The following is a 56,569-nucleotide window of genomic DNA, read 5'->3' on the forward strand; positions in this document are numbered from 1 at the left end:
CGTTCCCGCTGGATGCGCCGGCAGCAGGTTGGCGTAGTCCACCGGCGCATCCAGCGGGAACGGCTTGTACTCGTAGATGTCGAAGCCCAGTTCGCGCAGGTTGCGGCGCTTGTACTTGTAGGACAGTGCATACACCACCGGGTTGTCGGTGGCGGCCAGGCTGTTGGTGGCCACCACCACGCGCGGTGGCGGGGTGCGCTTGCGCAGGTCGCGGAAGATCTCCTGCGCGGGGTCCGACAGCACCAGGTACGGCGTCTGCAGGATGATCTCCTGGCGTGCGTCGGCGATCAGCCGGTCGAGCTTGGGCGCGGTGGAGATGGCCTTGGGGCCGTGTTCGCGGCGGTGCTTCTGCGGCAGGTCGGCGACGTAGTCCACATGCTTCACCGGCAACGCCGGCAGCACGAAGGCGTTCTCCACGAAGGCCGGATCGGACGCCTCCTCGCTGACCCGCTGCACCCGCTCCGGGCGCAGGAACTGCGCCGGCGGCATCGCCGGCACGCCCTGGCGCAGCAGCAGCTTGCCGACGTCGTTGAGCCGCGCCACCGGCACGCTGCGCCGGGCCGCCCAGTAGGCGTCGAAGTTGGCGGCCATCGACCGCGCCACCGGGCCGGCGACCAGCACGTCGCGGTCGCGGAAGTTGTACTCGGCGTCCCAGTCGAAATAGTCGTCCTGGTAGTTGCGCCCGCCGACCACGCCGATCGCATCGTCGATCACCAGCAGCTTGTTGTGCATGCGCTGGTTGAAGCGGCGGAAGCAACACAGCACGCTGGCGGCGTAGTGGAAGTAGTTGGGCTTGGCCAGGCCGAAGGTGGGGTTGTAGATGCGCAGCGAGAAGTTCTCGTGCGCGCCGGCCAGCGCGCCGAGGATCTGCAGGTCGGAGATCGCCGAGAGCTGGTCGATCAGCACGCGCACCTGCACGCCGCGCCGCGCCGCGGCCAGCAGTTCGTCCATCACCAGCCGCGCGCTGTCGTCCTTGTCGAAGATGTAGGTCTGCAGGTCGATGCTGCGGCTGGCGCTGCGGATCAGGTTGACCCGCGCCACCAGCGCTTCTTCGCCGTGGTCGAGGATGGTGGCGTAGTGCCGCGGCGCGCCGGCGCCGGACTGGGCGAAGGCCTTGCCGGCCAGCCCGCGCAGCGGCGAGGCCAGCGCGCAGTGGTCCCCGCGCGTGCAGTCGACCTGGCGGTCGCGCGCGGCCTCGGCGATCGCCACGGCGCGGCCGTGCTGCGCCTGCGACAGGCTCGCGCAGCCGCTGCCGAGCAGCAGCGCCACCACCACCAGCACCCGCATCAATTTTGATATCACCGAGTCGCCGCCTCGGTCAGGCGTGCGCGCAGCACGAAGGTGACCCGGTCGCTCAAGGCCAGATCCCACTTGTCCATTCCGTAACGTCCACGCAATACCGTACCGCGGCTGATGACGTCGCAATCATAGCCTGCGCGGGTGCATGCGGCCGGCATGACGGTCAGCGTCTCGGCGTGGCTGACCCCGCGGATGCTCAGGATGCCGGGGATCGGCCCGCCCTTGCCCAGCACCTGCGGCGAGAACGGCTGCGAGTCGAAGGACACGGTGGGGTAGCGCGGCGCGTCGAAGAAATCCTCGCCGCGCATCCAGCCGGTGTAGCGCGGCTTGCCGGGGATTTCCACGTAGGCGGTGAACAGGCGCAGGTGCACCTGATGGCGGCCGTCGGGCAGCACGTGCACGGTGCCCTCGTAGCGCGGGAAGAAGCCTTCGATGCGCTGGCCGAAGCGGGTGCGGATCTCGAACCCGAAGCGCGACTGCGCCGGGTCCAGGGCGTATTCGCCGGGCGCCAGCAAGGCCGGCGTCACCTGCGCGTGGCCGACGGCGCACCACAGACACAACGGCAGCAGCGCGGCGCAGAGCGCCGGCCGCAGGAACCTGCGCAGCGGGCTCAGGGCCACCAGAACGCGGTCAAGCGCGCCACGCCCGGTTCGATCGCCGCGTCGTGCGGGACCCCGAGTACGGCGACGCTGGCGGTGGGCATGCCGCGGTAGTCGCCGGACTGGCCGCTGTGCATCAGCGCCGCCAGCCGCTCCAGGCCCGGGTTGTGGCCGACCAGCAACAGCCGCTCGACGTCGCGGTGGCCGTCCAGCAGATCGGCCAGGGTGCCCGAGGTCGCCTCGTAGATGCGCGGCTCCAGGCGCTGCTCGACGTAGCCGGTCAGCTCCAGCACCGCCTCCAGGGTCTCGCGCGCGCGCCGCGCCGGCGAACACAGCACCCGGTCCGGCACCAGCCGCTGCTCCAGCAGCCAGCGCCCGGCGGCTTCGGCCTCGGCCAGGCCGTGCGGCGACAGCGGCCGGTCGAAATCGGCCTGGCCGGTGTCGGCCGGTTCGGCGTGGGCATGGCGCAGCAGGATCACTTCTCGCAAAACGATGGTCATCGGTCAGGCCTTCTTGAGCCACTTGAGCAACGGTTCCCAGTCCTGCTGGTGGTCGCGGACCTGGACGGAGTGGTAATCGAACAGGCTGCGGCCCAGCCCCACCAGCACCACGTAGGCCTGGCTGTCGCGCAGTTGCGCCACCACCGGGTAGGGCCATTCGGCGAGCATCTGCAGCGCCTGCTGGGTGGCGTTGGTCCAGGGCTTGCTGCGGTTGAGCACCAGTCCGACCGGCAGCTTGCGCTGGTGCACCCGCGGCACCTTGGCCAGGGTGTTGAGGAAGCCGACGGTGGCCTCGATGTCCAGCGCCGAGGGCATCACCGGCACCACCACCGCGTCGGCCTCGTCGAGGAAATGGGTCAGGTCCTCGGCCATGGCGCCGGCGGCGGCGTCGACGATCACCCGCTGCGCGTCGTCGGGCAGCGCCGCGCGCCAGCTGCGCTTGCGGCTGGCGTCGATCGGCAGCACCGCGCTGTCCAGGCCGGCACGGCGTTCGGCCCAGCGGGTCGAGGAGCCCTGCGGATCGGCATCGGCCAGCACCGTGCGCTTGCCTGCCAGCGCGTAGGACGCCGCCAGGTGCGTGGCGACCGTGGTCTTGCCCACGCCGCCCTTGGAGCCGGCCACCAGGATCGTCTTCATGCACGCCTCGCTTCCGGGGGAAGAAGCCGGAGCGTACACCGGCCCTACGTCAGCCGGTAGTCAACGCGCAGCACGCCGCCAGCCGCCGGGCTTGCTATCGTGGCGGCCCCCTTCGCCTTCCGATGCCATGAGCGAGCTGCAGGACCTGGTCGCGCTGATCCGCGCCAACACGCCCCTGATCGTGATCGAGACGCAGGAGGAGGCGCGCATCGTCGACCTGTTCCGGCAGGCCTTGATGCAGGTCTGGCGCGCCCTGCACCGCTGGTCGATCACCGAGGGCCTGCGCCGCATCGACCTGGACCGCGAGGACCCGCCGAGCGGGCCGCCGGACGCCAGCGCGGTGCTGCAGGCGATCAAGCAGGCCGATCAGCGCGGCATCTACCTGCTGCTCGACGTCACCCCGTACCTTGGCTACGCCAGCCACCAGCGGCTGCTGCGCGACATCGTCGAACGCCGCCACTGCCAGCCGCACGTGCTGGTGCTGATCGGCACGCGGATCGAGCTGCCGGCCGAGCTGGAAGCGCTGGCGACCCGCTTCAATCCGCGCCTGCCCGACGCCAACGCGCTGCTGAAGATGGTGCAGGAGGAGGCGCTGGGCTATGCGCGCGAGTTCGGCGGACGCCGGGTCGAGGTCGACGGCGAGGCGGTCAAGCAGATCCTGCGCAATCTGCGCGGGCTCAGCCTGATCGACGCGCGGCGCATCGCCCGGCAACTGATCTACGCCGACGGCGCGCTCACCGCATCCGATCTGCCGCAACTGGCCAAGCTCAAGTTCGAACTGCTCAACCGCAGCGGCCACCTGCAGTACGACAACGATGCCACGCGCTTCGAGGACGTGGCCGGTGCGCGCCGGCTCAAGCAGTGGATCGCACAGCGCCGCGCGGTGTTCGCCGGCACCGCGCCGCCGGGGCTGGACCCGCCCAAGGGCGTGCTGCTGCTCGGCGTGCAGGGTTGCGGCAAGTCGATGCTGGCCAAGGCCACCGCGGCGGGGTTCGGCGTGCCGCTGCTGCGCCTGGACATGGGCGCGCTGTACGCCAAGTACCACGGCGAGACCGAGAAGAATCTGCGCGACGCGCTGGCCGCGGTCGAGCAACTGGCGCCGTGCGTGCTGTGGATGGACGAGATCGAGAAGGGCCTGGCCAGCGGCGGCGAGGACGGCGGCGTATCGCGGCGCGTGCTCGGCACGCTGCTGACCTGGATGGCCGAACGCGGCAGCGCCGACGGCAGCGCCGCGGTGTTCATCGTCGCCACCGCCAACCAGGTGCACGAGCTGCCGGCGGAACTGCTGCGCAAGGGCCGCTTCGACGAGATCTTCTTCGTCGACCTGCCCGACCCGCAGACGCGCGTGGAGCTGTTGCGCCTGCACCTGACGCGGCGGCAGCTGCATGCGGACGCGTTCGCGCTGCCGGCCTTGGCTGCCGTCGCCGACGGCTTCTCCGGTGCCGAGATCGAGCAGGCGATCGTCTCCGGGCTGTATGCCGCGCACGCCGAACAGCGGCCGCTGGATACCGAGCTGCTGATGCAGGAGATCCGCACTACCCGACCGCTGTCGGTGCTGATGGCCGAACAGGTGCAGGCGCTGCGCAGCTGGGCCAGCGGACGGACGGTGCCGGCGGATTAGCGGCGGGCGGTTGCTGAGATCAGGGGATGCCGCTGTGCGAGGCTGCGCCCCGACCCTCACCCCACCCCCTCTCCCGGGGGGAGAGGGGCTTCTAAATTCCTTCTCCCTCCGGGACCATGGCCCCCTTTTGGGGGGAAGGTGCCCCGCAGGGGCGGATGAGGGTACGACGCGCGCACCATCCCACATCCGCCAATCCAGGCACCGCCCACGGCGCAGGCTCAACGCAACGCCCCCAACAACCACGCCCACGCCGGCAACGTGACCAGCGACAGCAGAATCCCGTAGCCGACCAGGGCCGCGGCCAGGCGCGGGGCCAGGCGATGCGAGATCGCCAGCAGCGCGGCGGTGATCATGGTCGGCATCGCCGATTCCAGTACGTTGGCCTGCAGCGCCTGCCCGCGCAGGCCCAGCGCCCACGACAGCGGCCAGGCCAGGGCCGGCAGCACCAGCAGCTTCAGCACCAGGCCGGCGGCCAACGGCGCCAATTCTTCGCGCGGCAAGCGCAACTGGATCGAGAATCCCACCGCCAGCATCACCAGCGGCAGCATCGCATCGGCCAGGTGCTGCAGGCCGGAGGCGATCCACGCCGGCGGCTGCGCCGGCATCAGGGTCAGTGCGAACAGCAGCGCCCACAGCGGCGGGAACCGCGCCATGCGCAACAGCGTCTGCCGCGGCGACGGCGGCGCCTCGCCGCTGTAGCGCGCCAGCACGTACAGGCCGAAGCTGGACAGCAGCACAAAGGTGCCGAACTGGTCGTAGACCACCGCATACGGCAAGGCCGCCTCGCCGAGCAGCGCGCGCACCATCGGATAGCCGATGAAGCTGGAATTGCCCAGCGCCACGCACAGCAGCAGCACCGCCTGCTGATCCCGGCGCAGCCGCAACGGCCGGCGCAAGCCCAGCATCGCCAGCGCGCTCACGCCGGTCAGCAGCCACGGCGTCAGCATCAATCCGAGCAGTTCCAGATTGAACTGCAGGCGCGGCACGTAGATCAGCACCGAGACCGGCAGGCACAGGTACAGCACCACCCCGTTGAGCACCTCGGTGGTGTTGGCCGGCAGGACGCGCTGACGCGCGAACAGCTTGCCGAGCGCCAGCATGACCAACATCAGGGCGAACGCATCGAAAGCCATCGGCACAGCACGAAATCAGCGGGTACGCGGCATCATCGCATGGCATGCGTACGCAGGCCGTCGAGCCTTCGCGCGACCGAAGCCGCACCTGGCCTGCGCCCAGCACGAGCCGGCGCTTCGCGCAGGCGCGGCGACACAGTGCGCTGTGCGACCGACCACACCCGGACCCTAGATTGCGCCGGCCACCCACGCAGGCCGCGTCGTGTTTCCTGGACCCGCGTGCATCAGGGCCAGGCCGGCGGCGCGGCCTTCCAGGCGGCCTGCACTTCGGCCAGGGTCGCGCGCTCGTCGTCGCGCCAGGCCGGCAGCAACGCCGCGAAATCGGCGGTGGCGCCCCACTTGTCCGGCCAGGTGCGTGCCGCCGCGGCGTACCACTTCACGGCCTCGTCCTTGCGCTGCAGGCGCCACAACGCCAGCGCCAGGGTCGGCGGCAGCCAGTCCGGCGCCACCGGGCGGCCGTTGACCAGTGCGCTCCACTGCGCCAGCGCGCGCGCCGGATCACCCGCGCGCAGCAGATCCCAGCCATAGTTCCACTGCACCTGGCGCCGCTGCACGCCGGCAGGCAGCGCATGCAACGCGGCCTGATACAGCTGTTCGCCCAGTTCCTGGCGGCCGCCGGCCATGGCGATGCCGGCCAGCTGCGCGCGCGCCTCGTTGGCGTTGGGATCGCGCTGCACGGTACTGGCCAGACGATCCACCAGGGCCTCGCCGCTGCCGGCGATGGCGGTGACCGGACGGGTGGTGCCGCGGTCTTCGTCGAAGTAGAACTCTTTCGGTGCCGGCAATGCCTGCGCCCGCACGCTGGCCGCGGTGGCCAGGCCGATGCAGGCCAGCATCGCGGCCACTGCGTATGTGTATGCCTTCACTGCTGCAATCCCCTGGAGTGATCCCCTCACCCGGGTCCCATCCTACCCCGCCACGGCCGGCGTGGACGAGAACGGGCGCAAAAATCGCCGCTGATACAATCGGGGCGATCGCGCGCGGCAGGCGCTGCGCGCCCGCCAGCCTTCCATTTCCGGGCAAGCCATGAACCGCATCGTCGATCCGCGTCCGTCGTCCTCCCTCGCCGCAGCGGCCGCCGACGGCGTGGACACCCGCTATACGCTGGAAGACAAGTACACCCGCACCGATGGCCGCATCTATCTGTCCGGGGTGCAGGCGCTGGTGCGGCTGCCGCTGATGCAGCAACTGCGCGACCGCGCCGCCGGGCTGAACACCGGTGGCTTCGTCAGCGGCTACCGCGGCAGCCCGCTGGGCGGTTTCGACCTGGAACTGTGGCGCGCGCGCAAGCATCTGGACGCGGCCAACGTGGTGTTCAAGCCCGGACTCAACGAGGACCTGGGTGCGACCATGGTCTGGGGCACGCAGCAGACCAACCTGTTCCCCGGCGCGCGCGTGGATGGCGTGTACGCCATGTGGTACGGCAAGGGCCCGGGCGTGGACCGCTGCGGCGACGTGTTCAAGCACGGCAACGCCGCCGGCACCTCGCGCCATGGCGGCGTGCTGGCGCTGGCCGCCGACGACCACGCGTGCCGCAGCTCGACCCTGCCGCACGGCTCGGAGGACGAGTTCGTCAGCGCGATGATGCCGGTGCTCAACCCGGCCGGGGTGCAGGACATCCTCGACATGGGCCTGCTCGGCTGGGCGATGAGCCGCTACACCGGGCGCTGGATCGGCTTCAAGACCATCGCCGAGACGGTGGAGTCCTCGGCCTCGGTGCAGGTGGATCCGTTCGCGCGGCAGATCGTGCTGCCGGAGGATTTCGAGCTGCCGCCGGGCGGGCTCAACATCCGCTGGCCGGATCCGCCGCTGGACCAGGAAATGCGCCTGCATCGTTATGCGGTGCGCGCGGCGCAGGCCTTCGCCCGCGCCAACGGCATCGACCGCACGGTGATGGATGCGCCGCAGGCGCGGCTGGGCATCGTCACCACCGGCAAGAGCTACCTGGACGTGCTGCAGGCGCTGGAATACCTGGGCCTGGACGCGGACGCCTGCGCACGCATCGGCATCCGCGTGTACAAGGTCGGCATGACCTGGCCGCTGGAGCCGCTGGGCATCACCGCGTTCGCGCGCGGGCTGCAGGACATCGTCGTGGTGGAGGAGAAGAAGGCCTTCATCGAGCGGCAGATGAAGGAGCAGTTCTACAACTGGCCGGCCAGCGCCGGCCCGCGCCCGAGCATCGTCGGCAAGTACGACGAGGCCGGCGAATGGATCCTGCCGTCCACCGGCGAACTGACCCCGGCCACCATCGCCGGGGTGATCGGCCGGCGCATCCTGCGCCTGCCGCAGTCGGCTGCGGTGAACACCGACTCGATCGAACAGCGGCTGCGCTGGATGGAAGCCAAGGAAGCCGAGATGGCGCTGCCCCGCGCCAATTTCCCGCGCGTGCCGCACTACTGCTCCGGCTGCCCGCACAACACCTCCACGGTGGTGCCGGAAGGCTCGCGCGCGCTCGGCGGCATCGGCTGCCACTACATGGTGACGTGGATGGACCGCGCCACCGACACCTTCACCCACATGGGCGGCGAAGGCGTCACCTGGGCCGGGCAGGCGCCGTTCACCGACACCCCGCACGTGTTCCAGAACCTGGGCGACGGCACCTATTTCCACAGCGGCTCGCTGGCGATCCGCCAGTCGATCGCCGCCGGCGTCAACATCACCTACAAGATCCTCTACAACGACGCAGTGGCGATGACCGGTGGACAGCCGGTGGACGGCACCCTCAGCGTGCCCGACATCGCCCGGCAGATGCGTGCCGAAGGCGTGCACACCATCGCCCTGGTCAGCGACGACATCGGTAAGTGGACGCGGCGCCGCGAGCTGTTCCCCAGCGACGTGGAGTTCCACGACCGCAGCGAGCTGGACGCGGTGCAGCGGCGGCTGCGCGAGGTCAAGGGCACCAGCGTGCTGATCTACGACCAGACGTGCGCCACCGAGAAGCGGCGCCGGCGCAAGCGCGGCAAGCTGCCCGATCCGCCCAAGCGCGTGCTGGTCAACTCGCTGGTCTGCGAAGGCTGCGGCGACTGCGGCGAGAAGAGCTTCTGCGTGTCGGTGCTGCCGAAGGAGACCGAATACGGGCGCAAGCGCCAGATCGATCAGTCCAGCTGCAACAAGGACTACTCCTGCGTGTCCGGGTTCTGCCCCAGCTTCGTCACCGTGCACGGTGGGCAGCCGCGCAAGGGCCGCAAGGCCGACGCTGCGGCGCTGCTGGAGCAATTGCCGACACCAAGCTTCCGCAGCGACCTGCGCCAGCCCTGGAACATCCTCATCACCGGCGTCGGCGGCACCGGCGTGGTCACCATCGGCGCGCTGCTGGGCATGGCCGGGCACCTGGAGGGCAAGGGCGCCAGCGTGCTCGACCAGACCGGCCTGGCGCAGAAGGGCGGCGCGGTCACCACGCATATCCGCATTGCGCGGCAACCGGAAGACCTGCACGCGGTGCGCATCGCCGCCGGCGAGGCCGACCTGGTGCTGGGGTGCGACATGGTGGTGGTCAACGATTACTGGGCGCTGTCCAAGGTGCGCGGCGATCGCTCGCAGGTGGTGCTGAACAGCTACGAAGCGATGCCGGGCACCTTCACCACGCACCCGGACATGCAGTTCCCGGCCGCCGAGATCATTGCCGGCGTGCGCCTGGCGCTGGGCGGACGCGATCCGCTGTTGCTCGACGCCACCCAGCTGGCCACCGCCCTGCTCGGCGACGCCATCGCCAGCAACCTGTTCATGCTCGGCTACGCCTGGCAGCAGGGCCTTGTGCCCTTGTCGCACGCGGCGCTGATGCGCGCGATCGAACTCAACGGCGCAGCGGTGGCGATGAACCAGCAGGCCTTCGCCTGGGGCCGCCTGGCGGCGCTGGACCTGCCGGCGGTGCGACGCGCGGCGGGTCTCGCCGATCCGGCCGCGGACGAACGCGAACGCCAGGCGCCGGGGCTGCAGCAGCTGCCGCCGGGCGAGTGGGAAGGCCACGAGGCCGGCGCCAGCGCCGCGCCGCGCAATCCCGCCAATCCGCGTCCGGCGCGCGAGCTGCCGGCCGCCGCCGAGAGCGGCGAGGCCGGCCATGCGCCGCTGGACGACAGCCGCCTGTCGCGCTCGCTGCACGAGCTGGTCGCGCGCCGCCACGCCTTCCTGGTCGATTACCAGGACGCCGCCTACGCCGCACGCTACACCGCGCTGGTGGAGCGCGTGCGCGCTGCCGAGCAGCGCGTGGCGCCGGCCTCGACCGCGCTGACCGAAGCGGTGGCGCGCTACGCGTTCAAGCTGATGGCCTACAAGGACGAGTACGAGGTGGCGCGGCTGTACACCAGCGGCGCATTCGCGCAGCAGTTGCAGGCGCAGTTCGAGGGCGACTACCGCGTGCGCTTCCACCTGGCGCCGCCGCTGCTGGCGAAGAAGGACGCGCAAGGCCGGCTGCGCAAGCGCGAATACGGCCCGTGGATGTTCACCGCGTTCAAGTGGCTGGCCAAGCTGCGCCGGTTGCGCGGTGGCACCTTCGACGTGTTCGGCTACAGCGCCGAGCGGCGCGGCGAACGGCAACTGATCGCCGACTACCTCGCCACCGTGGACGAACTGCTGCAGCGGCTGCAGGCGGACAACCTGGCGCTGGCGGTGCAGATCGCCAGCATCCCGGAACACATCCGCGGCTACGGCCACGTCAAGGAAGCGCACCTGCACGAGGCCAAGCAACAGGAAGCGCGGCTGCTGGCGACCTGGCGCAACCCGAAGGCGCTGCATATCGTGCAGGCGGCCTGAGCGGGAGACGAACGCCCGCCGCCGTGCAGCGGCGGCGCAATGGCAGCATCGAGGGCGTCTGACCGAACGCGGCGCGGCTGGCGCTGCGCCTGCTGCTCTGCCGCGTTCCATGGCATCCGTGTATCTGCCGCAGAAGCGGCTGCAGCCGCGACCCGACTCCAGCAGCACGCAGGACGGCAGCATCGCCCAGGGCGGCCGGCCTTGGGCATCATCCGCACGTTGCGTGGATCGCCAGCGATCCACGGCCGCATCACCCTCGAAGGAACATCGCGTGAAGCGTTTGCTCAAACTCGCATGCGTGGCGCTGGCGGGCGCCATCCTGCTGTTCTACCTGCTGGCGGAGCACGCCGGCCCCTGGATCATGCCGCGGTTCATCACGATCCGTGTCGTGGCGGGACCCGATCGGCCACTCTCGGGCGCGAGGATCCGCGTCCAGCAGGACGTGTGGTCGATTCCGTGTCTGAGCTACATGGGGATCTCCGGCGCGAGTTGCGCGTCGGGCAAATGGACGGTCTTCCATGGCCGCCTGGATCGCAACGGCGAAGCGCGGGTGTTGGTCTTTCAGGCAGCCGGGTTGCGAGCGGACTCGTATATCGCCTGCATCCATGGGAACCAGTACGAGGGGTACATCGCCTATACCGAGTGGCCAGAGCAGCAGGATGTGCAGCGTCTCACCCTGGACTACAAGCGCCTGGAGCAGCAACGAACAGGTTGCATGAACGGCTATGGAGAAGATCGGCTGGCGGCGCCGGCCTGGTGGGATGCCGCCTCGAAGGAAGATGCGGAGGCGGAGGCCGACGCAGAGGCGCGGGCAGAGGAACAGGCGCAGGCGGACGATTCGTTGCAACCGACGGTTCAACAATCTCCAGCCAGTTCGCCGTCGTCGGACGGGCCGTAGGGGCCAAGCTGCGGGCGCGGCTTCAGCCGCGACCTGCCATGTCACCCGGTGGCGGTGCAGCCTATTCCCATCGGCTTCCCGCGCGCCACCGCCATGCAGTTGGATCCGGGTCGATCGCGTTGATGTCGATACGGAAGGGTCTGCGCGTCGGAACTGAAGTCCCTCCCACATGGTTGCTTCCGTAGACTCCGCATACGACACAGCGGCCCTATGCAGCGGCCGCTGTGTCGTATCAGGAAGCGATTCGGTCGAGTGCCCGGTGGCAACTCGACCGACTGCCATTCAACGCAACGAACGTCGAATCAGACCCGCGGATCAGGCGGGTTGCCGCGGCCCGGGCGATCGTAGCGATCGGAATCGAAGGCCTCGCGCACCGCCGCCTTGGCCTGTGCCCAGCTCAGCCGCGAGCGGTCCTTGGCGCGCTCCCATCCGCTTTCCAGGTCGGTGTCCAGGCGATCGTCCCAGATCCGGTCACGGTAGCGGCTGCGCGCCTGCACGCCGTAGCGGTATGCAGGGCGGTAGTCGTCGTAGCTGCTGTCGGTCTCGCGGTAGTCCACGGTGTCGAAGCGATCGGCGTAGTAGCGGTCGCTGTCCTCGTAGGTGCGATAGGTGGCGTCGGCACGCTCCCAGGAATCGCGCGCGGCCAGCCGCGCCTCGTCCCACTCCAGGCGCGAGTCGCCACGGCGCGTGCCCCAGTCGTGCGACAGCTCGCGCTCGTGTTCGTCCCAGGTGCGCGAGGGATACTGCTCGCGCGCCTGCAGGCCCAGGCCATAGGCCGCGGCGTAGTCGCGGTCGTAGTCGTAATCGGCCTTGGCGTAGTCGCGGTTGCGATACTCCTCGCGCCAGTACGCATCCTCGCCGGTGGGGTCGATGCGCTCGGCCACGCCCTTGCCTGCCGCCGCACCGGCCACCACCCCGACCGCCGCGCCGATCAAGGTGCCGAGCGGCCCGAACACGGTGCCGGCCAGCGCGCCCGCGGCCACGCCGCCGGCGGTACCGCCAATGCCGACCCCGACCGGATGCGAACCCGGGGTGCCGGAAATCGGATCGCGATTGAGATCGCGGGCTTTGTCGTTGTTGTCCATGGGAACGCTCCGTGGCGAAGGTAGGAAGCACCGGCCGCAGGCACATGGGCGGCGGCGGGTGTCGGCGCACAGTCGCAAGCGCGCGGTGAATCCGCCGTGGCACGGCAGTGAACCCGTGATGAGGGAGAGAGTGCGGCTTCGTCACCTGGACGCAACGCCTACTGCGTCGCCCACCATGCAGCGCATGGCATGGAACTGGCCAAGACAGTGCTGCATCAAGCACGTCGGCGTATTCGGTACGACCGCGCACTGCGCGTCGCTGACGCATGCACCGTCACGACATGGCTGACGCAGTCAGATTGCGCGCCCACGACGCATCCGCCTGCGTGATCGCGCACCCGCACGACGCCAAGGCGTCGCCGGGTGGCACTCCTGCCTCAGCCGCGGCGCCAGACCAGGCAGCGGTTGTTGGCCGGCATCGCCACGTCTTCCTGCAACGTCAGGCCCTGCGCCTGCGCCAGCGCGTCCACCGCCTCGGCATCGCGGATGCCGCTGGCCGGGTCGCGCGCCTTCAGCCACGCATCGAAGTCGCGATTGCTGTCGCTGGTGAAGGCGCCGCCGTAGTTGAAGGGGCCGTAGACCACCAGCATGCCGTCGGTGCTGTTTGCCAGCAGTTGGCCGACTCCGGCGAAGAACGCCTGCACCGCGTCCCAGCCCATGATGTGCAAGGTATTGGAGGTGAACACCGCATCGTAGCCAGTGCGCGGCCACGGCCCCTCGCGCACGTCCAGCGCCAGCGCCGGCGGCGTGTTCGGCAGCGCCGCCGCCTCCAGCCACTGCGCGATGCCGGGCAGGTGCTCGGCGCGCTCGCTGCATTGCCAGGTCAGCTGCGGCAGCGCCGCGGCGAAATGCACCGCGTGCTGCCCAGTGCCGCTACCGATCTCCAGCACCTGGCGACGATCGGCGAACTGCCGCTGCAGCACCTGCAGGATCGGATCGCGGTTGCGGTCGCAGGACGGGGCGTAGGGTCGATCGCTCATCGTGGCGTGCACCTGTGTGTGCCATTGCGCGCCACGACGGCACGCACCAGTGCGAATGGCAGCAGCTGACGGCTCATCCGCGCGAGCGCACGAAGATGCGCTTGCCGCCGCCCTCGTTGCCGCGCTCTTCCAGTTCGAAATGCGTCGACAGCCGGCGCAGCAGGTCGCTGAGCTTCTTGTGGCCGTACAGGCGCGGATCGAAATCCGGCCGCACCTTGTTCAGATAGCTGCCGACGCTGCCGAGCCCGGCCCAGCCCTGGTCGTCGGAGGCTTCCTCGATGGCCTGGCGCAGCAGGGTCAGCGGCGCCTGCTTGGTCTCGGTGGCGGCGGGCACGGGCTCGGGCTTGGCCGGCGTCGCGGCCGGCTTCTTGCGGCCCTTGGCCGCCGGCTTGGCGGCCGCAGCGGCGGGCTTGGCCGGCTCCGCCGAGCTGGCCTCGCTGCGCAGCACTTCGGTGTAGATGAACTTGTCGCAGGCCTGCACGAACGCATCCGGGGTCTTGCGCTCGCCGAAGCCGTACACGGTCGGTCCTTCCTCGCGCAGGCGCTGTGCCAGGCGGGTGAAGTCGCTGTCGCTGGAGACCAGGCAGAAGCCGTCGAAGCGGCCGGTGTAGAGCAGGTCCATCGCATCGATGATCAGCGAGCTGTCGGTGGCGTTCTTGCCGCTGGTGTAGGCGAACTGCTGCACCGGGCTGATCGAGTGCTTCAGCAGCGCCTGCTTCCACTGGGTCATGCGCGTGCTGGTGAAATCGCCATAGATGCGCTTGACGCTGGCCAGGCCGTACTTGGCGACCTCGGCGAGCAGGCCTTCGATCACCGAGGGCTGCGCGTTGTCGGCATCGATCAGCACCGCCAGCCGTGGCTGGTCGTCGTCGCTGTCGGAACGGTGGCGGGTTTTCATGGCGTGCACCTGCGGCAAGGAAAGATCGGGAGAAGCGTGGCGGCGGCCACCACTGTGCCAGCGCGCGCTGCCCACAGCCAGCGCAACGCGGCGACTGCCATGGCTCATCGCCCGGCCGGCAACGCCTCGTAGGCCTGGCGTACCGCCGCCTCGCCGTAGCGGCGCTCCAGCCGGCGCACGATGAAGTGGCCGCGCGCCATCGCCTGGAAGTGCGAGATGAACACCGTGTTGAGCAGCGCGCCGCTGGCTGCGCCGACCAGCGGCACCGCCTGCGCCGCCAGCTTCTCGCTGACCGTGACCGAGAACTTGGCGGCGATGCGCGACAGCAGCGACACCAGCACCGGCGCACCCTTGCTGCCCAGGCCGTGCGCGGCGATGTACTGCGCCGCGGCGCTGAGCTGCTGCGCCATCGCCGCACGCACCGCGAAGTAGCCCGATTCGCTGCCGTCGTCGCGGTGGCTGCGGCCGCCGTGCGCCAGCACCTCCAGACACGCGAGGGCGGTCGCCGGGTCGTCCAGGCGCTCGCCCTCGGCGCGGGCGATGTCGGCGATCGAACGCAGCATCAAGGTCGTGGTCAGCGGCAGTTCCACCACCAGCCCGGGCAGGCCGAAGAAGCCGCCGGCCGCACCGGTCGCCGCCACCGCGGCGCCATGCAGGCGCGGCCGCGCGCGTTCCGGCGCCTGCGCCCGCAGGGTCAGCAGCGCCGAGCGCAACGCCACCCGCAGCGCACGCTGACTGACCGCATCGATGCGCGAGGACAGCAGTTTCGGCAGGCGCTTGTTGATCAGCGCCTCGATCGGCGCGCCCACCGCATTGGCGATCTTCGCCGCCAGGCCCGGGTGTTCCAGCAGGGCGCGCGCCTGGGCCAGGTCGCGGTGATCGGCGGCATCCATCACGGGGACGGGCAATAGCGAGGTCATGGCTGAAGCTCGTGGCGAGGGAGGCGACAGCATGCACCGGGCCGCCCCGGCATGGTGTCGAGGGACGATGACCGGTGCGGGACGTTAAGGAATCGCGCGGCCGGAACGCGTGATCGGGATTGAGGCAGGCCCCTGCCGCACACCGCGCCTGCGTCTGGCCCACGCGGCGCCGGGCGCGGTCCAGACAGGACGGCCGGTCCACCGCCAGGCCAAGCGTGGCGCCCTGGCCCCGGCGACATCGCGCCGGTCCACCGAACTGGCCATGGCCCAAGGTGGCAGGATCGGCGCTGCAGAGGCAGCCGTCATCGCGGCGGTTGCATGCCCCGCGACGCACGCTGTAAACCCGCTTCTCGTATCGCGGGCAACGACTGGCCGGCCAGACCAGCTACCCCTGCACGCACTGAGCCAGGTAGTCGCGCAGGCGCTCCTGCAGATGGGGCACGGCCTGGGGATGGGCGAGAAATTCGGCCACGGGCATCAGCAGCCACCCCCGGCCTTCATCGCCGAAGCGGATGCTGGCGATCTCGGCACAACTCAGGCGGCCAACGAACAACCAGCTCGGCAGGCACCCGGGCTGAAGGGACGGATAGCAGCGGCCCCAGGTCAGCCTGTCTTCCTCCAGCGCTAGGCCGAACTCCTCCTGCAGTTCGCGCAGAGCGCAGCGCTCGGGGCTCTCGTCGTCCTCGCGGCCGCCGCCAGGCAGGTCCCAGAGTCCCGGCCAGGGAATCTCCGGCTTCACATCGCGCTGGTACACCAGCAGCGCGTCGTCGCACAGCAGCGCCAGCTTGGCGCCGTTGAACGGTTGCATGGCGTCCTCCGCGGTAGGTAAAGGTCCAGTCTGGACGCGATGCACGCCTCGATGTGCGCCAGGCCACTTCGCGCGCGTCTCAACATATCCCACACGCCTAGATCCGCTCCAGCGCGCGCTGGTGGGTACGCGGCCCGAACCGGCCCACCACCGCGGCGGCCATCAGCAGGCTGGCGGCGACGCAGGCAAGCACGCCGCGGTGGCCGGTACGCTCCAGCAGCATGCCGATCAGCAGGCTGCTGGCGGCGGTGGACAGGCGGCTGAAGGAATAGCAGAAGCCGACCGCGCGGGCGCGCAGCGCGGTGGGAAACAGTTCGGCCTGGTAGCCGTGGTAGGCGAAGCTCATCCAGGCATTGCAGAAGGTGACCGCCGCGCCGCAGGCGATCAGCAGCAGCGGCTGGCTCTGCCAGGCGAACAGCAGGCCGAACAGCATCGCGCCCAGCGCCGACACCACCACCTGCCACTTGTTCTCCCAGCGCTGCGCCACGCCGATCAGCAGCAGCGGCGCCAGTGGATACGCCAACGAGATGGCGAAGGCGTAGCCCAGGCCGTGCACGCTGTCGGCGCCCTGGCGCGCCAGCAGCGCCGGCAACCAGTTGCCGAAACCGAAGAAGCCGATCGCCTGGAAGATGTGGAAGCTCACCAGCATCGCCATGCGGCGCCGGTACGGGGGCTGCCACAGCGCGGACAGCTGCGGTATCGGCGCGGCCGGCGCCGAGGCCGGCTCGGGCGCGGGCAAGGGCCGCCCCAGGTCGGCGGTACAGCGCGCTTCCAGCCGCTGCAGCACCGCGTCGGCCTCGGCGTGGCGGCCCTGCGTGGCCAGCCAGCGTGGCGACTCCGGCAAACGGCTGCGCAGCCACCACACCGCCAGCGCGAAGCCACCGCTGAGCAGCGCCACCCAGCGCCAGCCGCTCAGGCCCAGCGGCGCGTGCGGCACCAGCGCCCAGGCGCTCAACGCCACCGCCGGCACCGCCAGGAACTGCAGGCAGAACGCCAGCGCGAACGCCGCGCCGCGCATCTGCCGCGGCACCATTTCCGACAGATAGGTATCGATGGTGACCAGTTCCACGCCCAGGCCGACGCCGACCACGCCGCGCCACAGGATCACCCCCAGCGCGCTGTGCTGCAGGCCCATCGCCACCGTGGCCACGCAGTACCAGAGCAGCGCGAAGGAGAACACCGCGCGACGCCCGACACGATCGACCAGCGGGCTGAGCAGGCTCGCGCCGAGGAACAGGCCCAGGAACGTCGCCGAGGCGAACGCGGCCTGGTCGGCGATGCCGAACACGCCGGCCGCGCCCTCGGCGAAGATGCCGTCGCGCAACAGGCCGGGGCTGAGGTAGGCGGTCTGGAACAGGTCGTACAGTTCGAAGAAGCCGCCCAGCGCCAGCAGCGCGACCAGGCGCCACAGGCTGCGGGTCGGCGGCAGGCGTTCCAGGCGCGCCGCGACCAGGGCGACGGGATCGGAAGCGGCAACGGCGGCATCGCGCATGCGGGCAGGTCCTGGGGGAGGGATCGCGCCGCCGCATGCTGCCCGATCCGCCGCCGCGCGCGCCACCGCGTCGGGTCGAAACTGCCGACCGCGCCGGATCGGCGTTCAGCCGGATGTCGGCTTCGGTGCGGCCGGCCGCTGCGGGCGCCGGCGGCGCGTCAGCGCAGGAACAGGATGTCCAGGTCGCGCTCGGGCACGAAGTCGCGCTGGTGGAACTCGAAGGTCAGCGCATCGAGGCGCTGCAGCTCGCCGTCGAAGCACAGGCTGAGCAGGTCGCCGGGCGCGCGCTTCTTCAGGGTCAGGTGGAAGTCCTGGATCGGGCCCTTCCAGTTGGCGCCGGTGCGCAGCACGTAGCGCAGGTTGCTCCACTGCAGGCCGTTGGCGCCGGCGCGGCGACGCAGGCGCTGCTGGGTGGCGGCGTCCAGGCAGGTGGACTTAGCGTACTCGCCGATCAGGTCGCTGGCCGGCATCGGCACGCCGGTGGCGACGCTGGGCACGTAGCTGTGGCGGATCGCCACCGTGCCGCCGGCGGGAAAGCGCTGCTGCCAGACGAAGTACTCGCTGAGGGTGAAGCGCGGCTGCCCGTCGGCGTCGAACCAGCGCGCTGGCAGCGGCTTGCGCCCGGCCGGGACGGTGCCGCCCTCGACATACTCGGCCAGGTCGTCCGGCGTCCAGCCGCTGGCCGCCCACGCGCGCGAGATGTCGCTGCCGTCCAGCTTCGCCACCAGCCGGCGCTCGGTGCGCACCGGCTTGCCGTCCACCCACAGCCTGAAGTCGGTGAGCGCGCTGTGGTCGGCCATGCCGAAGTACATCGGCGGCATCGGGAAGGCGATCGGCACCAGCAGCTCGCGCGTGCTGGTGTTGGTGAACACGTAGTCCACCTGCACCCGCTCCTCGCTGATGAACAGGTCTTCCTTGCTCATGCGGATGTCCGGCTGGCGGATCAGTTCGATGGAGCCATTGGCGTCGCCGATGCTGCTGTCGTTGGCGAAGGCGGCAGCGGCCGCGAACAGCAAGGACGACAACAACACGGGCGGCAGGCGGCGCTGCGAAACGTTGGCGGTCATGGAGTCGGAGGTCGGCGAGGGAAGGCGCCGCGGCCGCAGCACGGCAGCGGCGAACGGGCGCGCGCCATGGTAACCGCGGCGGCATGGCCTGCCGCATCGCGCCCTGCCGCTGCGTTTGCTACGGTAGCCGGCGCCGCCACGGGGGGAAGGCCATCGCCATGTTCAGAGCATTCGCAACGCTGGCGCTGCTGGCGTCCGCCGGGCTGGCCGCGGCGCAGGCGTCAGGCCAGCGCAGCTACGCCAATCCGATCGACCTGGATTACCGCTACAACTTCGAGCAACTCAACGAAGGCATTTCCTACCGCACCGGCGCCGACCCGGTGTTCGTGCGCTTCGGCGACGCCTACTATCTGTTCCAGACGCTGGCCGACGGCTACTGGCGCTCCCCCAACCTGCTCGACTGGCAGTTCGTCACGCCCAGCCGCTGGCCGTTCGAGAGCATCGTCGCGCCGGCGGTGGTGGCCGACGGCGACCGCCTGGTGATCATGCAGTCGGCCTTCGAACCGCGCCCGCTGCTGCAGACCCGCGACCCGGCCAGCGGCAAGCTCGACTTCCTGACCCGGCTGCTGCCCAAGCTGCCGCGCGCCCAGCCGATCGGCACCGAGATGAAGGGCCGCCCGCTCAGCGACGTGCCGCCCGGCCCCTGGGACCCGGACCTGTTCATCGACGACGACGGCCAGTGGTACCTGTACTGGGGCTCGTCGGACCGCTATCCGCTGTATGGCATCGCCATGGATCGCAACGCGCAGGGGTTCGCCTTCCGCGGCGTGCCGACGCCCTTGCTCGCGCTGGACCCGGCGCAGCACGGCTGGGAACGCTTCGGCCCCGACCACCGCGGTGCCCGCTTCCCCGACGGCAGCCCGATCGGCAGCTACCTGGAAGGCGCATGGATGACCAAGACCGGTGGCCGCTACTACCTGCAGTACGGCGCGCCCGGCAGCGAGTACAACGCCTACGCCAACGGCGTGTACGTCGGCGAGCACCCGCTCGGCCCGTTCGTCTACGCACCCTACAACCCGGTGGCCTACAAGCCCGGCGGCTTCATGCAGGGCGCCGGCCACGGCTCCACCTTCCAGGACGCGCACGGCAACTGGTGGAACAGCGGCACCGCCTGGATCGGTGCCAACTGGACCTTCGAACGGCGCATCGTGCTGTTCCCCGCCGCCTTCGCCGCCGACGGGCAGATGCGCGTGTCCACCCGCTTCGGCGATTTCCCGCACTGGATGCCGGACGGCCCGGTGGCCGACCCGGAGGCGCTGTTCACCGGCTGGATGCTGCTGTCCTACCGCAAGCCGGCCACCGCCTCGTCCACCCTGGACGGCTTCGCCGCCGACCGCGCCACCGACGAAGATCCGCGCAGCTACTGGGTCGCCGCACGCAACGCGCCTGGCGAGACCCTCACCGTGGACCTGGGCGGGGAACGCAGCGTGCGCGCGGTGCAGGTCAACTTCGCCGACTACCGTGCCGGCCGCTACGGCGATGCGCCGGACATCTACACCGCGTTCCGGCTGCAGCACTCGCGCGACGGCCGCCACTGGCTGCCGCTGGCCGAGGTCGGCGACGGCGCCGACCGCCGCGACCGGCCCAACGCCTACCTGCAATTACCCGCGCCGGTGCGCACCCGCTACATCCGCTACGTGCACGGCCACGTCGGCGCCGCCCACCTGGCGATCAGCGACCTGCGCGTGTTCGGCAACGCCGACGGCGCCCCGCCGCCGGCGCCGACCGGTGTTGTCGCGCAGCGCGAGGCCGACCGCCGCAATGCCCGCGTGCACTGGCAGGCGGTGCCCGGCGCCGTCGGCTACAACGTGCGCTGGGGCCTGCGTGCCGACCGCCTCAACCTCACCTACCAGGTGTTCGCCGATCGCGGCACCGACCTGGAGATCCGGGCGCTGAACCGCGACCAGGACTACGTGTTCGCCGTCGAAGCCTTCGACGAGCGCGGTGTCTCCCCGCTGAGCGCCCGCATCGCCGTGCCATGAAGCCATCACCGCCTTCCCGTATGCTTGGCCCCACCTCGACCGCGCGCCGGCGATGCGGCGCGCGGCAGGATCGGTTGCCGATCGAAGGAGAAGGACGATGCACCAGCACCAGGGAACCCAGCACCAGCGCCGGCTGCGCGCCTGGCTGATCGCCGCGATGGTCGCCGGCGTGTGCGGCAATGCCGCCGCGCAGCAGACCGACCCGCGCGATGCGCAACTGCAGCAACAGCAGCGCCTGCTGCAGCAGCAGGCCCAACAGATCCAGCAGATGCAGCAGCAACTGCAGCAGATGCCGCCGGCCGGCGCCGAAGCCGCTGCACCGCGCGATGGCCTGTCCGCCACCTACCACGACTGCCGCAAGCAGGCCCAGGGCCTGGACGAGAGCCGCCGCTGCATCCAGCGCGAACAGCGCGTGCAGCAGGAGCGCCTGGACCGCGCCTACGACAAGCTGCGCTACCGCATCAGCGGTACCGACCGGTCCCGCCTGATGGACGCGCAGTACACATGGCAGCAGTCCAACGACCAGGCCGCACAGCTCGACCGTGCGTTCGGCGCACGCGGCCAGGAGGCGGGCCTGCAAAGCGCCGAAGCCACCCTGCGCCGGATCAGCTCCCGCGCCGACGAACTGGAAGGCTATACGCGCGGCGGGCGTTGAGAGTAGGGGCAGCGGCTATCCATAAGGCGGGACATGCGCGGCATGGAGCACACCACATGGAAGGGGCGTAGGAAGTCCTCGGCCCTGCTCTCACCTTTGGCTGCGTCTCGATGGCCAGACTCCTGCCGCCTAAAAGCGCTGCGCCTCCTCTACTACAGCATCAAAGATTAACTCTACGCATTTATTGCTTGCGCAGCAGTCAGATAAGAAACTCCTCGGTCATTCTCTATTATTTTAACCGCAGCCGTTTGTGCAAAAGTCAAAATCAACGAATGATGCAAAGTTAAAACCAAATCCTGCAGCTTTTGATCATCCTCAAGTTTTACGACCTTCAAACCCAATTCAGCAGCCTTTACTGGATTGATATGCCGATTATGGCTTTTGGAAGTACTTTGCTTGCCAAGCAAGTTTGCAATGGCATCTAACTTTGGATCAAGAACTGCTTGAGCTTCGCCCTGAAACATACAATTCTTCAAATAATCACGCAATAGGGAGTCTGACCAATCTACGGCATGCTCACATGATGTAATAAGTGTAGGCCAGTACTTTTGAATTATTGGCTGCCAAATGGGAATAGCAGCATTATTTTGTTGGACCTCGTCTACAGCGCGCTTAAATTCCTCAAGGATGCCTTGCGCAGGCATGCCTGCGATTTGAGGATCTACAGGACCAATGCTAGATTGGCGCCCCATTAAAATCTCTCTGCAAGCAACAGCCATAAGAGTTCCTCCAGACATAGATATCTGAGGAACTACTGCTCGAATATTTCCGCTATACAAGGAATGAAGATAGTCAATGATCGATTCTGTTGCCGCGACATCCCCGCCCGGAGTATGAAGGAATAAATCAAGGCCTTTTGAGCGATCAAGATCTTTTGAACACGTCATGAAGCCTATTTTATCGGCATCTGTGATGTGAAAATCCACCCCTTGCATCGCACTTTTTTGTAACCAGCCAGAATAGTAGACCAGCACATTCCGCCCGGTATGCCGAGCCAATCTTTTTAAATATTTGTGCCTGAGCCTATCATGTGGCCCTTGGGAGTTTGCCTGAAGCTCAGCTAATGTTTCGTTCCAATTCGGCATAATCAGCTTCCTTGCTATCTGTCCTAATACGTCCCGTACCATTTGTTAAAACAGTACGGTAGAAAATATTGTCACTTGGCCTAGAAGTGCCCATAATCTCACGCAGCTCTCGCAAATCCCTTTCGACCGGATCAATCCCGAAAGTTGCAAAGACCGTTGCTAGATCGCCGAGACTATTTTGGTTATTCATGAGATGCTTCCATAGGCAACTGGGGAGTACACTGGTACCCTAGTAAACGTTGCTTGTCTGACAACGTGAATCTGAACAGAGTTCCTGTGGCCTAAGAGTAAGCATTGGCCCAGAGCAATGGCAAAAATTTTCATTGAGGCAGAGGCCTCATTCAGCACCATCTCACGGGACTTGAGAATTGCTCGATAAAACCACTACATGTTGGGGCCTTTGCTGGCCTCGACCACTATTTCTTGGTTTCAGTATCTGAATGAAAGCAATTGGCCAGTTCAGTTTTGCTCGCTAGGAAGGGCCTAACCGCTGCTTTTGCGCATAGAACCCTATGAACTAGTGGGACTCGTCGTCTAGCATCGCATCAACCAATGCATGCCTCGCGCAGAGGTGTATGGAATTCTCACCTGCCCACCGCGCAGCCCCCACCCTGTTCCGCGCACACCTTCATGGCGCGTTGCAGTTCGGCCTCGCTCAGCTGTGGAGGTGGCCGCGCGACGGCAGCCTGGACCTGGTCGGGGCCGCCGGTCAGCGCGTGCAGGCCCTTGGCCGCCTTGCCGGCCAGGTAGTAGACACCGAGCGCGATGTAGCCGCCGCTCTGGCTGACCTGCTCCACCGAGGGCGGCGGACGCCAGTCCTTGTCGAAGCGGTTGGGTGGCGGCGACACCGGATTCTTGAAGCGGTACAGGTCCAGCGGCTCGCCCTCGTCCGGCGGCAGCGCGCGCACTTCGCCCAGGGTCTGGATGTCGGGCTGCGCGGCGGCATCGGATGTGGACGGCGGTGCGACCGAGGGCGGCGGCGGCGCAGCGGCCGGTGCGGCGGGCGCGGCCTGTTGTGCCTGCACATTCGCGCACGTCGCCAGCAAGGCGATTGCCAGCATCGTGCGCAGGCGCCGGCCGTTCGGATCCGCTGTGTGCATGCTGTCCATGACGCCCGAGCTTACGGACGCGGCACGGCCATCTCTAGCGCATCGGCGCCACCGTTCACGTCGCCGACAGCGGGCGCAGGCACAGCCAGATCGCGCACCAGTGCGCCAGTGCGCCGCCCAGCACGTGCGCATGCCAGATCGCGCGGTTGTAGAGCATCGACTTGCGCACGTAGAACGCCACGCCCACCGTGTAGATCGCCCCGCCGGCAGCGATCAGCCACAGCACCGGCGTGTCCAGCCCGGCCACGATCGGCTTGACCGCCGCCATGCCCGCCCAGCCCAGCAGCAGGTAGATCGCCACCCAGAAGCCCTTGGCGATGCCGGGCAGGAACAGCTTGGCGAACACCCCGAACAGCGCCACGCCCCACACCGCCAGGGTCATCGACCAGACCCAGGCGCCGGACAGCGCCAGCACGAAGAACGGCGTGTAGGAGCCGGCGATCATCACGAAGATGCCGGCGTGGTCGAGCTTGCGCAGCACCGGCTGGCGCTGCGGCGGGGCGAAGTTGTACGCCGCCGAGCAGGCGAACATGGTCAGCAGCCCCAGCGCGTAGATGCTGGTGGCCACGATCAGCGCGTCGTTGGCATGGGCGCGCCAGACCAGCAGCGCGCCGCCGACCACGGCCAGCAGCAGGCCGGCGGCATGCACGAGCAGATCGGCGCGGCGCGCGGCGGCGGTGCGGTAGTGCGGGGCTGGCGAGGAAGTCGATGCGGACAAGGCGATCTTCGGCACTCCGGGAAGCGGTGCCTTGGTGCTGGGGGACGCACAGGATACGCGCGTAGCGGCTGATCCCTGCATCGCCACGCGCAGCATCCTGCCAAGACCGCGCTGGCGATTACCTGCCGAGCGGATAGCGCGTGTCCAGATCGTCGAGTGCGCGCTTGTTTCCTGCCGGCGAAGGATGGCTATCGGCACCTTCGCGCTCCAGTGCCTGCTCCCATTGCCGCACTTGTTCCTTCAGCTTACGCGCATAGGTCTTGAGCTGGGACGGGGTGACGCCGCCCTGCTCCTGCCAAAAGGCGGCTTCGACCGACGTGCGGAACGTGCCATCCGCGTACACCCACAGAGCGCGACCGATGCTGCTGTCGTCGCCACTACGTTTGCCCAGCGCCTGCGCGTCTGCGTCGACGCGGATAGTGCCGTGGATTTCGAACGCCAGCCGATGCGCATCGGCGAATGTCACCTTCAGATGCGCATGCAGGTTGCCGGAAGACGGCAGCGCCTTGGTGACATCCTTGATGTAGATGTTGGCGTCGACCGACGCCTTGTTGCTGAAGCCGTTATCCTGCAGAAATTCGGCGGTGACCATGGCATTCGCTCCTGAGTGTGTGAACGGGGTCCGTCATGCACGACGGGTAGCGAAAGCCTCGCGCCACGCGCGGAACACGGCCATCGGCACAAGCCTGATCTGCGTAGTACGCGCTGCCGAGGGCGTGTCATCGGCGCAGACGGCCGCTGTGTCGGTACAGACGCGCAGGGCCGGTACGCATCGCCAATAGGCTGCCGCATGCAGTGCGAACAGCGATGCGTTCCGCATGCAATCGCCCAGCCTGAATCCGCTCAGCCTGCCCGTCTCGCCTCGACGGCGCCCGTCTCATACCCTGAGACGCGATTTCGCTTCCCTGTTCCGCTTTGAGAGCCGTGCCGATGCCCGCCCACGCCCTAGCCCCGCGCACCGAGGACGCCGAGCGCGCCCTGTCCACCACCGACGGGATGCCCTCGCGCGATGGCGCGCTGCTCAGCGCGCGGCTGGAGCGCCGCTACCACGACCGCATCACCGGCAGCTTCACCATCCCCGGCCAGGCCGGCCGCTACGCGCCGATCCCGGACGACGTGCCGCCGGCGCTGGCCGCCGCATTGCGCGAACGCGGCATCGCGCAGCTGTACAGCCACCAGGCCGAGGCCTGGGACGCGGCGCAGCGCGGCGAGCACGTGGCCATCGTTACCCCCACCGCCTCGGGCAAGTCGCTGTGCTACACGCTGCCGGTGGTGGCCGCGGCGATGACCGCGCAGGCCAAGGCGCTGTACCTGTTCCCGACCAAGGCGCTGGCGCAGGACCAGGTGGCCGAGCTGCTGGACCTCAACCGTGCCGGCGACCTGGGGGTGAAGGCCTTCACCTTCGACGGCGACACCCCCGGCGATGCGCGCCAGGCGATCCGCCTGCACGGCGACATCGTGGTCAGCAACCCGGACATGCTGCACCAGGCGATCCTGCCGCATCACACCAAGTGGGCGCAGTTCTTCGAGAACCTGCGCTACGTGGTGATCGACGAGATCCACACCTACCGCGGCGTGTTCGGCAGCCACGTCGCCAACGTGCTGCGCCGGCTCAAGCGCATCTGCGCGTTCTACGGCGTCACGCCGCAGTTCATCCTGTGCTCGGCCACCATCGGCAACCCGCGCGCGCATGCCGAGGCGCTGATCGAGCAGCGCGTGCACGCCATCACCGACTCCGGCGCGCCCAGCGGCGACAAGCACGTGCTGCTGTGGAACCCGCCGGTGGTCAACGCCGACCTGGGCCTGCGCGCCTCGGCGCGCTCGCAGAGCAACCGCATCGCGCGCATCGCGATCAAGTCCGGGCTCAAGACCCTGGTGTTCGCGCAAACCCGGCTGATGGTGGAGGTGCTGACCAAGTACCTGAAGGACATCTTCGACCACGACCCGCGCAAGCCGCCGCGCATCCGCGCCTACCGCGGCGGCTACCTGCCCAGCGAGCGTCGCGAGGCCGAGCGGGCGATGCGCGCCGGCAGCATCGACGGCATCGTCTCCACCTCGGCGCTGGAACTGGGCGTGGACATCGGCGCGCTGGACGTGGTGGTGCTCAACGGCTACCCCGGCAGCGTCGCCGCCACCTGGCAGCGCTTCGGCCGCGCCGGGCGCCGCCAGCAGCCGGCGCTGGGCGTGCTGGTGGCCAGTTCGCAGCCGCTGGACCAGTACGTGGTGCGGCACCCGGACTTCTTCGCCGATGCCTCGCCGGAACACGCCCGCATCGCCCCGGACCAGCCGCTGATCCTGTTCGACCACATCCGCTGCGCCGCGTTCGAGCTGACCTTCGTCGCCGGCGAGGCGTTCGGCCCGGTGGACCCCGCGGTGTTCCTGGAAGCGCTGGCCGAGAGCGAGGTGGTGCACCAGGAAGGCGACCGCTGGGAGTGGATCGCCGACAGCTACCCGGCCAATGCGGTGAGCCTGCGCTCGGTGGCCGACGGCAACTTCGTGGTGGTGGACAAGACCGACGGCAAGCAGCAGATCATCGCCGAGGTGGACTATTCGGCCGCCGCGCTGACCCTGTACGAAGGCGCCATCCACATGGTGCAGAGCACGCCCTACCAGGTGGAAAAGCTCGACTGGGAAGGCCGCAAGGCCTACGTCACCCGCACCCACGTGGACTACTACACCGACAGCATCGACTTCACCAAGCTCAAGGTGCTGGACCGCTTCGACGGCGGCGCGGCCGGGCGCGGCGACGCGCACCACGGCGAGGTGCACGTGGTGCGGCGCGTGGCCGGCTACAAGAAGATCCGCTACTACACCCACGAGAACATCGGCTACGGCCCGGTCAACCTGCCCGACCAGGAACTGCACACCACCGCGGTGTGGTGGCAGTTGCCGCAGGCGACCCTGCTCAAGGCGTTCGGCAGCAAGCAGGACGCGCTGGATGGTTTCCTGGGCGCGGCCTACGCGCTGCACGTGGTGGCCACGGTGGCGGTGATGGCCGACGCACGCGATCTGCAGCAGGCGGTGGGCGACGGCGACGGCGCCTGGTTCGCGGTGGCCGACGCCAAGGGCCGCGGCCAGTTGCGCGGTGGCGACAGCGGCGAGCCGGCCAGCGTCGAACTGCAGCAGTTCGTGCCCACCGTGTACCTGTACGACAACTTCCCCGGCGGCGTCGGCCTCAGCGAGCCGTTGTGGCGGCGCCAGGCCGAACTGGTGCAGCGCGCGCGCGAACTGGTGCAGGGCTGCGACTGCGTGGCCGGCTGCCCGGCCTGCGTCGGCCCGGTGCTGGCCGCGCAGGAGGAAAGCGCGACCACGCCGCGGGCGCTGGCGTTGCGCGTGCTGCGCTTGTTGCTCGACGGCGAGGACGACACGGCGCTGGACGCGCACGGCGCAACCACGATCGCCATCAATGCCGATGCCGATGCGCTGCCGGAGTGGAGCGCATGAGCATCAGCCTCGAACGCCTGCGCGCGCTGCGCCGGCAGGCCGGCGACGCCAGCGCCGAGCGCGCGCCGGCGTCCTCCGGCAGCCGCACCACGGCCGACGCGGCTCCCGCGTCACGTGCAGGCACTGCAGCAGCAGCGACCCCGCACGCGCCACGACAGGCGCCGGCAGCGATGCGCGGCGACGACGCATCGCGCGCAACGGCAACGGCGGCCGCACGCACGCCCCCTGCTCCCGCACGCGGTGGCGGCACCGACACCGCCGTGGCGCCACCCATCGCCATCGCCCCGTTCGACCGCGGCGGCACCGATGTGTCCGCGCTGCGGCGCCTGCTCGGCCTGCGCGAGCGTGCGGTCGCGCCCACCGCGGCTGCATCCGCACGCAAACCGGCCGCGGCGCCGGACCGGCACCTGCCCGGGGTGGAGATCGCACCCGGGCTGCACCTGATCGAGGCGTTCCTGCCGCAGCCGATCCCCGCCGGCGCGCTGTCGCTGGCCTTCGCCCGCCGCGAGGATGCGGTGGAACCGACCGACCTGCTGTTCTTCGACACCGAAACCACCGGCCTGGCCGGCGGCACCGGCACCCGCGCCTTCATGATCGGCGCGGCCGACTGGAGCGTGCATCCGGCCGACGGCCCGGGCCTGCGCATCCGCCAGTTGCTGATGGCAACGATGGGCGCGGAGAAAGCGATGCTGGAAGCGTTCCGCGCCTGGCTGCGGCCGGGCACCGTGCTGTCCAGCTACAACGGCCGCTGCTACGACGCGCCGTTGTTGAAGACCCGCTACCGGCTGGCGCGCTGCGCCGATCCGCTGTCGGCGCTGGACCACGTGGATCTGCTGCATCCCACCCGCCGCCGCTACCGCGGCACCTGGGAGAACTGCAAGCTCGCCACCATCGAGCGGCAATTGCTGCGCGTGGTGCGCGAGGACGACCTGCCGGGCTCGGAAGCGCCAGCGGCGTGGCTGAGCTACCTGCGCGGCGGCAACGCGCGCAACCTGCGCCGCGTCGCCGCACACAACCACCAGGACGTGGTCACGCTGGCGCTGCTGCTGCAGCGCCTGGTCGCCGCCGAGGCCGAAGAACGCGCGCTGGCGGCGGCCGCGTCGGCGTAGGCGCTGCGCACGCCGCCGGCGACATCACTCCAGCCGCTGCGCATTGCCCGCGGCGATGGCGGCATCGAACAGGCGGTCGACCTCGCGATCGATCTGCGCGCTCAATTCGCCCTGACGCGCACCCAGTTCGCCCTGCTGACGGCCCAGCGCGGCCTGCTGTTCGCCGAGCGCGCGCATCTTCGCCGACAGCGCGTCCTGGCGCTGCGCCAGTTCGGTCTGGGCACGTGCTTGCGCCTTGGCGGCAATGCCGTTGGAGTCCATGCGGTCCGCCGCCAGCGCGATGCTCTCCCGGACCAGCTTGCCCTGTTCACGACCCAGCTCGCCCTGCTCTCGGCCCAGTGCTCCCTGGCGCTTGCCGAGCTCGCCCTGCTGCGCGCCCAGCTTGCCGATCGGCTCGAACAGGGCATCGAAGCGGGCCAGCAGCGCAGGATCGTGCACCACATAGCGCTTGCCGCCGCGGCGGAACCACAGGCCATCGCCCTGGGTCTCGCGCTTCATGCTGGCGAGTTCGTCGCTGCTGCCACTCATCGTCGAATGGTTGCCCTTGACCCGGACATACGACTGTTCGATTTGACCGTTGCGGGTTTTCTGCATCGACCGCGTGCTGATCCGCGAGCCGATGGCCGGCGGCGGCGCCGGGACCGCCGGGACCGCCGGGACCACCATTGCAGGCCGCGCAGGCGGCGCGGGCGGCGGCGGCGGTACTGCGGGCACGTTGGCGGCGCGGGCGGCGGCACCGGCGTCCCCCATGTCGACCGCATCGGCCGCCTCCGCGGCCGCCGCGTTCGCGGCTTCCCTCTCAGGCTCCTGCGCCGCTGCGCTCGCGTCGGCTGCCTGCTCCGCTGCATCTGCAGCCGCCATGGCAGCCTGCGCCTCCGCCGCCGCAAGCGCCGCTTCGCGGGCCGCGTCATCGGCAGTGTATTCGCTCGCTGGCGCCGCGGCCTGCGCCGGGAGGGCGGGAGCCGGCTTGCCGGCGGCCGGCGCATGGCCGGGCTGCGCCACCAGCCGCAGCGGCATCACGCCGAACACGGTCACTGCGCCGAGGATCAGGGCCGCGCCCAGGCGCGGAAAGGCGGACGTGGTCTGCAGCATCAGCAATCTCCGTTTCAGGCTCAGGAAGGTCGGCGAAGCGCTGGCCAGGCCGGCGCTGGGCCGCGGTGCCACACCCAGCTGCACCAGCAGCCGCGCGTAGTCGTGACGGCAATGGCGGTGGCCGGCGACCACGGCCGCATCGCAGGCCGCCTCGCGGGCCAGGGCGTACTCGCGGTTGGCCAGGTGCACCAGCGGATGGAAGAAGAACAGGTGCTGCGCCACCGCCGGCAGCAGCCCCCACCACAGGTCGCGGCGCTGCAGGTGCACCAGTTCGTGGGTCAGCGCCATGTCCAGATCGTCGGCGCGCAGGCTGTCCATGCGCCGCGCCGGCAACAGCAGCACCGGCTGCCACGGCCCGATCAGTTGCGGCGAATCGGTGCGCGCACACAGCCGCAGCTGCGGCGGCTGGCGCAGGCCGTGGGCCTCGGCCGCCAGGCGCAGCGCACCGAGCAGGGCGGTGTCGGTGCACGGCGCCGCCTCGCGTGCACGCTGGCGGCTGCGACGGTAGGCCAGCACGCTGTGCGCGGCGCAGACCAGCACGCCGGCCAGCCACAGCGCCACCAGCGCCTGCGCCCACGGCCAGGCCGCCAGGGATGTCGTGGCCGGGGGTGCGGCGATCGCCGCGGTGGCAGCGGTGGCGTTGACGTTGATCTGCGCGGGCACCGCAGCGGACACGTGCGGCGCCGCAGCGCCTGCCGGCGTCGCCGGCACAGTGGCGACGGCCGCCGGTACCGCCGCCATCTGCGTCGGCGCGGCCGGCAGTACCGGCAACTGCACCGCGCCAGCCCACAGCAGGCCGAGCACGCTCTGCGCGGCGACCAGCCACCACAACCGGCAACGCGTCGCCGCCGGCAGGGTCGGCAGCCAGCGGCACAGCGCCCAGATCAGCGCGACCAGCACCAGCGTCTGCAGACTGGTCGCCAGCAGGCGCGACAGCAGGCTCTCGAACACCTCCGTCCCCACCAGGCTGTGCATGGCTCAGTCCTCTCGCCGTTGCGATTGCAGTTTGGCCACCAGTGCCTCCAGTTCGGCCAGTTCCGTGTCGCTGACCTCGGCGCGCTGCGACATCCACGCCACGAACGGCGAGACCGAGCCCTGCAGGGTCTTCTCGACGAAGCTGCCGACCGCGCTGCGCACCACGTCGTCCTGGCCGCTGGTGGCGGCATAGCGGTACACGCCCTGCACCTGGCGGCGACGCAGATAGGCCTTGGCGCGCAGGCGCTCCATCATGGTCAGCACGGTCGAGCGCGCCAGCCCGCGCGCCTCGCCGAACCCGGCGGCGACCTCGCCGACAGTGGCATCGCCGTGTTCGGCGATGTACTGCAGCAGGGCCAGTTCCTGGTCCCCGATCGATTTGCGGCGCATCCGCCCACCCCGATGACTACACGTGTCGGCAAAGCTACCCGTGACGACAACTGTCGTCAATAGGTCGCAGGTCATGGGCGGCAGGCGTCTGCAAGCCTGGCGATGGCGCCGCTCCGCGAGGCCAGTCGCACCCGGCGCCTGCCGGTGGAATCGCATCGGTCCTGAGCATTCGGCCCCATGTCTCGCGCACGCGTACAGCAGCATGAGGTCGCCCCCCGGCCACCGTGCATGCATTCGCCGTAGACGTCGGCGCTGATCCATCCTCGTTCGCGCAGCGGCACCAGCGCCCTATACCCAGGTATCGCATCGCATACGCGCAGCAGGCAGCGCTGTACCAACGCGCAATGGTGCAAGCGCACATGCGATGCAAGAATTTCCTGCATCGCTTCACGCCGCTGTATTCACCGCGGGAAGCGCGCTGCCGCAGCTGCGCCGTTCGCCTCCATCGATCCGGAGCGGGCCGCCGCACCTGCCGCGCGCCACCTCCCCGGGTCCGCGCCGCACCGTCGGCGCACTGTCATCGCAAACGCACAGCCAGCCGGACGCCGCCGCGAACAGGCGGTCCTGCGCTGGGTGCGCGCGGGCGCCACCGCTTCCCACTCCACGCCGGATCCGACCATGCATGCGACCTCCTCCCGTCTCCGCGCCGCCGCCCTGCCGATCTCTGCACCGCATCGCCTCAGGTACGCGGGCGCACCGTCGTTGTTGTCTACGGCGCTGGTCGCCTGCCTCGCCGCCTCCACGGCGCAGGCCGCGGAGGCGGCTGCCAGCAGCAACGCCGACACCACGCCGACCACGCTGTCCGCGCTGGACGTGGTGGCCTCGCCGCACGCGGCGGCGGTGGCGCCCACCCAGGTGGTGGGCCCGAACCGCTATGTCATCAATGCCGGCGACATGGACGCCGACGTCGCCGGCAGCAACGGCTTGGCGCGGCTGAAGACCGTGCCCGGCGCCAGCTACACCGCCACCGACGGGCTGGGCCTGGACGTCTCCGCCACCAGCCTGTTCGTGCGCGGGTTCCGCATGAACGAAATGGGCATCACCTTCGAAGGCGTGCCGTTGAACGACAGCGGCTTCCTGTCGTTGACCGGAACCAGCGTGGTCAACGTCGGCGTGCCGGACGCCATCGGCACCATCACCGTCAGCCCCGGCGCGGCACCGGTGAGCGTGTTCTCCAGCAGCGCCAACGGCGGCGCGCTGGAGTACCGCCTGGGCGAACCGAAGGACACGCCCGGCCTGCGCCTCAAGCAGGGCGTGGGTAGCGACGCGACCCAGGTCACCACGGTCTCCGCGCAGAGTGGGCAGCTCGGCGACAACGGCCCGAAGCTGCAGGTCGACCTGCAACGGCTGGGCGCGGACAAATACCAGGGCGGCGGCACCCAGCGCTTCCTGCGCGGCGACCTGAAGGCGACCCAGGACGTGGCCTGGGGCACGTTCACCGTGTTCCTGTCGGCCAGCCACGCGGCGATGTGGGGCTACAACAACCTGTCCTTCGACATGCTCGGCAAGCTCGGCTGGCGCGCCGACAGTCTCTATCCCGACTACGCCAGGGCCTACGCCATCGCCCTGCCGCAGAACGCCGGCGCATCCTGCGGCGTCTACCACTGCGGCACGCTGGCCGGGCTGTTGCCGTACGACACCGGCCAGGTCACCGACGACCGCATCGCCTCGCTCGCGCACGACTTCCGCATCTCCGACGCGCTCAGCGGGCGCGTGCAGCTCTACAGCGCGCGCAGCCGCACCCACGCCACGCTGAGCGATCCGACCACGCCCTCGCCCGACGCTGCGCCGTTCTCCGAGCAGGTGCAGGCGCCGCACCTGCGGCGCACCGGCGGCCTGCTCAGCCTGACCTATGTGCATGGCCGGCACACGCTCAGCGCCGGCCTCTGGCAGGAGCACGGCAGCGCCGACGCGGCGACGTCCTGGTACACCGAACCGCTGCTGGGGCAGGGCCGGCCGCTGCGCACCACCGGGCCGTGGGATGTGTACGGCCCGGCGTTCAAGACCGACAACGTCTCGCAGTGGACCACCCGCGCGCGCCAGGTGTACCTGCACGACGACATCGCGCTGAGCGACACGCTGGTGCTGGGCCTTGGCGCCAAGGCGGTGGATTTCCGCACCAGCGGCGGCGGTGTCGGCGATGGGCCGGACCGGCCGGCGGCCGGCACGCTGCGCGCGAAGAGCGCGTTCCTGCCGCACCTGTCGCTGTTCTGGAGCCCGACCGCGCAGACCGACGGCTTCATCGACCTGGGCAGCGCGATGAACGGCTTCCGCGTCGCCCAGCGCGGCAACATCGGCTATACCGCCTCGGCCTGGACCGTGCCCGACCAGGCCAGCTTCGACCGCCTCGCCCGCCACCTGCAGCCGGAACAGGACTGGAACCTCACCCTCGGCGGCACCCATCGCTTCGACCGCGCCACCGTCACCGCGGACGTGTTCTACGGCGACATCCGCCATCGCCTGCTGTCGGCCGCGGTCGGCACCCAGTTCGCGCAGGTCAACACCGTGCAGGTGATGCCGAAGATGCACACCTTCGGCGCCGACCTGGGCGTGACCGTCGACCTCACCCCGCACCTGCAGTTCTACCAAGGCGTGGCGCTGGCGCGTTCGGTCTACGACCGCGACGTGGTCGTCGACGGCAACGTCTATCCGATCCAGGGCAAGGCGCAGCCGGGCTATCCGCAACTGTCGCTGGTCAGCGACCTGTCGGCGCATGTGCGCCACTGGCGCTTCGGCGCCACCAGCACCGAGTACCTGCATCAGCCCTTCACCTACGAGAACGACCTGCGCGTACCGGCGTTCTGGCAGGTCAACACGTACGCGGCGTACACGCTGGGGTCCGACAGCCCGCTGCCCGGCCTGGAACTGCGCCTGGACGTGAGCAACCTGCTCGATCGCCACAACATCGGTACCGCCAACATCGCCGGCTCGGCGTTCGCCGGCGACTACCAGACGCTGCAGCGCAGCGCGCCGCGGCAGGTGTTGTTCAGTACCTCGCTGGCGTTCTGAGGCAGCGGCACGCGCGCCCCACGCCAGCGACGCGCATGCATCGGACTGACACGGCGTTCACGGCGGTGCCACGGCGGCGCGACTAGAAGTTTCCGCACCGGTCCGCCGACGCATGCCGCGTCCGTCGGACCTCGCCGCCGCGCTCTGCGGTGTGCGCCCCACGACCGCAGCGGCTTCTGCACAGCAGGACATCGGCATGAGCGACTACACCCGCAACACCGGTTCGCCCGATCGCGACCGCATCAACCTCCACGAAGACGGCGAAGTGCGCGACTGGACGCAGGCACTGCACGTCTCCGCCGACGAGTTGCGCGCCGCGGTGCAGGCCGTGGGCAGCAGCGCCGCGGCGGTCCGCGCGCACCTGCGCACGTGACGCGGGCCGGGCCCGCGCCATGAGCCTCGCCGACTACCGCCGCAAGCGCCGCTTCGACAAGACCCGCGAACCGGAGCCGGGCAAGCCGGTGCCGGCGGGGCAGCGGCCGATCTTCGTCGTGCAGCTGCACCACGCCAGCCGCCGCCATTACGATTTCCGCCTGCAGGTCGGCGATGCGCTGAAGAGCTGGGCGGTGCCGAAAGGGCCGAGCTACGACCCCAAGGTCAAGCGCATGGCGGTGGAAGTGGAAGACCATCCACTGGACTACGCCACGTTCGAGGGCGAGATCCCGCAGGGCGAATACGGCGGCGGCCACGTCGCCCAGTTCGATCACGGCGTGTGGAGCAGCGCGGACGATCCGGAGGCGCAACTGGCCAAGGGTCATCTGCGCTTCGAACTGTTCGGCGACAAGCTCAAGGGCGGCTGGCACCTGGTGCGCTCGGGCAAGCCGGCGCGGCAGCCGCAGTGGCTGCTGTTCAAGGAGGACGACGCCTTCGCCGGCGACCTGGAGGCGGACGACCTGCTGGCCGATGTCACCGCGGCGCCGGCGCAGGACGTCAAGCGCGCCGGCGCCGGCAAACCGGACAAGCGCAAGGTCACGGTGGTGGCGCCAGTGCGCAAGGGCCGCCGGACGAACTGGGCCAAGTTGGCCGAGGCGCTGCCCGGCGCGGTGCCGGCGGCGGCGCCGGACGGACCGTTCGCGCCGCAGCTGGCCCGGCTGGGCGACGCGCCGCCACAGGGCGCGCAGTGGATCCACGAGATCAAGTGGGACGGCTACCGGATCCTGGCCACTGTCGCCGACGGCGTGGTGCGGCTGTGGTCGCGCAACGCGATCCAGTGGACCGACAGGATTCCCGAGATCCGCGATGCCATCGCCGCGCTGGGCCTGCGCTCGGCGGCGCTGGATGGCGAACTGATCGCCGGCAAGGGGACCAAGGAGGACTTCAACCTGCTGCAGGCGGTGCTGTCCGGCGAGCGCCAGGGCAAGCTCGCGCTGGCCCTGTTCGACCTGTTGCACCTGGACGGCATCGACATCGCCGCCGCACCGCTGTCCGAACGCAAGGCGCTGCTGCAGCGGCTGCTGCAGAACGCCGATGCGCACCTGGCCTTCAGCTCGCACATCGACGGCGACGGCGACGCGGCGTTCCAGCTCGCCGGCGCGCAGCACTTCGAGGGCATCGTCTCCAAGCGCGCCGACCGCGGCTACCACGGCGGCCGCAGCGACGACTGGCGCAAGACCAAGCAATTGCGCTCGGACGAATTCGCGGTGGTCGGCTACACCGCACCCAAGGGCAGCCGCAGCGGCTTCGGCTCGCTGCTGCTGGCGCGGCCGGATCCCGAGCATGGCTGGCTGTATGTCGGGCGGGTCGGCTCCGGCTTCTCCGATGCCTTGCTGCGCGAGCTGACCGCACTGATCGGCAAGGCCGGCAGCGCCACGCCCAGCGTGCACGTGCCGACCACCGAGACCGACCTGCGCAGCGCGCGCTGGTTCGCGCCGCGCTTCGTGGTGGAGGTGTTCTACCGCGGCATCGGCGGACAGCAGTTGCTGCGCCAGGCCTCGCTGAAGGCGGTGCGTCCGGACAAGGACATCACCGACTTGGGCGATGCCGACGCACCGGCACCGCGCGCGGCGGCGGCGCGGGTGACGCCGGCGGCCAGGAAAGCCAGGGCAGACGCAACGGTCAAAACAACGAAGGCAACCAAGGCGGCGAAGGCGGCGAAGTCGAGCGAAACCAAGACCAGCGGTCCCCGGCGCAGCAAGCGCGACGTCGCGGCCACGGGCACCGCGCGCACGCCGCCGACCCTGTCCAGCCCGGGCCGCGTGGTCTTCCCCGACATCGGCGCGACCAAGCGCGAGGTCTGGGACTACTACAGTGCGGTGATGGATCACCTGCTGCCGGAGATCGCCGGTCGCCCGCTGTCGATCATCCGCTGCCCCGCCGGTGCCGAACGCGCGTGCTTCTTCCAGAAGCACCACACCGCCGGGCTGGAACTGGTGTCGTCGGTGCGGTTGAAGGAAGAAAGCGGCACCCAGGCCGAGTACCTGGTGGTCGAGGATGCGGCCGGGCTGCTCGAACTGGTGCAGTTCAATGCATTGGAGTTCCACCCGTGGGGCGCGCATGCCGCGTCCCCGGAGCGTGCCGACCGCGTGGTGTTCGACCTGGACCCGGGCCCGGACGTGCCCTTCGCCGAGGTCAAGCGCGCGGCCACCGACATCCGCAAGTTGCTCGCGCAACTGGAACTGGAGTCGTTCCTGCGCGTGTCCGGCGGCAAGGGCCTGCACGTGGTGGTGCCGCTGGCTCCGGGTTGCGACTGGGACCTGACCAAGCACTTCGCCCACGGCTTCGCCGACGCGCTGGCGCAGTCGCAACCGAACCGCTTCCTCGCCACCGCCAGCAAGCGCCTGCGCAACCAGCGCATCTTCATCGACTACCTGCGCAACGGTCGCGGCGCCACCGCCGTGGCCTCTTACTCGCTGCGCGCCCGCGCCGGCGCGCCGGTGGCGATGCCGCTGGCCTGGAGCGACTTGTCCAGGCTGCACCGCGCCGACGCCTTCAAGCTGCGCGACGTCCCCGCCAAGCTGAAACGACGCCGCAAGGATCCGTGGGCCGGCATCGACGCGCTGAAGCAAAACCTGGCGCGCTGGGCCGAAACGGAGTGAGCAAAGCCCCTCTCCCGTCGGGAGAGGGGTTGGCGTGAGGGTCCGACACGAAGCGACTCGCTGAGATCGAACACGAGCGACCGTACCCTCATCCGCCCCTTCGGGGCACCTTCTCCCGAGGGGAGAAGGGAAAAGCCGAGCCCCTCTCCCCCGGGAGAGGGTTGGGGTGAGGGTAAGGCGAGTAGCGACTCGCTGAGATTGAACACAAGCGACCCGTACCCTCATCCGCCCCTGCGGGGCACCTTCCCCCAAAAAGGGGGCATGGTCCCGATGGGAGAAGGGAATCAAAGCCCCTCTCCCGCCGGGAGAGGGGTTGGGGTGAGGGTCCGACCGCCAGCCAACTCACCCGCAAACCCACCCACTAGCCCGTCGGCCCACCCATCACCGGCAGGATCGCGCCATTGATGTAGCTGGCGGTGATCGGCGAGGCCAGGAACACGTACGCCGGCGACAGCTCCTCCGGCTGCGCCGGGCGTCCCATCGGGTTCTGCTTGCCGAATTCGGCCACGTCCTCCGCAGGCTTGTCGGCGGGATTGAGCGGCGTCCACACCGGCCCCGGCGCGACCGCGTTGACGCGGATGCCGCGCGGCTGCAACTGGCTGGCCAGGGCCATGGTGAAGGCATGGATCGCGCCCTTGGTCGCCGAATAGTCCAGCAGCGACTTGCTGCCGAACAGCCCGGTCTCCGAACCGCTGTTGACGATCGCCGAGCCGCGCTTGAGATGCGGCAGCGCCGCGCGCGCCATGTGGAAATAGCCGGCGATGTTGGTCTGCAAGGTCTCCTGCAGATGTTCCTCGCTCAGGTCCTCCAGCGCATCGCAATGCAACTGGAACGCGGCGTTGTTGACCAGCACATCGAGCCCACCGAAGGCTTTGACGGTCTGCGCCACCGCGTCCTCGCAGAACGCCGGATCCTTCACGTCGCCGGCGATGGTGATGCAGCGGCGGCCTTCGTTCTCGACGTGCTGGCGGGTGACCTGCGCATCCTCGTGTTCGTCCAGGTACAGCACCGCCACATCCGCGCCCTCGCGCGCGAACAGCACCGCCACCGCGCGGCCGATGCCCGAGTCGGCACCGGTCACGATCGCGCTCATGCCGCGCAGCTTGCCGCTGCCCACGTATTCCGGCGCCTCGAAGCGCGGCTGCAGCGCCAGCTCGTGCTCGTTGCCCGGCTTGGCCAGGTGCTGCCTGGGCATGCGCTGCGGCTGCTTGCGCGGCCCGGCCTGGCCGGCGTCGCCCGGCTTGGCGCGCTTGGGCTTGGGCTTGGCGTCGCCGGCATCGACCGCGCGCTGCAGTGCGCGTTGCTGCTGCACGGTCTTGGCGCTGGACGACGCCACGGCGCCACCGCGCTTGGACGGGGCGGACTTGGTGGCGGCAGGACGCTTGCGGGAGGCCATCGGCAATACTCCGGATGCGGGAGGAGGACGCAATCGCGCAGTCCCCCTCGAAGGGAAGGAACGGGCGTCGCTCAGGCGCGGTCGGCGAGACCGCTGACGCCGGCGTGCTGGGCGCAGTGCGCGCAGCAGAACATGCGCTCGCCCGCCTGCACGCCGTGGCCGACGATGCGGCACTCGCAGTGGCTGCAGCGCGGGGCGAAGGCGTGGATGGCGCACTCGAACGAATCGAAGGTACCGCTGCGCGCGCCCTGGGTCAGGGTGAAGGCCTGGTCGTCGTCGTTTCCGCAGACATCGCAGGTGGCCATGATCGGCTCCGGTTGCTGGGGGAATCCCGAGTCTGTCCCCGCCGGCGGCCACGACCGGTGAAACCGCCGGCGCGATCTCTTCATGCGGCGCAAACATGCGCCGCGACAGGCTCGCGCCATCGATCGAAGGAGACGCCCCATGATCCGCCACCCGCTCGCCCGCCTCGCCCCGTTCGCCGCCGTGCTGTTGCTCGGCGCCTGCAGCACCACCCAGGTGGCGCAGGTGCAGCCGATCGACGGGGTCATCTCCGGCCAATGCCATATCGACAAGGTGCGCGGCGCCGTCGGCCTGGCCGCCTCGCGCATGACCGTCGAACGCGCCCGCGTCGACAGCGACAGTCTCAAGGTGCAGGTGGTGAGGAGCAGTGTCAGCGACAACGGCGCCACCGCCAGCGGCGTGGACAGCGCCAACCGCGGCGCGCGCGAGACCGGCGGCGACCGCCTGACCGTCGAGATCGGCCCGACCAACAACATCACTACCGTGTATTGCGGCTGATCCGCGTCGCCGGGCCCGCCCGCCGCGCCCGCGGCGGCGCGGTGCTCAGGCGCGCTTGCGTGCGGGAGTTGCGGTCTTGCGCTTGGCGCGGGTACCGCTGCCCTGCGCGCCCGCCGCAGCGCCCTTGCGCGCAGCACGTGCGCCCTTGCGCAGCGGCGGCGCCTTGGCCGAGCTGCGATCGGCGGCCTTGGCCGCCTTGCGTGCCGCGGTGCGTGCCCGCCCCAGGTACTTCAGCGTGATCAGATCCCACTGCCGTTCGCCGCGCACGCCCTCGCACAGGCCGTGCAGGCGCCCGCAGCGCCAGCCGTCGAATACGCACGGGTCGATATAGGCCTTGCGGCACACCGCCGGGGTGTTGCCGAGCGCCTCGGCCACCTCACGGATCACCGCGTTCTGCGCCTGCGCCAGCGCGCGCTCGCCGCCGGTGTCGGGCAGCGGCAGCGCGGCCAGCCGTTGCAGCGCGGCGCGGGTGCCGCCCCAGGTGCGGAAGTCCTTGGCGGTGAAGCTCTCGCCCATCGCCTCGCGCAGGTAGTCGTTGACCTCGCCGGAGTCCACCGGCTGCAGCTGGCCGTCGTCGTCGCGGTACTGGAACAGCGCCTGCCCCGGCAATTGCTGGCAGCCACGGATCAGCTTGACCAGGTGCACGTCGTCGACCTCGATGTCGTGCTCCTGGCCGCCCTTGCCGCGGAACTGCAGCCGCGCACGGCCGCCCTTCACGAACGCCAGGTGGCGATTGCGCAGCGTGGTCAGGCCGTAGGAGCGGTTGCTGCGCGCGTATTCGGCGTTGCCCACGCGCACCAGGGTCTCGGCCATCAGCGCCACCACCATCGCCAGCACCTTGTCGCGCGGGTAGCCGGGCAGGGCCATGTCGCGGCGCAGGCGCCGGCGCAGCCGCGGCAGGGCCTGGCCGAAGGCGACGATGCGCTCGAACTTGCCGTCGCCGCGCACCTGCGCCCAGTCGGCGTGGTAGCGGTACTGCTTGCGCCGGCGCGCGTCGCGGCCGGTGGCCTGCAGGTGGCCGTTGTCGCGCGTGCAGATCCACACTTCGGTGTAGGCCGGCGGGATCGCCAGTTGGCGGATGCGCTGCAGGGTGGCCGCATCGCGCACCGCGCTGCCGTCCGGCAGACGGTAGCCGAAGCCCTTGCCGGCGCGGCGGCGGACGATGCCCGGCTCCTGATCGCTGACATAGACCAGGCCCGCGCTGCTGGCGGCCTGGCGGGACTGGCGGGCACGCGCCGCCTCGGCCGCGGCGGTGGAACGGGACGCGTTGGACATCGGACCTCCGGAAGCCGGAACCGCGGCCCGCGCCGCCGGTTCCACGAGCATCGATTGTCGGCAGTGCCGCGGCTAGGCCGCGTGAGCGATTGCCGCCTGCGGCATATCGGTCCACCGCTGCGGAAGTACTGCGGTCCTTGTGGGAGGGACTTCAGTCCCGACGCCCGACGCGGTCGGCGCGCCTTGGACATCACGCGTCGCAGCTCAAGTCATTCCCGCAAGGCGTGTCAACGTGCCGGTTAACGCCTGGCGAACGCGCGGTGTCCGATCCTGTCGCCACCGGAACCTGCGCTGCGCCGGCGCCTGCCGTCGCCCGGCGAGACGACGGCAACGCAAAGCGCATCACACGCTCTATGCTTCACCCCTCTTCCCTCCAGCCATAGGAGCCCCGATGAGCAACCTCCTTTCCTCCCGTGCGTCCACGCGTGCCGGCCTGCTCGGCACGGCCTGCCTGGCGCTGGCCCTGGCCGCCTGCGGCGCGCCGCCGCCGGACGAGCAGGAACAGGTGAGCGCCAAGGCCCAGGCCGCCGCGCAGCAGGCCGCCGCGCCGGACCCGGCCAACGCACCGGACGCCCCGCCGGTGGGCACCTGCGATGCCTCGCAGGCGCAGGGCCTGGTCGGCCAGACCTTCGCGCCGGCGCTGCTGGACCAGGCGCGCAGCGACACCGGCGCCAAGACCGCGCGCGTGCTCAAGCCGAACCAGGCAGTGACCATGGAGTTCAACGGCGAACGGCTCAACATCGAGGTCGACGAGAAGAACCAGATCACCGGCGTGCGCTGCGGCTAGGGCCTGTCCTCATTCCCGGGCAGGTCGCGCCACCCTTGCGCGCGCCCGGGGCAAGGAAGTGCGAGGGAGTGGACGTCTGTCCATGACGGGCAATGACACAGTCCCGGGCACGCACAAGGACAGGCCCGGGGGCGCCGCCAGGACGCCCGGCGCGGCGGCGGCGACAGCGCCGCCGCCAGCGCTGAAGTTGCAGGTGTAACGGTGTATTGCGGCACCGCACCAACTATGTTTTAGTCGGGATTCCGGTGACCTCAAGAAGCGCTCCAGGACAGAGCGGGGGCGAGTGTCGCCGCGTTCCTTCGGATCGCTTTCAGAGGCAGACATGGCCCCCCGCAACCGCCACGGGCTCTACGACCCCCAAGACGAGCGCGATGCCTGTGGTTTCGGCATGGTCGCGCAACTCGACGACCAACCTTCGCGGGCACTGGTGGATACCGCCATCGCCGCCCTGTCGCGCATGACCCATCGCGGCGGCGTCGCCGCCGACGGCCTCACCGGCGACGGCTGCGGCCTGCTGATCCGCAAACCCGAGCCGTTCCTGCGCGCGCTGGCGCGCGAGGCCGGCATCGCGGTCGGCGCGCGCTTCGCTGCCGGCAACGTGTTCCTGCCGCGCGACGATGCCGATGCCGCCGCGCGCTGCCGCCAGGTGCTGGAAGAAGAACTGCGCCGCGTCGACGTGCAGCCATGCGGCTGGCGCCTCACCCCCACCGACGATGCGGTGTGCGGGCAACTGGCCAAGGACACCCTGCCGCGCATCGAGCAGGTGTTCGTCGACGCCGGCGCCGAGCAGAGTGAAGACGCGTTCGCCCTGGCCCTGTTCCTGGCCCGCCGCCGCGCCGAGCAGCGCCTGCGCGAGGTCGCCGATTTCTACGTCACCACGCTCTCGCCCAACGGCATCAGCTACAAGGGCATGGTGCTGCCGGACAAGCTCAGCACCTTCTACCCGGACCTGCAGCGCAACGACCTGGCCTCCAGCGCCATCGTGTTCCACCAGCGCTTCTCCACCAACACGCTGCCGCGCTGGCCGCTGGCGCACCCGTTCCGCCTGCTCGCGCACAACGGCGAGATCAACACCATCGAGGGCAACCGGCACTGGGCGCAGGCGCGCAGCAAGGTTTGGAAGACCCCGCGTTTCGACATCGCCGAGCTGGACCCGGTGATCTCGATGCATGGCTCCGATTCGCAGAGCCTGGACAACATGCTCGAGCTGCTGGTCGCCGGCGGCATGGACCTGCTGCAGGCGCTGCGCATCCTGGTGCCGCCGGCCACGCAGTCGCTGGAGTTCAAGGACGCCGACCTGGCCGCCTTCTACGAGTTCTACGGCCTCAACACCGAGCCGTGGGACGGCCCGGCCGGCATCGTCGCCTGCGACGGCCGCTACGCCGCATGCATGCTCGACCGCAACGGCCTGCGCCCGGCGCGCTGGATGCTGACCTCAGACCGGCACTTCCTGGTCGCCTCCGAAGCCGGCGTGTGGGAACTGCCGGCCGAGCGCGTCACCCGCAAGGGCAAGCTCGGCCCCGGCGAGATGATGGCCATCGACCTCAAGCGCGGCGACCTGCTCGATTCGGACGCCATCGACCGCATCAACCGCGGCCGTGCCCCGTACAAGCAATGGCTGCAGCAGGGCGTGACCTACCTGCAGACCGAACTGATCGACCCCTCGCTGGTCGAGGAGCCGTTCGACGAGCGCACCCTGCGCAGCTACCACAAGCTGTTCCAGCTCAGCACCGAGGAAGTGGAGCAGGTGCTGCGGCCGCTGGCCGAGACCGAGCAGGAAGCCACCGGCTCGATGGGCGACGACACGCCGATGGCGGTGCTCAGCCGCCACACCCGGCCGCTGTACGACTACTTCCGCCAGGCCTTCGCCCAGGTCACCAACCCGCCGATCGACCCGCTGCGGGAAGACTGCGTGATGTCGCTGACCACCCAGCTCGGCAAGGAGACCAACATCTTCCATGCCGGCCCGGAGACGGTGAACCACGTCATCCTCAACTCGCCGGTGCTCAGCCAGCGCAAGCTGCGGCAGTTGCTGAAGATGCCGCAGTACCTGACCCGCAATGCGCAGATCGACCTGTCCTACAGCGTCGAGGAAGGCCTGGAAGCCGGGCTCAAGCGCATCTGCGCCGAGGCCGAACAGGCCGCGCGCGACGGCAAGGTCATGCTGCTGCTGACCGACCGCTACCCGGTGCCGGAGCGGCCCATGGCGCATGCGCTGCTGGCCACCGGCGCGGTGCACCACCACCTCTCGCGGGTGGGCCTGCGCTGCGACGTCAACCTGATCATCGAGACCGGCACCGCGCGCGATCCGCACCACATGGCCTGCCTGCTCGGCTTCGGCGCCACCGCGGTGTATCCGTACCTGGCCTATCAGACCCTGTTCGACCTGGGCCGGCGCGGCATCCTGCTGCTCAAGAGCGGCGGCGAGCAGACCCAGATCGGCCGCAAGTACCGCAAGGGCATCTACAAGGGCCTGTCCAAGATCATCTCCAAGATGGGCATCTGCACCATCGCCAGCTATCGCGGCGCGCAGCTGTTCGAGATCGTCGGGCTGGATCCGGACGTGGTGGCGCTGTGCTTCCCGGACACCGCCGCGCGCATCGGCGGCGTCGGCCTGGCGCGGCTGGACACCGAGGCGCGGCAGCTGGCCGCGCGCGCCTGGAACGACCTGCTCAAGCCGGAAGTGGGCGGCCTGCTCAAGTACGTGCACGGCGGCGAGTACCACATGTACAACCCGGACGTGGTGCTGACCCTGCAGCGCGCCACCCGCAGCGGCCTGCAGGCCGACTGGGACGCCTACGCCGCCGCGGTGCACGGGCGCCCGGCCTCGGCCCTGCGCGACCTGCTGGAACTCAAGCGCGCTGAGACGCCGACGCCGCTGGACGAGGTGGCGCCGGCCGAGGACCTGCTGCGTCGCTTCGACACCGCCGCGATCAGCCTCGGCGCGCTGTCGCCGGAGGCGCACGAGGCGCTGGCGATCGCGATGAACCGCCTCGGCGGGCGCAGCAACTCCGGCGAAGGCGGCGAAGACCCGGCGCGCTACGGCACCGAGAAGCGCTCCAAGATCAAGCAGGTGGCGTCCGGCCGCTTCGGCGTCACCCCCGAATACCTGGTCAACGCCGAGGTGCTGCAGATCAAGGTCGCGCAGGGCGCCAAGCCCGGCGAAGGCGGCCAGTTGCCCGGGCACAAGGTCAACGAACTGATCGCGCGGCTGCGCTACGCCAAGCCGGGCATCGGCCTGATCTCGCCGCCGCCGCACCACGACATCTACTCGATCGAAGACCTGGCGCAGCTGATCTACGACCTCAAGCAGGTCAATCCGAGCGCGCTGGTGTCGGTCAAGCTGGTCAGCCATGCCGGCGTGGGCACCATCGCCGCCGGCGTGGTCAAGGCCGGCGCCGACCTGATCACCGTGTCCGGCCACGACGGCGGCACCGGCGCCAGCCCGGTCAGCTCGATCCGCTACGCCGGCGTGCCGTGGGAACTGGGCGTGGCCGAGTCGCACCAGGCGCTGGTCGCCAACGACCTGCGCGCGCGCACCATCCTGCAGACCGACGGCGGCCTGAAGACCGGCCTGGACGTGGTCAAGGCCGCGATCCTGGGCGCGGACAGCTTCGGCTTCGGCACCGGGCCGATGATCGTGCTCGGCTGCAAGTACCTGCGCATCTGCCACCTCAACAACTGCGCCACCGGCGTGGCCACCCAGGACGAGCGCCTGCGCGCCAACCACTTCGTCGGCCTGCCCGAGCGCGTGGAGAACTTCTTCCGGCTGCTGGCCGAGGAAGTGCGGCAGTGGCTGTCGTACCTGGGCGTGCGCTCGCTGGACGAGATCGTCGGCCGCACCGAGCTGCTGCAGCAACTGGACATCTGCCCGCGCGAAGGCGTGCGCGTGGACCTGTCACGGCTGCTCAAGGACGTGCGCCACGATGGCGGCCACTGCGCCGCGCAGCGCCTGTACGAATCGCCGGACAGCCTGGCCACGCAGATGGATGGCCTGCTCGCCGACGCCATTGCGCACAAGCGCGGCGGCGACCATCGCTTCCTGATCCACAACACCGACCGTTCGATCGGCGCGCGCCTGTCCGGCGCCATCGCCCGCGTCCACGGCAACCATGGCATGGACGATGCGCCGCTGACCCTGCGCTTCCGCGGCTCGGCCGGGCAGAGCTTCGGCGCGTTCAACGCCGGCGGCCTGCACCTGGAACTGGAAGGCGAGGCGAACGACTACGTCGGCAAGGGCATGGCCGGCGGCCGCCTGGTGGTGCGTCCGCCGCGCGGCGCGCGTTTCGAGGCGCGCAGCACCGCGATCATCGGCAACACCTGCCTGTACGGCGCCACCGGTGGCGAGCTGTACGCCGCCGGCCGTGCCGGCGAACGCTTCGCGGTGCGCAACTCCGGCGCGCTGGCGGTGATCGAGGGCGCCGGCGACCACTGCTGCGAATACATGACCGACGGCATCGTGCTGGTGCTGGGCAAGGTCGGCCTGAACTTCGGCGCCGGCTTCACCGGCGGCCTGGCCTACGTGCTCGACGTGGACCGCGACTTCGTCGACCGCTACAACCACGAACTGATCGACATCCACCGCATCTCCGCCGAAGGCTTCGAGAGCCACCGCCAGCACCTGCACAAGCTGATCAGCCGCCACCGCGAACTGACCGGCAGCATCTGGGCGCAGCAGATCCTCGACGAATTCCGCGACTACGTCGGCAAGTTCTGGCTGGTCAAACCGAAGGCGGCGAGCATCGAGTCGTTGACTGAGTCGCTGAGGCGCGCCGCTTGATGGCGGCGCGCCGGGAATCGGGAATGGTAAAAGCCCGGCTCCCCCAGTTTCCGATCGCGCGCGCAGATTCGCTTTTGCCATTCCCCATTCCCCATTCCCGGTTCCCCACACCATGAGCCGCAAGCACGCCTTCCAGTTCCTCGACCTGCCCCGGCAGATGCCGCAACGCATTCCGGTGGAACTGCGCACCTCCGGCGACTGGAACGAGCTGTACGGCAAGTTCGACAAGGCCGATGCGCAGTACCAGGCCGGGCGCTGCCTGGATTGCGGCAACCCGTACTGCAGTTGGAAGTGCCCGGTGCACAACGCCATCCCGCAGTGGCTGCAGCTGGTGCAGGAGAACCGCATCGAGGAGGCCGCGGCGCTGTGCCACAGCACCAATCCGCTGCCGGAGGTGTGCGGCCGGGTGTGCCCGCAGGACCGCCTGTGCGAAGGCAGCTGCACGCTGGAGGAATTCGGCGCGGTCACCATCGGCGCGGTGGAGAAGTACATCGTCGATACCGCGCTCAACAACGGCTGGCGCCCGGACCTGAGCCAGGTCGAGCCCACCGGCAAGCGCGTGGCGGTCATCGGCGCCGGCCCGGCGGGGCTCAGCTGCGCCGACCGCCTGGCCCGTGCCGGCATCCAGGCGGTGGTGTACGACCGCTACGAGCAGATCGGCGGACTGCTGCAGTTCGGCATCCCCAGCTTCAAGCTGGACAAGAGCGTGATCGGCAAGCGCCGCGACGTGCTCGAAGGCATGGGTGTGCAGTTCCGCCTGGGCGTGGAGATCGGCCGCGACGTGAGCCTGGAGCAGTTGCTCGAGGAGTACGACGCGGTGTTCCTTGGCACCGGCGCCTACCGCTACACCGACGGCGGCCTGCCCGGCCAGGACCTGCCCGGCGTGCTGCCGGCACTGCCGTTCCTGGTGCAGAACAGCCGCATCGTCGGCGGCAACGATCCCTGGGGCCGGCCGATCGCCGGCTGGGAAGACAAGATCGCGCTGCCCGACCTGAGCGGCAAGCGCGTGGTGGTGCTGGGCGGCGGCGATACCGGCATGGACTGCGTGCGCAGCGCGATCCGCCTGGGCGCGGCCAAGGTCACCTGCGCCTACCGCCGCGACGAGGCCAACATGCCCGGCTCGGCGCGCGAGGTGGCCAATGCGCGCGAGGAAGGTGTGCGCTTCCTGTTCAACCGCCAGCCGCTGGCGGTGGAAGCCGATGCCGCCGGCAACCTGGCCGGCGTGCGCGTGGTGCAGACCCGGCTCGGCGAGCCGGATGCGCGCGGGCGCCAGGCCGCGGTGCCGGTGGAAGGCAGCGAATCGCTGCTGGACGCGGACGTGGTCATCATCGCCTTCGGCTTCTCGCCCAGCGTGCCGGACTGGCTGGCGGCGCAAGGCGTGGAAGGTACCGCCAACGGCCGCATCCTCGCCGGCGGCAGCGAGCCCGACGGCAGCGGCCGCCTGCCGTACCAGACCACCAACCCGAAACTGTTCGCCGGCGGCGACGCCGTGCGCGGCGCCGACCTGGTGGTGACTGCGGTGGCCGAAGGCCGCGACGCGGCAGCCAGCATCGCCGAATGGATCGGCAACCGCCTGCCGGTGACGACCCAGGCTGCGGCCTGAGCGACGCTGCGAGGCTGCTGCAGCGTTCGGTTAGTTCGGCGACGACGACGGCAATACTTGCTCGACTGGGCGATGCGACCTTCGACCGCATCGCGAACCGCTGCGCTCCGCATTCGCCGAAAGTCGAGGTCGCCTGGAGCGGCCGGCCTCCAGCCACGTCGCCAGCGCCAGCGCTGGCCTCGGCATGGACCTCGTCGAACGCTACCGCCTCGGCACCACCGCCGCCGGCAGCGATCGCCTTCAACGCCACCACCGCCGCGGCGCAGGTAGCGTCGCCGGCCTCTAGCGAACACCTTCTCCAGCGCTCGTCCTTCGTCGCGTGCCCAACCTGGCGCGGCGGCGACGGACGCATGGCCGCGACCTCGATCACGCCGCTGCCGACGGGTGCACCACGCACCTGATGTGACGCCGCCGACGTCCGCGCGCAGCGTGTCCGCGCCAGGTGAATGCCGGGCTAACACGGGTGCGTGCAGGCTGGCGATCACGGGGGCGATCCTTGCACGCTTGCGCCTGCCGTCCCGCACTCCCCCGAGCGGGCGGCGCTCCCCCTTCACTCCAGGAAGCTCCCCCATGTCGCTTTCCTCGTCGTGTTCCCCGCGCTGGCGTTTCCTGCCGCTGGCACTGCTGCTCGCCACCGTCGCCTGCAACGCCGCCGCCGAAGGCCGCAGCGTGCTCAAGTACGCCGGCGTCAACCTGTCCGGCGCCGAGTTCAACTCCGGCAAGAAGCCCGGTGTGCTGTACAAGGACTACACCTACCCGACCGCCGGCGACTACAGCTACTTCGCCAGCAAGGGCATGAACACCATCCGCCTGCCGTTCCTGTGGGAGCGCCTGCAGCCCACCGCCAAGGGCGAGTTCGACCCGGCGCAACTGGCGCTGTTGAAGAAGGCGGTGGAGCAGGCCAAGGCCAACCACCTGTACCTGATCCTGGACCCGCACAATTACGCCAAGTACAACGGCGCGCTGGTCGGCAGCGAGGGCGCCCCGGACGAGGTGTTCGCCGACCTGTGGCGGCGCCTGGCCAAGGAGTTCAAGAGCGACGACCACGTCATCTTCGGGCTGATGAACGAGCCCAACGCAGTCTCCTCGACCGACTGGGCCAGCGCGGCGCAGGCGGCGATCGACGCCATCCGCAAGGCCGGCGCCAACAACCTGATCCTGGTGCCGGGCACCGCCTACACCGGCGCGCACAGCTGGCGCAGCACGGCCTACGGCACGCCGAACGCGGTTGCCCTGCAGCCGCTGAAGGATCCGCGCAACCGCATGGCGTTCGAAGCGCACCAGTACCTGGACCGCGACAACAGCGGCACCAAGGGCGAGTGCGTCAGCGCCACCGCCGGCGCCGAGAAGCTGGCCGGCTTCGTCAGCTGGTTGCGCGAGAACAAGAAGGTCGGCTTCATCGGCGAGTTCGCCACCGCGAATACGCCCACCTGCAATCAGGCGCTGGAGAACATGCTCAGCTACATGCAGAAGAACGACGACGTGATTCTCGGTTGGACCTGGTGGGCCGCAGGTGCGTGGTGGAAGCCCGACTATCCGTTCAACGTGCAGCCCGGCAAGGACGGCAGCGAGAAGCCGCAGATGGAGATCCTGTCCAAGTACGCGCGCGAGATCACCGGCAAGAAATGAGCCGTCGCTGCCGGCGCCGCGTGTCGGCAACGCGGCAACACGCCATGCAACGTGTGCGACGCGCACGCCTGGCATAGCACATGCAGCGCGATCCAGTACCGGTTCGCGCTGCCAATCGCCGCACAGATCCATGCATGCGCGCACGCAGCGCATCGCCTCGTCCTCGGCAATGCACTACGGTGTCCGCACACCGTAGTCATCAGCCCGGCCTGGCATCTCCTCGGCCGGGTTCCCCCTCTGATGCCGAAGGAGACTCACCATGATCGCGCGCACCTTGCGGCGGCGGTCGCGGCACGCCTGGCGTGCCGCGCTGCTGCTGTGCCTATCCGTTCCGCTGTCGTCGCTGCAGGCGCAGCAGGCGCTGCGCTTCGCCGGCGTCAACCTGTCCGGTGCCGAGATCGCGCCGTCGAAGATCCCCGGCATCGTCGGAGTCGACTACACCTATCCGCGCAGCAGCGACTACACCTACTTCGCCGGCAAGGGCATGAACCTGCTGCGCCTGCCGGTGCGCTGGGAACGCCTGCAGCCGCAACCGCGCGGCCCGCTCGACGCCGCGCAACTGGCGCTGATCGACGACGCCGTGCAGCAGGCCAAGGCGCAGGGCATGTACGTGATCGTGGACATCCACAACTACGCGCGCCGCGACGGCCGCCTCATCGGCAGCAGCGGCCTGCCGGTCGCCGCCTTCGTCGACCTGTGGCAGCGTCTGGCACGCGCCTACGGCAGCGACAATGCGGTGGTGTTCGGGCTGATGAACGAGCCGCACGGCATCACCCCGGCCGTGTGGGCCTCCGCCGCACAGGCCGCGGTCGATGCGATCCGCGCCACCGGCGCCAGCAACCTGATCCTGGTGCCGGGCGCACTGTGGACCGGCGCGCATAGCTGGTACACGCCAGTGGACGACACCTCGAACGCCAGCGCGCTGGCCACGCTGCACGACCCGCTGCAGCGCATGGCGATCGAAGTGCACCAGTACCTGGACGCCGATTCCAGCGGCACCAGCCCGGTCTGCGTGAGCGACGACATTGGCGTCCAACGCCTGCGCGCCTTCACCGACTGGCTGCAGCAGACCGGCCATCTCGGCTTTCTCGGCGAATTCGCTGCCGCCGACACTCCCACCTGCCGGCGCGCGCTGGACGGCATGCTGGCCGACATCGCGCAGCACCCGACGCTGTGGCTGGGCTGGAGCTATTGGGCCGGCGGCGCCTGGTGGCGCGCCGACTATCCGTTCAACGTGCAGCCCGACGCCGACGGCCACGACCGTCCGCAGATGGCGATCCTCGCGCCCTGGGCGCAGCGCATCACGCGCTGAGCGCGGCGCCATGCGTGACAACGCCGTGGCGCACGCCGACAACTAGGCACCTCCAAGTCACGTCGTGACATGTTCTGCGAGGGACGGCGCGCGCCCTTTCACGGGCTCAGCGGCAGCGGGCTTTTGCCTGGGCACGCGCCGTTGCGGATTTAAGCCTCTCCTACAGAGCAACGTGCATCCGCCGGGTTGTACACAAGCAGGTGATTGAAGGTGCCCGCATGGCGTGCGACGTGCAATGCGTCGCATATTTCCGATGACCATGATCGCTCTGGCATGGCGGTTGCAGCGTGGTGCACGGCCGCGCACGCCGCATCGCGGCGGCGCCTGCCGCTCTTTCCCCACGAAGGATCCGTCATGCCACGCAGTTCCCGTTTTTTCCGCTCTCCGCAATGGCGGCAGCGTGCCGCGCTGTGCCTGCTCCTGGCCGCCTGCGCGCCGTTCGCCCACGCGCAGCAGACGCTGCGCTATGCCGGCATCAACCTGGCCGGCGCCGAGTTCAACTCGGCGAAGAAGCCCGGCGTGCTGTTCAAGGACTATGTGTATCCCACCGACGCCGACTATGCGTACACCGCGACGCAGGGCATGAACATCGTGCGCCTGCCGTTCCTGTGGGAGCGGCTGCAGCCGCAGGCCAACGGCCCGCTCGACCCCGCGCAACTCGACGCGCTGCGCACCGCGGTCGAACGCGCCAGGCGCTACAACCTGCAACTGATCCTGGACGTGCACAACTACGCCAAGTACGACGGCGTGCGCATCGGCGGCGACGCGGTACCGGCGGCGGCGCTGGCCGATCTGTGGCGGCGCCTGGCGCTGGTGTTCGGCAACGATGCCAGCGTGGCATTCGGGCTGATGAACGAGCCCAACGGCCTCGCCTCCGGCGATTGGGCGGCCATCGCGCAGGCGTCGATCGATGCGATCCGTGGCACCGGCGCCGACAACCTGCTCCTGGTGCCAGGCACCGCCTTCAGCGGCGCGCACAGCTGGAACAGCACCTGGTACGGCGTGTCCAACGCGCAGGGCTTGCTGACGGTCCACGACCCCGCCGGCAACCTGGCATTCGAAGTGCATCAGTACCTGGATCCCGACTCCTCCGGCACCAGCGCCGCCTGCGTCAGCACCAGCATCGGTGCGGAACGCCTGCAAGGGTTCACCCAATGGCTGCGCGCCAACGGCTATCGCGGCTTCCTCGGCGAGTTCGGCGGCAGTAGCGACCCCACCTGCCTGGCGGCGCTCGACACCATGCTCGGCTACGTCCACGACAACGGCGACGTCTGGCTGGGCTGGACCGCCTGGGCCGGCGGCGCGTGGTGGCGCAGCGACTACGCGTTCAACCTGCAGCCGGACAAGAGCGGCGCCGACAAGCCGCAGATGGACGTGCTGGCGGTGCGCGCGCAGCAGGTCACGCAGTGACAGCGGCAGGGCCGGCATGCGCAGCAGCGGTCCGGCGATCGCGCGGCGATTGAGTCGACACCGCGATCGGGCGCAGACTGTCGCACCTCTTCCGCACGGATCGACGCATGCGCCTGGGCCTGGCCGCCAACCGACTGCACCACCAGGGCAAGGATGCCGCGCTGTTCCGCTGGCTGCGTGCCAGCGAGGCCGGCATCCGCGAGTTGCAGCTCGGCCTGCACGCGGTCGGCCGCACCCACGAGGCGATCATCCGGGCCGGTCTGCTGGCCGGCCATGCCGGCCTCAAGCGCTACCCGTTCGGCCGCGAGGGCGGACTGATGAAGCTGGTGGCCGAAGTCGTCGGACTGGAAGGCGCCGAACGGACCCTCGACGGCGCCATCTACCTGATCGATCCGGTCGACCCGTCCTCGATCTTCCCCGAGGCGATCGCGCTCAAGCGCCAGTGCGTGATCCACGGCAAGCCGTTCATTTCCACCGTAGCCAGCGCCCGCGATTGGGTGGAGATGGAGCGCGTCCACGCCGGGCTGGCCGCCGACGCCGGCGCCGACGACCTGTACGCGCTGCAGCGGCAGACCCTGGCGCTGATCGCGCACGATGCAATGAAACCGCAGATGTTGGCCTTCGCCAGCGAACATTTCGATCTGCTGTCGCGCTTCGCCGAGCGCGTGGCCACCGGCACCACCGGGCAGCGGCTCAACGAACTGGCCTGGAGTCGCGGCTGGCCGCAGGGCCAGGCGTGGGTGCACCGCTATCAGAGCGGCCCGATGGGCGGCGACGCGCAGATCGCCGATCGCGTGCTGGAACGGCGCTGCCACCGCGCGATCTTCTTCGAGGATCCGCACGTCGCGCGTCAGCACGAGGCCGACATCCAACTGCTGGAACGCGCGGTGACCACGGTCACCGACAGCGCCGTGTGCATCACCTCGCCGGCGATCGCCGCGCGCTGGGCGCAGGCCGCCGCACGCCGGCTCGCATCGGCCTGAGGCTTTCGACGCGCGCGATCGCGCTGCGCGCGGACCGCTGACAGGACAGGCCGCGACGCCGCGTTGTCGTGCGTGACCATGCGCACAGTCACTGCGATGTCACGCCGATCGCCAACACTGCCGCGCCTGTCCAGATCCCAGGGGGGATCCCATGTTGCGTTTCACCCTGCGCCTGCTGCTGCTCGGCGCAGCAGCGCTGTGCGCGCTGCCGTCCGCGTCCGCGCAACCGGCCGAGCGCTTGCGCGTACACGGCTCCAACAGCCTCGGCGCGCGGCTGATGCCTGCGCTGGTGGAAGCCTGGCTGCAGAGCATGGGCTACCGGCAACTGCAACGTCGTCGCGTCGATGCGACGACGCTGGAGATCGCCGCGGTGCGCGACGATGCGCCGCTGGTGGTCGAGATCGCCGGCACCGGCTCGGCCGCCGGCATCGCCGACCTGGTGCATGGCGACGCCGAGCTGGCGATGCTGGCGCGTCAGCCCGATGCGCGCGAACGCGAGGCCGCCTGGCAACTCGGCGACCTGGGCTCGCCGGACCAACAGTTCGTCGTCGCCCTGGATGGCGCGCGGGTGCTGGTCGCCGCCGACAACCCCATCGCCACGCTGAGCGTCGCGCAGCTGCGCGACATCCTGAGCGGCCGGACCACGCGCTGGTCGCAACTCGGCGGCGCGGACCTGCCGATCGCGCTGCACCGCAGTGCCATCCCCGGCGGTCTCGACGACTTCCTGCGCGAACGCCTGGGGCTGCCGGCGGTGCGCATGCCGGGGAACGTCCTGCATGCCGACCTGGCCGAGGCGGCACGCGCCGTCGTCGGCCATTCCGACGCACTGGCGATCGTCGGGTTGACCACGCCGGTGCCGGCCGGCACACGTGCGCTGGCCATCGCCGACGGCGGTATCGCGGTGCTCCCGACGGCAGCAGCCGTGCGCGGCGAGGACTATCCCTTGGTCCAGCGCTATAGCCTGTACGGCGGCCAGATGATGTCGGCGCTCGGCCGCAGCCTGGCCCTGTACGCCCTCGGTCCGCAGGCGCAACAGCTGGTGCGCCGGCTTGGCCCGATTTCCATGGCGATCGACGTCGATCCGGCCACGCCGCAGAGCGGCGCCACCGCTGCCCGCGCGGACGCTAGCTACGCGCAGGCCAGCACCGGCGCCCGGCGCCTGACCACCACGCTGCGTTTCAGCCTGCAGTCGCTCAATGGCATGTACGAAGCGCGCAGCGCCCAGGATCTCGACCGATTGGTCGCCCTCATGCAACAGCCGGCGATGCACGGCCGCGCCCTGGCGGTGATCGGCTTCGCCACACCGGACAGCGCCAACCGGCTGTACCCGACCATCGCCAGCAACGATCGCGCCGACGTCGTCGCCGCCTACCTGGTGCAACGCGGTGTCGCCGTGGAACGGGTACGTGGTCTCGGCGCACTGCATCCGCTGATCGGCGGCGAAGACGCCGCTGCCAAGGCGCGCAACGAGCGCGTCGAACTGTGGTTGCTGGATCGGGCGCGATAGGGCAGTCGGAGCGTGGTTGCGGCCGGTTGGGCACGACATCGCTCGGCCGCTCGTCCCCCTCGGAACTTTTCCCCCGAAAAGCAGGCCGTGGTCCGGGGAGGAGAAGGGAAGCCAAAGCCCCTCTCCCGTCGGGAGAGGGGTTGGGGTGAGGGTACGCAGCGCGAAGCGCCCTCGCCGGCGGAAGATGGGAGGTTAGCGAGTTTTCAGGCATTGCCAGCCGCGCGCGCGTGACGCCGCGCTGGCGCCGATACGACCCGTCGCCATCCGCGCATCGGCGAGCGCATGTGGGCGACCGTGCTCCCGGACTCGGGCCATCCGGCGTTCACCGCATCGCGCCTACAGTCGCCCGACACCCTCGCCAGCGCTTCCGGAGATCGCCATGCTTCGCTCATCGCACGCCGTTCTCGGCGTGGTGCTTGCCGGACTCCTGCTGACCCATAGCACGCCTGCCGCCGCGGTGCAGCGGCTGTGGCCGACCGCGGAGCAATGGCAACAGTTGCACGCGTCGGCTGCCACCGATCCGGCCTGGCGGCAGGTCGAGGCGGCGCAGGCCCGGCTGGCCGAGATGGCACGCACGCAGGGCGCGCATCCGCTCGAGAATCTGAGCACCGGCGGCCGCCTGCGCGGCGATCCAGTGAAGGCGGCGACCGAAACCAGCCTGGGCGACATGCCGCGCATCCAGGCGCTGGCGCTGCGCTACGCCCTGGACGGCGAGCGCGCCGACGCGCTGGCCGCCGGCGACCAGCTCGCGCAATGGGCCGCGCGCAATGTGCCCAACGGCAACCCGATCGACGAGACCGGGCTGGAACCGGCGATCTTCGCCTACCGCATCGTCCGCCCGACGTTGCCGGACGCGCAACGCCGCGCCATCGATGCATGGATGCGAAAGATCGCCGATGCCGAAATCGGCTCGCGCGATCTCAAGCGCAAGACCGCCACCAACAACTGGCACAGCCATCGGCTGAAGACCGTGGGCATGATCGGCGCCGCGCTCGACGACACCCGGCTACTGGACTACGCCCGCACCGGCTTTCGTCAGCAGATCGCAGACAACCTGTTGCCCGACGGCCGCAGCATCGACTTCGTCGAGCGCGATGCGCTGTCCTACCACGTCTACGACCTGCGTCCGCTGGTGACGCTGGCACTGCTGTTCTCCGAGCGCGGCGAGGATCTGTACCACTGGCGCGCGCCGAACGGCGCATCGCTGGCGCGCAGCGTCGACTGGCTGCTGCCGTATCTGCGCGGCGATCGCAGCCACGCGGAGTTCGTGGGCAGCCAGGTGCCGTTCGACAAGGCGCGCTCGGACAACGGGGAAGCGGGCCACGTGATCGGCAAGCCGTATGCCGCGGAGGGGGCGGAATCGCTGTTGGTGCTTGCTGCGGCCTACGATCCGGCGTGCGTGCAACTGGCGCGGCAACTCGGACACGGGACGCCACCCTGGCGCCTGGCGATCAGCACATTGCCCGATTTACCGCGCTAGCTTCCGTCGACTCCGACGGCATCAGAGTGCCGGTACTCAGCCACGGCATCACGGAGGGTCCGCGACACGACAGGTCTCGATGCGAGCCATCGCACATCACATCGCGCGGCACAGCGGCGCGGGAGGTGGTCGAGCGGTTTGGCCTTATCAGCCCATGCGGGGCACCTTCCTCCGCAAAGAGGGCCATGGTCCCGGCGGAAGAAGGAAGAACCGAGCCCCTCTCCCGCCGGGAGAGGGGTTGGGGTGAGGGTAGGGCGCGCAGCCCATCGCCTGCGCGCGTGGTGTTGGTTTTTCGCACGCGCAATAAAAAATCCCCGT

40 protein-coding genes and 3 pseudogenes are annotated in these 56,569 nt (G+C 69.8%); 20 read left to right on the top strand and 23 right to left on the bottom strand.

From position 1 onward, the window contains the following. The 4 genes from CEK65_RS07385 to CEK65_RS07400 form a co-directional block, all read right to left on the bottom strand. A partial coding sequence (locus CEK65_RS07385; protein ID WP_193314722.1) for a phospholipase D family protein occupies positions 1 to 1,299 on the bottom strand: 1,299 nt, incomplete at its 3' end. Continuing rightward, entirely contained in the window at positions 1,299 to 1,853 is a 555-nt protein-coding gene (locus CEK65_RS07390) for a YceI family protein (RefSeq protein ID WP_223875706.1), read from the bottom strand. The genes CEK65_RS07385 and CEK65_RS07390, both read right to left, overlap by 1 nt. A gap of 56 nt (positions 1,854 to 1,909) precedes the next feature. Beyond that, the gene (locus CEK65_RS07395) at positions 1,910 to 2,386 is read right to left on the bottom strand and encodes a histidine phosphatase family protein (protein ID WP_010340932.1); all 477 of its coding nucleotides are present in this window, start codon (positions 2,384 to 2,386) and stop codon (positions 1,910 to 1,912) included. A 15-nt stretch (positions 2,387 to 2,401) separates the two neighbouring features. Beyond that, on the bottom strand, positions 2,402 to 3,034 hold the full coding sequence (locus tag CEK65_RS07400; RefSeq protein WP_017913046.1) for a ParA family protein: 633 nt from the start codon (positions 3,032 to 3,034) through the stop codon (positions 2,402 to 2,404). Between the two features lie 127 nt (positions 3,035 to 3,161). On the opposite strand from CEK65_RS07400, the gene CEK65_RS07405 reads away from it, so the two are divergent. Continuing rightward, positions 3,162 to 4,655 (top strand): AAA family ATPase, encoded by a 1,494-nt coding sequence (locus CEK65_RS07405; protein ID WP_152181266.1) that lies wholly within the window; start codon positions 3,162 to 3,164, stop codon positions 4,653 to 4,655. A gap of 218 nt (positions 4,656 to 4,873) precedes the next feature. Here CEK65_RS07405 and CEK65_RS07410 read toward each other — a convergent pair whose 3' ends face one another. Then, entirely contained in the window at positions 4,874 to 5,788 is a 915-nt protein-coding gene (locus CEK65_RS07410; RefSeq protein WP_152181267.1) for an AEC family transporter, read from the bottom strand. 224 nt (positions 5,789 to 6,012) lie between these two features. Beyond that, on the bottom strand, positions 6,013 to 6,624 hold the full coding sequence (locus CEK65_RS07415; RefSeq protein WP_152181293.1) for a tetratricopeptide repeat protein: 612 nt from the start codon (positions 6,622 to 6,624) through the stop codon (positions 6,013 to 6,015). Positions 6,625 to 6,814: 190 nt separating this feature from the next. On the opposite strand from CEK65_RS07415, the gene CEK65_RS07420 reads away from it, so the two are divergent. Beyond that, on the top strand, positions 6,815 to 10,537 hold the full coding sequence (locus CEK65_RS07420) for an indolepyruvate ferredoxin oxidoreductase family protein (protein ID WP_152181268.1): 3,723 nt from the start codon (positions 6,815 to 6,817) through the stop codon (positions 10,535 to 10,537). Positions 10,538 to 10,808: 271 nt separating this feature from the next. Further along, positions 10,809 to 11,435, top strand: a complete 627-nt coding sequence (locus CEK65_RS07425) for a hypothetical protein (RefSeq protein ID WP_226980503.1) — start codon at positions 10,809 to 10,811, stop codon at positions 11,433 to 11,435. 302 nt (positions 11,436 to 11,737) lie between these two features. On the opposite strand, the gene CEK65_RS07430 is transcribed toward CEK65_RS07425, so the two are convergent. The 7 genes from CEK65_RS07430 to CEK65_RS07460 all read right to left on the bottom strand — a co-directional run bounded on the left by CEK65_RS07430 (position 11,738) and on the right by CEK65_RS07460 (position 18,685). Continuing rightward, positions 11,738 to 12,520, bottom strand: a complete 783-nt coding sequence (locus CEK65_RS07430) for a hypothetical protein (RefSeq protein ID WP_148829943.1) — start codon at positions 12,518 to 12,520, stop codon at positions 11,738 to 11,740. A gap of 377 nt (positions 12,521 to 12,897) precedes the next feature. Further along, entirely contained in the window at positions 12,898 to 13,500 is a 603-nt protein-coding gene (locus tag CEK65_RS07435; protein WP_152181269.1) for a DUF938 domain-containing protein, read from the bottom strand. A gap of 73 nt (positions 13,501 to 13,573) precedes the next feature. Next, the gene (locus CEK65_RS07440; RefSeq protein ID WP_152181270.1) at positions 13,574 to 14,398 is read right to left on the bottom strand and encodes an NYN domain-containing protein; all 825 of its coding nucleotides are present in this window, start codon (positions 14,396 to 14,398) and stop codon (positions 13,574 to 13,576) included. 104 nt (positions 14,399 to 14,502) lie between these two features. After that, entirely contained in the window at positions 14,503 to 15,318 is an 816-nt protein-coding gene (locus CEK65_RS07445; protein ID WP_193314720.1) for an EcsC family protein, read from the bottom strand. 385 nt (positions 15,319 to 15,703) lie between these two features. Then, the gene (locus CEK65_RS07450) at positions 15,704 to 16,126 is read right to left on the bottom strand and encodes an NUDIX hydrolase (protein ID WP_152181271.1); all 423 of its coding nucleotides are present in this window, start codon (positions 16,124 to 16,126) and stop codon (positions 15,704 to 15,706) included. Between the two features lie 97 nt (positions 16,127 to 16,223). Next, entirely contained in the window at positions 16,224 to 17,618 is a 1,395-nt protein-coding gene (locus CEK65_RS07455; RefSeq protein ID WP_152181272.1) for an MFS transporter, read from the bottom strand. Between the two features lie 158 nt (positions 17,619 to 17,776). Continuing rightward, positions 17,777 to 18,685: a DUF4424 family protein gene (locus CEK65_RS07460; protein WP_152181273.1), complete on the bottom strand. Its 909-nt coding sequence runs from the start codon at positions 18,683 to 18,685 to the stop codon at positions 17,777 to 17,779. A gap of 158 nt (positions 18,686 to 18,843) precedes the next feature. On the opposite strand from CEK65_RS07460, the gene CEK65_RS07465 reads away from it, so the two are divergent. Together CEK65_RS07465 and CEK65_RS07470 are read left to right on the top strand one after the other, a co-directional pair. Then, positions 18,844 to 20,667: a family 43 glycosylhydrolase gene (locus CEK65_RS07465; protein WP_193314721.1), complete on the top strand. Its 1,824-nt coding sequence runs from the start codon at positions 18,844 to 18,846 to the stop codon at positions 20,665 to 20,667. A 97-nt stretch (positions 20,668 to 20,764) separates the two neighbouring features. After that, positions 20,765 to 21,322 (top strand): lysozyme inhibitor LprI family protein, encoded by a 558-nt coding sequence (locus tag CEK65_RS07470; protein WP_152181274.1) that lies wholly within the window; start codon positions 20,765 to 20,767, stop codon positions 21,320 to 21,322. Positions 21,323 to 21,495: 173 nt separating this feature from the next. On the opposite strand, the gene CEK65_RS07475 is transcribed toward CEK65_RS07470, so the two are convergent. The 5 genes from CEK65_RS07475 to CEK65_RS07495 form a co-directional block, all read right to left on the bottom strand. Continuing rightward, the gene (locus CEK65_RS07475) at positions 21,496 to 22,407 is read right to left on the bottom strand and encodes a S49 family peptidase (RefSeq protein ID WP_152181275.1); all 912 of its coding nucleotides are present in this window, start codon (positions 22,405 to 22,407) and stop codon (positions 21,496 to 21,498) included. After that, positions 22,379 to 22,597 (bottom strand): hypothetical protein, encoded by a 219-nt coding sequence (locus CEK65_RS07480; RefSeq protein ID WP_152181276.1) that lies wholly within the window; start codon positions 22,595 to 22,597, stop codon positions 22,379 to 22,381. Before CEK65_RS07480 ends, CEK65_RS07475 begins: the two co-directional genes overlap by 29 nt. Positions 22,598 to 22,991: 394 nt before the next feature. Next, positions 22,992 to 23,468, bottom strand: a complete 477-nt coding sequence (locus CEK65_RS07485) for a hypothetical protein (protein WP_193314723.1) — start codon at positions 23,466 to 23,468, stop codon at positions 22,992 to 22,994. A gap of 103 nt (positions 23,469 to 23,571) precedes the next feature. Next, positions 23,572 to 24,234, bottom strand: a complete 663-nt coding sequence (locus CEK65_RS07490) for a hemolysin III family protein (RefSeq protein WP_153751676.1) — start codon at positions 24,232 to 24,234, stop codon at positions 23,572 to 23,574. Between the two features lie 118 nt (positions 24,235 to 24,352). Further along, positions 24,353 to 24,826 carry a hypothetical protein gene (locus CEK65_RS07495; protein WP_152181277.1) on the bottom strand — a complete coding sequence of 158 codons (474 nt, stop codon included), beginning with the start codon at positions 24,824 to 24,826 and terminating at the stop codon, positions 24,353 to 24,355. A gap of 338 nt (positions 24,827 to 25,164) precedes the next feature. Between CEK65_RS07495 and CEK65_RS07500 the strand changes: the two genes are divergently transcribed. Together CEK65_RS07500 and CEK65_RS07505 are read left to right on the top strand one after the other, a co-directional pair. Further along, on the top strand, positions 25,165 to 27,678 hold the full coding sequence (locus tag CEK65_RS07500; protein ID WP_152181278.1) for a DEAD/DEAH box helicase: 2,514 nt from the start codon (positions 25,165 to 25,167) through the stop codon (positions 27,676 to 27,678). A gap of 302 nt (positions 27,679 to 27,980) precedes the next feature. Then, a pseudogene (locus CEK65_RS07505) lies at positions 27,981 to 28,787 on the top strand (ribonuclease H-like domain-containing protein); the annotation flags it as partial. A gap of 978 nt (positions 28,788 to 29,765) precedes the next feature. On the opposite strand, the pseudogene CEK65_RS20950 reads toward CEK65_RS07505, so the two are convergent. Both CEK65_RS20950 and CEK65_RS07515 read right to left on the bottom strand, forming a co-directional pair. Beyond that, positions 29,766 to 30,854, bottom strand: a pseudogene (locus CEK65_RS20950) (M56 family metallopeptidase); the annotation flags it as partial. A 3-nt stretch (positions 30,855 to 30,857) separates the two neighbouring features. Further along, positions 30,858 to 31,244, bottom strand: a complete 387-nt coding sequence (locus CEK65_RS07515; RefSeq protein WP_152181280.1) for a BlaI/MecI/CopY family transcriptional regulator — start codon at positions 31,242 to 31,244, stop codon at positions 30,858 to 30,860. 618 nt (positions 31,245 to 31,862) lie between these two features. Here CEK65_RS07515 and CEK65_RS07520 point away from each other — a divergent pair. The 3 genes from CEK65_RS07520 (at position 31,863) to ligD (ending at position 37,288) form a co-directional block, all read left to right on the top strand. After that, entirely contained in the window at positions 31,863 to 34,253 is a 2,391-nt protein-coding gene (locus CEK65_RS07520; RefSeq protein ID WP_226980504.1) for a TonB-dependent receptor, read from the top strand. Positions 34,254 to 34,449: 196 nt separating this feature from the next. Continuing rightward, positions 34,450 to 34,626 carry a DUF3606 domain-containing protein gene (locus tag CEK65_RS07525; RefSeq protein ID WP_152181281.1) on the top strand — a complete coding sequence of 59 codons (177 nt, stop codon included), beginning with the start codon at positions 34,450 to 34,452 and terminating at the stop codon, positions 34,624 to 34,626. A 19-nt stretch (positions 34,627 to 34,645) separates the two neighbouring features. Beyond that, positions 34,646 to 37,288, top strand: a complete 2,643-nt coding sequence (gene ligD, locus CEK65_RS07530; RefSeq protein ID WP_152181282.1) for a DNA ligase D — start codon at positions 34,646 to 34,648, stop codon at positions 37,286 to 37,288. 361 nt (positions 37,289 to 37,649) lie between these two features. Here ligD and CEK65_RS07535 read toward each other — a convergent pair whose 3' ends face one another. Together CEK65_RS07535 and CEK65_RS07540 are read right to left on the bottom strand one after the other, a co-directional pair. Beyond that, the gene (locus CEK65_RS07535) at positions 37,650 to 38,684 is read right to left on the bottom strand and encodes an SDR family oxidoreductase (RefSeq protein ID WP_152181283.1); all 1,035 of its coding nucleotides are present in this window, start codon (positions 38,682 to 38,684) and stop codon (positions 37,650 to 37,652) included. A 71-nt stretch (positions 38,685 to 38,755) separates the two neighbouring features. After that, positions 38,756 to 38,989: a hypothetical protein gene (locus tag CEK65_RS07540; RefSeq protein WP_148829819.1), complete on the bottom strand. Its 234-nt coding sequence runs from the start codon at positions 38,987 to 38,989 to the stop codon at positions 38,756 to 38,758. A gap of 139 nt (positions 38,990 to 39,128) precedes the next feature. Between CEK65_RS07540 and CEK65_RS07545 the strand changes: the two genes are divergently transcribed. Continuing rightward, the gene (locus CEK65_RS07545) at positions 39,129 to 39,485 is read left to right on the top strand and encodes a hypothetical protein (RefSeq protein WP_152181284.1); all 357 of its coding nucleotides are present in this window, start codon (positions 39,129 to 39,131) and stop codon (positions 39,483 to 39,485) included. Positions 39,486 to 39,530: 45 nt separating this feature from the next. Here the strand turns inward: CEK65_RS07545 and CEK65_RS07550 are convergent. Next, positions 39,531 to 40,709 (bottom strand): annotated as a pseudogene (locus CEK65_RS07550) (DNA topoisomerase IB); the annotation flags it as partial. A gap of 442 nt (positions 40,710 to 41,151) precedes the next feature. On the opposite strand from CEK65_RS07550, the gene CEK65_RS07555 reads away from it, so the two are divergent. The 9 genes from CEK65_RS07555 (at position 41,152) to CEK65_RS07595 (ending at position 56,251) form a co-directional block, all read left to right on the top strand. After that, a complete protein-coding gene (locus CEK65_RS07555) occupies positions 41,152 to 41,547 on the top strand; it encodes an I78 family peptidase inhibitor (RefSeq protein WP_148829055.1) in 396 nt (131 codons plus the stop codon). A gap of 322 nt (positions 41,548 to 41,869) precedes the next feature. Further along, positions 41,870 to 46,327, top strand: coding sequence for a glutamate synthase large subunit (gltB, locus tag CEK65_RS07560; RefSeq protein WP_152181286.1), 4,458 nt, complete (start codon positions 41,870 to 41,872; stop codon positions 46,325 to 46,327). Between the two features lie 112 nt (positions 46,328 to 46,439). Next, a complete protein-coding gene (locus CEK65_RS07565; RefSeq protein WP_152181287.1) occupies positions 46,440 to 47,930 on the top strand; it encodes an FAD-dependent oxidoreductase in 1,491 nt (496 codons plus the stop codon). Positions 47,931 to 48,500: 570 nt separating this feature from the next. Further along, positions 48,501 to 49,559: a glycoside hydrolase family 5 protein gene (locus CEK65_RS07570; protein ID WP_152181288.1), complete on the top strand. Its 1,059-nt coding sequence runs from the start codon at positions 48,501 to 48,503 to the stop codon at positions 49,557 to 49,559. A 259-nt stretch (positions 49,560 to 49,818) separates the two neighbouring features. Next, positions 49,819 to 50,871, top strand: a complete 1,053-nt coding sequence (locus CEK65_RS07575; protein WP_152181289.1) for a glycoside hydrolase family 5 protein — start codon at positions 49,819 to 49,821, stop codon at positions 50,869 to 50,871. Between the two features lie 354 nt (positions 50,872 to 51,225). Beyond that, a complete protein-coding gene (locus CEK65_RS07580) occupies positions 51,226 to 52,281 on the top strand; it encodes a glycoside hydrolase family 5 protein (RefSeq protein ID WP_152181290.1) in 1,056 nt (351 codons plus the stop codon). A gap of 107 nt (positions 52,282 to 52,388) precedes the next feature. Beyond that, the gene (locus CEK65_RS07585; protein ID WP_017909726.1) at positions 52,389 to 53,264 is read left to right on the top strand and encodes a methylglyoxal synthase; all 876 of its coding nucleotides are present in this window, start codon (positions 52,389 to 52,391) and stop codon (positions 53,262 to 53,264) included. A 151-nt stretch (positions 53,265 to 53,415) separates the two neighbouring features. Then, positions 53,416 to 54,771 carry a substrate-binding domain-containing protein gene (locus CEK65_RS07590; protein ID WP_152181291.1) on the top strand — a complete coding sequence of 452 codons (1,356 nt, stop codon included), beginning with the start codon at positions 53,416 to 53,418 and terminating at the stop codon, positions 54,769 to 54,771. A 379-nt stretch (positions 54,772 to 55,150) separates the two neighbouring features. Continuing rightward, positions 55,151 to 56,251, top strand: a complete 1,101-nt coding sequence (locus tag CEK65_RS07595) for an alginate lyase family protein (RefSeq protein ID WP_152181292.1) — start codon at positions 55,151 to 55,153, stop codon at positions 56,249 to 56,251. Positions 56,252 to 56,569: the final 318 nt, after the last annotated feature.

Origin of the sequence: Xanthomonas sp. LMG 12459 (assembly GCF_009192905.1) — a bacterium.
Lineage (GTDB): Bacteria > Pseudomonadota > Gammaproteobacteria > Xanthomonadales > Xanthomonadaceae > Xanthomonas_A > Xanthomonas_A sontii.

Coding starts and splice junctions, on each gene's coding strand:
- CEK65_RS07400 (WP_017913046.1), bottom strand. CDS start 3,034: ATGAAGACGATCCTGGTGGCCGGCTCCAAGGGCGGCGTGGGCAAGACC.
- CEK65_RS07405 (WP_152181266.1), top strand. CDS start 3,162: ATGAGCGAGCTGCAGGACCTGGTCGCGCTGATCCGCGCCAACACGCCC.
- CEK65_RS07410 (WP_152181267.1), bottom strand. CDS start 5,788: ATGGCTTTCGATGCGTTCGCCCTGATGTTGGTCATGCTGGCGCTCGGC.
- CEK65_RS07415 (WP_152181293.1), bottom strand. CDS start 6,624: ATGCTGGCCTGCATCGGCCTGGCCACCGCGGCCAGCGTGCGGGCGCAG.
- CEK65_RS07420 (WP_152181268.1), top strand. CDS start 6,815: ATGAACCGCATCGTCGATCCGCGTCCGTCGTCCTCCCTCGCCGCAGCG.
- CEK65_RS07430 (WP_148829943.1), bottom strand. CDS start 12,520: ATGGACAACAACGACAAAGCCCGCGATCTCAATCGCGATCCGATTTCC.
- CEK65_RS07435 (WP_152181269.1), bottom strand. CDS start 13,500: ATGAGCGATCGACCCTACGCCCCGTCCTGCGACCGCAACCGCGATCCG.
- CEK65_RS07440 (WP_152181270.1), bottom strand. CDS start 14,398: ATGAAAACCCGCCACCGTTCCGACAGCGACGACGACCAGCCACGGCTG.
- CEK65_RS07445 (WP_193314720.1), bottom strand. CDS start 15,318: ATGACCTCGCTATTGCCCGTCCCCGTGATGGATGCCGCCGATCACCGC.
- CEK65_RS07450 (WP_152181271.1), bottom strand. CDS start 16,126: ATGCAACCGTTCAACGGCGCCAAGCTGGCGCTGCTGTGCGACGACGCG.
- CEK65_RS07455 (WP_152181272.1), bottom strand. CDS start 17,618: ATGCGCGATGCCGCCGTTGCCGCTTCCGATCCCGTCGCCCTGGTCGCG.
- CEK65_RS07460 (WP_152181273.1), bottom strand. CDS start 18,685: ATGACCGCCAACGTTTCGCAGCGCCGCCTGCCGCCCGTGTTGTTGTCG.
- CEK65_RS07465 (WP_193314721.1), top strand. CDS start 18,844: ATGTTCAGAGCATTCGCAACGCTGGCGCTGCTGGCGTCCGCCGGGCTG.
- CEK65_RS07470 (WP_152181274.1), top strand. CDS start 20,765: ATGCACCAGCACCAGGGAACCCAGCACCAGCGCCGGCTGCGCGCCTGG.
- CEK65_RS07475 (WP_152181275.1), bottom strand. CDS start 22,407: ATGCCGAATTGGAACGAAACATTAGCTGAGCTTCAGGCAAACTCCCAA.
- CEK65_RS07480 (WP_152181276.1), bottom strand. CDS start 22,597: ATGAATAACCAAAATAGTCTCGGCGATCTAGCAACGGTCTTTGCAACT.
- CEK65_RS07485 (WP_193314723.1), bottom strand. CDS start 23,468: ATGCTGGCAATCGCCTTGCTGGCGACGTGCGCGAATGTGCAGGCACAA.
- CEK65_RS07495 (WP_152181277.1), bottom strand. CDS start 24,826: ATGGTCACCGCCGAATTTCTGCAGGATAACGGCTTCAGCAACAAGGCG.
- CEK65_RS07500 (WP_152181278.1), top strand. CDS start 25,165: ATGCCCGCCCACGCCCTAGCCCCGCGCACCGAGGACGCCGAGCGCGCC.
- CEK65_RS07515 (WP_152181280.1), bottom strand. CDS start 31,244: ATGCGCCGCAAATCGATCGGGGACCAGGAACTGGCCCTGCTGCAGTAC.
- CEK65_RS07520 (WP_226980504.1), top strand. CDS start 31,863: ATGCATGCGACCTCCTCCCGTCTCCGCGCCGCCGCCCTGCCGATCTCT.
- CEK65_RS07525 (WP_152181281.1), top strand. CDS start 34,450: ATGAGCGACTACACCCGCAACACCGGTTCGCCCGATCGCGACCGCATC.
- ligD (WP_152181282.1), top strand. CDS start 34,646: ATGAGCCTCGCCGACTACCGCCGCAAGCGCCGCTTCGACAAGACCCGC.
- CEK65_RS07535 (WP_152181283.1), bottom strand. CDS start 38,684: ATGGCCTCCCGCAAGCGTCCTGCCGCCACCAAGTCCGCCCCGTCCAAG.
- CEK65_RS07540 (WP_148829819.1), bottom strand. CDS start 38,989: ATGGCCACCTGCGATGTCTGCGGAAACGACGACGACCAGGCCTTCACC.
- CEK65_RS07545 (WP_152181284.1), top strand. CDS start 39,129: ATGATCCGCCACCCGCTCGCCCGCCTCGCCCCGTTCGCCGCCGTGCTG.
- CEK65_RS07555 (WP_148829055.1), top strand. CDS start 41,152: ATGAGCAACCTCCTTTCCTCCCGTGCGTCCACGCGTGCCGGCCTGCTC.
- gltB (WP_152181286.1), top strand. CDS start 41,870: ATGGCCCCCCGCAACCGCCACGGGCTCTACGACCCCCAAGACGAGCGC.
- CEK65_RS07565 (WP_152181287.1), top strand. CDS start 46,440: ATGAGCCGCAAGCACGCCTTCCAGTTCCTCGACCTGCCCCGGCAGATG.
- CEK65_RS07570 (WP_152181288.1), top strand. CDS start 48,501: ATGTCGCTTTCCTCGTCGTGTTCCCCGCGCTGGCGTTTCCTGCCGCTG.
- CEK65_RS07575 (WP_152181289.1), top strand. CDS start 49,819: ATGATCGCGCGCACCTTGCGGCGGCGGTCGCGGCACGCCTGGCGTGCC.
- CEK65_RS07580 (WP_152181290.1), top strand. CDS start 51,226: ATGCCACGCAGTTCCCGTTTTTTCCGCTCTCCGCAATGGCGGCAGCGT.
- CEK65_RS07585 (WP_017909726.1), top strand. CDS start 52,389: ATGCGCCTGGGCCTGGCCGCCAACCGACTGCACCACCAGGGCAAGGAT.
- CEK65_RS07590 (WP_152181291.1), top strand. CDS start 53,416: ATGTTGCGTTTCACCCTGCGCCTGCTGCTGCTCGGCGCAGCAGCGCTG.
- CEK65_RS07595 (WP_152181292.1), top strand. CDS start 55,151: ATGCTTCGCTCATCGCACGCCGTTCTCGGCGTGGTGCTTGCCGGACTC.